This is a genomic window from Comamonas sp. FG99, from assembly GCF_057808605.1.
In genome coordinates this window covers 224060-280147 of sequence record NZ_JBMDII010000002.1, presented here as the reverse complement: position 1 = coordinate 280147, position 56088 = coordinate 224060, and the positions used below count along the sequence as shown (strand labels likewise).

Below are 56088 nucleotides of genomic sequence, written 5' to 3'. Positions count from 1 at the left end.
AGCACCACGGGGCTGAACAGCGGCAGGCGCTGCACCAGCGCCACGCTGAGCAGGCCCGCGAGCGTGGAGGCCGAGGTGGCCAGCAGGATGGGCAGGAAGACCAGCGTGGGATCGCTCGCGCCCTGCTGCAGCCGGTACATGAAGATGGTGACCGGCAGCAGCGTGAGCGACGAGGCGTTGAGCACCAGGAACAGGATCTGCGCGTTGCTGGCCTCGAGCGGGCGGGGGTTGATCTCCTGCAGTGCGCGCATGGCCTTGAGGCCGATGGGGGTGGCGGCATTGTCCAGCCCCAGCGCGTTGGCGGCGAAGTTCATCGTCATCAGCCCCAGCGCGGGATGGCCGCGCGGCACCTCGGGCATCAGCCGTGCGAACAGCGGCGCTAGCAGCCGGGCCACCAGGTCGATCAGGCCGGCCTTCTCGGCGATGCGCAGAAAGCCCAGCCACAGCGTGAGCGTGCCAAACAGCAGCACCATCACCTCGACCGAGAGCTTGGCCATGGCGAACAGTGCCTGCACCATCTCGGCGAAGATCTGCGCATGGCCGCCCAGCAGCCATTGGGCCAGCGCGGCCAGCGCCGCCACCACGAAAAAGCCCAGCCACAGGGCGTTGAGCATGCCTGGTTCCTTCCTGCGGGGTTGATGCGCCGCAAAGCAAGCGCTATTTTGCCGGCCAAAACGCACTGGCCGGCGCAATGTCAGCATGCTGCAAGCATTCGGCGAATAATGCCTGCAAACATTCAGGAGACCCCCATGAGCAGCTTTGCCGATTTTCACCACCGTTCCATCGCCGAGCGCGACGCCTTCTGGGCCGAGCAGGCCGGGTTCATCGACTGGCAGGTGCCGCCCAGCCAGATCTGCGACTACAGCAACCCGCCGTTTGCGCGCTGGTTCGCCGGCGGCGTCACCAACCTGTGCCACAACGCGGTGGACCGCCATGTGGCCGAGCGCGGCAGCCAGCCGGCGCTGATCGCGGTCTCCACCGAAGCCCATACCGAGAAGACCTACAGCTACGCCGAGCTGCAGCGCGAGGTGCAGCGCATGGCGGCGGCCATGCAGGCGCTGGGCGTGCAAAAGGGCGACGTGGTGCAGATCTACATGCCCATGGTGGCCGAGGCGGCGTTCGCGATGCTGGCCTGCGTGCGCATAGGCGCCATCCATTCGGTGGTGTTCGGCGGCTTCGCCTCGGGCTCGCTGGCCTCGCGCATCGACGATGCGCGGCCCAGGCTCATCGTCAGCGCCGATGCGGGCTCGCGCGGCGGCCGTGTGGTGGCCTACAAGCCGCTGCTGGACGAGGCCATCCGCCTGGCCACCCACCAGCCGGCCGCGGTGCTGCTGGTGGACCGGGGCCTGGCGCCGATGGAGCGCGTGGCCGGCCGCGACCACGACTGGGCCGCGCTGCGCGAGCGGCATCTCGATGCCGAAGTGCCCTGCGAATGGGTGGACTCCACCCATGTGAGCTACACGCTGTACACCAGCGGCACCACCGGCAAGCCCAAGGGCGTGCAGCGCGACACCGGCGGCTATGCGGTGGCGCTGGCAGCGAGCATGCGGCACATCTTCGGCGCCAAGGCCGGCCAGACTTATTTGTGCACCAGCGACATCGGCTGGGTGGTGGGGCACAGCTACATCATCTACGGCCCGCTGCTCGCGGGCATGGCCACCATCCTGTACGAGGGGCTGCCGGTGCGGCCCGACCCCGGCATCTGGTGGAGCATGGTCGAGAAGTACAAGGTGACGCACATGTTCTCGGCGCCCACCGCGATCCGCGTGCTCAAGAAACAAGACCCGGAGTACCTGCGCAAGTACGACCTCGGCAGCCTGCAGGCACTGTGGCTGGCCGGCGAGCCGCTGGACGAGCCCACCGCGCAGTGGATCAGCGACGCGATCCGCGTGCCCATCATCGACAACTACTGGCAGACCGAGACCGGCTGGCCCATCCTCACGCTGTGCAACGGCGTCGAGCCGCAGACCTCGCGCCTGGGCAGCCCCGGCAAGGCGGTCTATGGCTACAACGTCAAGCTGATCGACGGCGACAGCGGCGCCGAGCTGACCGAGCCCATGCAAAAGGGCGTGCTGGCCATCGAGGGGCCGCTGCCGCCCGGCTGCCTGATGACGGTGTGGGGCGACGACGAGCGCTTCGTGGGCACCTACTGGAAGAGCATTCCGGGCCGGCTCATCTACAGCACCTTCGACTGGGGTGTGCGCGATGCCGATGGCTACTACTTCATCCTCGGGCGCACCGACGACGTGATCAACGTCGCCGGCCACCGCCTGGGCACGCGCGAGATCGAGGAGTCGATCTCGGGCCATGCCGGCATCGCCGAGGTGGCGGTGGTCGGCGTGGCCGACAACCTGAAGGGCCAGGTAGCGCTGGCTTTCGCGGTGGCGCGCGACAACGCGGTGGCGGGCGATGCCGCCGCCTGCAAGGCGCTGGAGCAGGCCGTCTGCACCCATGTCGATGCGCAGCTGGGCGCGGTGGCACGGCCGGCGCGGGTGTACTTCGTGTCGCTGCTGCCCAAGACGCGCAGTGGCAAGCTGCTGCGCCGCGCGCTGCAGGCGGTGGCCGAGCGGCGCGACACCGGCGACCTCTCGACCATGGAAGACCCGGCGGCGCTGCAGCAGGTGGTCGAGGCCATGCAAAGGGGCTGAGCTTGCGATAATCGCCGCCTTGGCGGGCCGTGGAGATGCCCTGAATCGCAAGAGGGCATGCATGGCAGTCATTGTTTCGTTGATCCCGGTGGTGCTGTTCATCGCGCTGGGCTACCTGTCGGGGCGCATGGGCTGGGTCAGGGCGGCGTCGGTGCGCGATCTCTCGAACATCGTGTTCCTGATCCTCACCCCGGCGCTGCTGTTTCGCACCATGAGCAGCGTGCGCGTGCAGGAGCTGAACCTGCACACCATTGCCATCTACTTTGGCGCGGCCGGCCTGCTGTTCGCGGCCACGCTGTGCTGGCAGGGCTTTACCACGCTGGGCGCGGCGCGGGCGCTGGCGCACTGCTTCAGCAACAACATCATGATCGGCGTGCCGCTGGTGGGCATGGTGTTCGGCGAGCAGGGGCTGGTGACGCTGTTCACCATCGTCTCGGTGCATGCGCTGATCCTGATGACCGCGGCCGCGGTGGTGTTCGAGCTGGCGGCGATGGCGCAGCAGGTTCGGCCATCGGGCGGGCAGGCCCGGCGCGACTACGGCGCCATGCTGCGCACCACGGCCAAGGCGCTGTACAACGGCATCGTCCACCCGGTGCCGCTGCCCATCATCGTCGGCCTGCTGTATGCGCAGACCGGCTGGGGCCTGCCCGAGGTGGTGGACAAGCCGCTGCTGCTGCTCAGCCAGGCCCTGGGGCCGATCGCGCTGCTGCTGGTGGGGGCGACGCTGTTCTATACCACCGTCGGCCGCTATGCAGCGGCGGCGGCGCGCATCGCGGCGGTGAAGCTGCTGGGCCTGCCGCTGCTGGTGGTGGCGGTGGCCTGGCTGTGGGGGTTGCGCGGCCTGCCGCTATCGGTGCTGGCGACCACGGCCGCCTTGCCGGTGGGCGCGAACGTGTTCCTGTTCACCCAGCGCTACGAAGTGGCGCGCGAGGAGGTGACGGCCAGCATCGCGGTCTCGACCACCGCGGCGCTGGTGACGATTCCGCTGGTGCTGCTGGTGGTGGGGATGCTGGGTTAACCGGGGCCGATGTTGGTTCAGGGCGCCAGCCGCTCGCGCACCCAGTTTTCGCCGTCCAGGCGGTAGCGCAGCCGGTCGTGCAGGCGGCTCTTGCGGCCCTGCCAGAACTCCCAGCGCTCGGGCACCAGCCGAAAGCCGCCCCAGTGCGGCGGGCGCGGTGGCTTGAGCAGGAATTGCGCGCCGTATTTGGCGGCATTGGTCACCAGCACGCTGCGGCTGTCGATCACCTGGCTTTGCGGGCTGGCCCAGGCGCCGATGCGCGAATCGAGCGGGCGGCTGTTGAAATAGGCATCGCTTTCCTCGGCGCTCACCTTGTCGACGCGGCCCTCGATGCGCACCACGCGCTCCAGCTCCACCCAGTGGAACTGCAGCGCGGCGAATGGGTTGCCCGCCAGCTCGCGGCCCTTGCGGCTGTCGTAGTTGGTGAACCAGAGGATGCCGCGCTCGTCGTAGCCCTTGATGAGCACGATGCGGGTGCTGGGCCGCAGGTCGGCGCCCACGGTGGCCAGCGTCATCGCGTTGGGCTCGGGCAGCTGGGCGGACAGCGCCTCGTTGAGCCAGCGGTCGAACTGCTGCAGCGGCTGCGCGCTGGAGGCGGTCTCGCTCAGTTCTGCGCGTTCATAGCTTTTGCGCAGGTCGGCAATGGTGTGGGAGAGTTCGCTCATGCCGCCATTGTGCAACGGCGGCCTGGGCTACGGCGCAAAAACCAGCCCCCGGCCGAAGACGGCGCGCACCGGCAGCTGCAGGCCGGTGGCCTGCACGGTCTTGCGGCGCAGGCGGGTCAGCTGCGACTCGATGCGGTGAAAGGCATCCGGGTCATAGTCCAGCGCTTTGAGCAGTTCGGCCTTGCTGACCAGCTTGCCGGTGGCCGAGACCAGGCAATGGACCAGCGACAGCTCGCGGCCGGTAAGCGGCACCGTGCCCCGGTTGGGGGCGATCAGGCAGGCGCGGGTCTGGTCGAGCCGCCAGGGGGCGCCGTTCAGCGCTTCGACATTGGCCGGCGGCGCGTGGCGCAGGATCGAACGGATGCCGGCCGTGAGTTCGCGCAGGTCTGCCGGCCTGGTGAAGGACTGGAGCGCGCCCGCGTTCAGCGCGTCGATCCGGCTTTCCAGGTCGCCGCGCGCGGTGAGCGCGACCACCGGCACCCGCTGCGCCGCCAGCCGCTTGGTGAGGCTCAGCCCGTGGTTGCCCGGCAGGCCCAGGTCGACCACGACGAGATCGGCCTTCTTGCGCAGCAAGCCCACATAGAAGTCCTCCGCCGATTCCATGCCCCAGGTCTGGAAACCCGATTTTTGGAGAAAGCTGCAGGTATGGAGGCGGATGTCGTCGTTGCTGTCGACGACCGCGATGGCGAATCCTGCCTCGGGATCGCTGTGAACCAGCGAAAACCGAGCTGATGCGGGATGGGACTGTTCCGTCAGGGTATAGGTGTTCACGCGCGCTTGTCCGAATCTGTTTTAACTACTGCTCACATTCAAAATGCAAGTACGCCAGGAGGCTCCAGTCTTGTGCCGAGGCTCCCCGTCACGGAGTGCCGCAGCTGCAGACAAGGCAGGGTGAGTGCATCGTCTGCTCCATAGGTGAAATCTTTTGGTTTTGGACGATGTATTTTCTATATTAAATTTCAAGTGTCAACAGAAATTTAACAATCGAGCCACATTCCCGACATCTGGCCCTGCAAGCGCAAAAGCCTGCCGCCCCGAAGGGCGGCAGGCTTTTGCGTGAGATTGGGAGGCGCTGGCCTTAGAACGTAGGCGCGTTCTTAGCGGATCACCCCGCAGGCCAGGCGCGCGCCCGAGTTGCCGGTGGGCTGGGTGGTGTAGTCGTCCTTGTCCTTGTGCACGATCAGGCCGCGGCCCTTGACGTCGGTGGGCAGACCGGTGCCGGCGCTGAGCGAGCGGGTTTCCCAGTTGAGCTTGGCCACGCCGTTGCCGTCGGCCACCAGGCTGGGCAGGTCGCCCACGTGGGCCGCGGGGCCGGCCTTGCCGTGCTGGTGGCCGGTGGGGTTGTAGTGGCCGCCGGCGCTCATGCCGTCGGGGGCGGAGCAATCGCCTTTTTCATGGATATGGAAGCCGTGCTCGCTGCCGGGCGCCAGGCCTTGCACCTGCGCAACCACGCGCACCGTGTCGGCATTGAGCTGGAAGATCTGCAGCGAGCCGCTGACGCTGCTGCCCGCGGTGGGGCTCAGCGTGGCTTCGGCCACGGGCCGGTGGCGCTCGGGGGTGGAGCAGGCGGCCAGCAGCGCGGAGGCGGCCGCCGCGCAGACCAGGCCGCGCAGCGGCAGGCGGGAGGGTTGCTTCATGAAAGGACTCCTTGTTGGATCGGTGGAACCGCCGGCCAGGGTAACACTAGCCTCGTGTCTGCGCATGTAGGCTTTGCGCGCATTGCCGCACGATGGCCCAGACCCTGTCGGCGGCGGACGACAGCGAGCGCTGGCGCCGGCGCACCAGCATGATGGCGCGGCGCCGCTCGGGCGCCAGCGCCAGCACCGCCAGGCCGGGCAGCCCGGCCGCAGGGATGGCGAGGCCCGGCATGATAGACAGGCCGATGCCGGCCTCGATCATGCGAAAGGCGGTGGTGACATGGCCGACCTCCTGCACCACCGGGCAGGCCTCGGGGCCGCAGCCGTGCTCGGCCAGCACCGCATCCATCAGGCGCCGGCTGCCGGAGGCATGGTCGAGCAGCACCAGCGGCGCGCCGCGCAGCTGCGGCCAGCGCACGGCATGGCCGGCCCGCGCCAGTGCATGGCCGGCCGGGCAGACGAGCACGAAAGGGTCGTGCAGCAGGGTTTCGCATTCCAGGTCGCCAGTGTCGGGCGGCTCCACCACCACGCCGAAATGCACCTCGCCGCTGCGCACCTGGGCGAGCACGTCCTGCTGCAGGCGGTCGACCAGCTGCAGCCGCACCTCGGGCAGCCGGGCCGCGCAGGCGGCGATGCAGGCCGGCATCAGCGCCGCCGACAGGGTGGGGCTGCTGGCCACGCGCACGGTGCCGCGCGCGGCATGGCCCAGGTCGGCCACTTCGTGGAAGGCGTCCTGCAGTTCCTGCAGCAGCGGCGCGATGCGCTGCGCAAGCTGCTCGCCGGCCTCGGTGAGCTGCACCTCGCGGGTGGTGCGGTCGAGCAGGCGCACGCCGAGCTGCGCCTCCAGCTCCACCATGCTGCGGCTCACCGCCGGCTGGGTCAGGCCGATGCTGGCGCCGGTCTGGCTGAAGTTGCGGCCCTGGGCCAGGTGCTGGAAGACATGCAGTTGGCGCAGCGTGATGTGCATATTAATGATTTTGAGTCATCAAATAATCAGATAAATTAATTTTACTTTTAGCTGCCGGGCGAGTCCAATACCGCCCATGGCAAATACCCGATCCAAGTTTCTTCCCGACAATTTCACGCTGATGCTGGTGACCGTGGTGGCGCTGGCGAGTTTTGCGCCGGTGCAGGGCGCGGCGGCCGCGTGGTTCGAAAAGCTGACCACCGCCTGCGTGGCGCTGCTGTTTTTCCTGCACGGCGCCAAGCTGTCGCGGCAGGCGATTCTCGCGGGCATCATGCACTGGCGGCTGCACATCTTCATCGTCTGCAGCACCTTCGTGCTGTTCCCGCTGCTGGGCCTGCTGCTGAAGCCGCTGCTGGTGCAGGTGGTCGGCCCGCAGATGTATGTGGGCGTGATGTTCCTGTGCGTGCTGCCGTCCACGGTGCAGTCGTCGATCGCCTTCGTGTCGATGGCGCGGGGCAATATCCCGGCCGCGATCTGCAGCGCCTCGGCATCGACCTTGCTGGGCGTGTTCTTCACGCCGCTGCTGGTGAGCCTGCTGGTGACCGAGCACGGCGGCGGCGGCTCCTTCGTCGATGCGGTGCTCAAGATCATGGTGCAGCTGGTGCTGCCGTTCGCGCTGGGCCACCTGCTGCAGCCCTGGGTGGGCGGCTTCATCAAGAAGCATGCCAAGCTGACCAAGGTGGTGGATCAGGGCTCGATCCTGCTGGTGGTCTACACCGCCTTCAGTGCGGCGGTGGTGCAGGGCATCTGGAAGCAGGTGTCGGTGGCCACCCTGCTGGGCCTGCTGCTGGTGTGCGCGGTGATCCTGGCGCTGGCGCTGGGCCTGACCACCTTTTTGTCGCGCCGCGTGGGCTTCGACAAGGAGGATGAGATCACCGCGGTGTTCTGCGGCTCCAAGAAGAGCCTGGTCAGCGGCGTGCCGATGGCCAAGGTGCTGTTCGCCTCGGGCACGGTGGGCATGATGGTGCTGCCGCTGATGCTGTTCCACCAGATGCAGTTGATGGTCTGCGCGGTGCTGGCGGCGCGCTATGCGCGGCGCTCGGATGCCGCTGGGGCGATCGCTGCCGCCGCAACTGCTGCCACCGCGCCGGCGGCCAAGTGAGGCGGCCGCACCGCGCGGCCAGCGGTTGGCGGTTCATAGCGGCGGCGTGAAGCGGATCTGGTACTTGTCCAGCGCGGGGCCGACGTTCAGCTGCATGCGGCGGCGCTTGGGCCTGGGCTCGTGGCCGTTGTCCACGTCGGCGCTGAGCGTGATGCCCTGGCCCTTGGCGCTGCAGCGCAGGTTGCGCAGCGTCAGCTCGGCGTGGTCGTTGTTCAGCTCGGCGATGCCCAGGGTGTGGGCCGCCACGGGGCGCCCGCCCTTGGCCTCGTCGGCCGGGCTCATCCATTGCACGAAAAGCACGCTCTGGCCGTTTTGCTCGGCCGCGATCACGCGGTAGGGCTGGGCCGGCTTGCCGCGGCCGCTGTTGCGGCTGCCGCAGGTGGTGACCGAGGTGACCGCGTCGGCCACCGCGAAGCTGTTGTACGAGAGGGTCGCGCCGATGGCCTGGGCGCCGGCATGGCCCAGCGCCAGGGCCGAGGCCAGGGCGGCGGCAAGCAAGGATTTCATAGGCCTCGCATCTTAGCGGCTGTTTAGCGGCTGTTCTTCCGCTCCACGATGGCCTGCGCCAGCCGCGTGATCGACAGCGGCGCGCAGCCCTCGGCCTCGTTGCTCACGATGACGTAGGCTGGCTGGCCCGCGGCGGCAATCCCGAGCGCGGTGCGGGCCAGCGCCTGCAGCGTGGCGTCGTCGGGGTGCTGGATGCGTTCGTACGGCGCATGGATGCGGCCGGCCTCCTCGTAGCCGTAGGGGCCGAACTGCGGGTTCAGGTTCCAGCGCGCCACCAGCGGGCAGGGCCACAGCGAGCGCAGCAGCGGCAGCTGCTCGGCGATGCGCGGCATCTTGGCGTGCAGGCCCAGGCCGTAGGCCGCGCCGCTGGCGCGCAGCACCTCGGCGAACGCCGGGCCGAAAGGGGGCTGAATCCAGTCGGCATCGCGCACCTCCACCGCCACGATGGCCTGCGAGCCGGCCGCGCGCACCGTGGCCACGGCCGCTTGCAGCATGGCCTGCAGCGCCGCCAGCGTGGGCTGCAGCTCGAGCAGGCGGCCCAGCGGCAGCGGGCTGAGCTGGAACAGCAGCACGCCAAGCGCGGAGCCCAGGCCGTCCAGCGCCGGGCGCACAAAGGTGTCGACGGCCAGCGACGGGTCGAGGAAGGCCGGGTTGGGCTCGCGCGCGCGCCCTTCCTCGCCGCGCACCTGCGCGTCGCACACCAGGGCCGGCCCCTTGACCACGAAGCGAAAACCGGCAGGCACCTGCGCCGCGTAGACGGCGTATTCCGAAGCGGTGAGCGGCCGGTAGAAGCTACGGTCTATGCCCACCGCTGCCAGCAGCGGGTGCTGGCTGTAGGCCGTGAGCCCGCGCTGCGAGAGGATGCGCTCGCTGTAGGCCTTGCCCCAGACCAGGCCTTCCCAGCCCGGATAGGCCCACGACGAGGTGCCCATGCGCAGCCCCGGCGGCAGCTGCGGCGCAAGCTCTGCGCCCAGCAGCGACGCGGCCGGCTGCACCGCCTGGGCGCGCGAGGCACGGGGTGGTGCGGCGGCGGTGACGGTGGCGGTGACGGTGGCGGCCGGAGGCGGCGTTTCATTGTCTACTGTGGATTCATCCAGTAAACTGCCGAACAGGTCATTTTGGTCTGGCATGGTTTGCAATTCTAAACAAATTGGCAGTCAAGTCATGATGGCTAAGCGTAAGTAGCTATATAAATGTGAGTGATTTCCTATGGCACACTCACGCACTTGCATATTGGAGCAGAGACAGGAATGCAGAAAATCATTGCCCAGATCGCGGCCGAGTTGAAAGTGGCCGAACGCCAGGTGGGCGCGGCGGTCGAGTTGCTGGACGGTGGCGCCACGGTGCCTTTCATTGCCCGCTACCGCAAGGAGGTGACCGGCGGCCTCGACGACACGCAGCTGCGCACGCTGGACGAGCGCCTGACCTATCTGCGCGAGCTGGAAGAGCGCCGGGGCACGGTGCTCAAGGCCATCGACGAGCAGGGCAAGCTGACCGACGCGCTGCGCCTGGCGATCGCCCATGCGCCGACCAAGCAGGAGCTGGAAGACATCTATCTGCCGTTCAAGCAAAAGCGCCGCACCAAGGGCCAGATCGCCAAGGAGTTCGGCATCGAGCCGCTGGCCGACAAGCTGTTTGCCGACCCCACGCTCGATCCGCACCAGGAGGCCGAGGCCTTTTGCAAGCCCGCCACCACGCTGGACGACGGCAAGCCCGGCCCCGATTTCTCGACCACCTTCGCGGTGCTCGACGGCGTGCGCGACATCCTCTCCGAGCGCTGGGCCGAAGACCCGGCCCTGGTGCAGAAGCTGCGCGAATGGCTGTGGGAAGAGGGCCTGCTCAAGTCCAAGAAGGTCGAAGCCAAGAACGAGAACGACCCCGAGGTCGCCAAGTTCCGCGACTATTTCGACTACGACGAGCCGATTGGCCGCGTGCCCTCGCATCGCGCGCTGGCGGTGTTCCGCGGCCGCGCGCTGGAGATCCTCGAAGCCAAGCTGGTGCAGCCCGAGCTGCAGGCGAGTCCAGGTTCTCAGCCCGAGCCCGGCCAGCCCAGCCTGGCCGAAGGCAAGATCGCCCTGCACCTGGGCTGGAGCCATGCCAGGCGCGCCAGCGATGATTTGATCCGCAAGTGCGTGGCCTGGACCTGGCGCGTCAAGCTCAGCCTGTCCACCGAGCGCGACCTGTTCTCGCGCCTGCGCGAGGATGCCGAGAAGGTGGCCATCAAGGTCTTTGGCGACAACCTGCGCGACCTGCTGCTGGCCGCGCCCGCGGGCCAGCGCGCCGTGATCGGGCTGGACCCGGGCATCCGCACGGGCGTCAAGGTGGCCGTGGTGGACAGCACCGGCAAGCTGGTGGACACCACCACCATCTACCCGCACGAGCCGCGCCGCGATTGGGATGGATCGCTGGCGGTGCTGGCCAAGCTGGTGGATAAGCACGGCATCAACCTGATCGCCATCGGCAACGGCACGGCCAGCCGCGAGACCGACAAGCTGGCGGCCGACCTGATCAAGATCGCCGGCAAGGCCGAGCGCCAGATCGAGAAGGTCGTGGTCAGCGAGGCCGGCGCCTCGGTCTATTCCGCCAGCGAATTCGCCTCGCAGGAAATGCCCGATGTGGACGTGAGCCTGCGCGGCGCCGCCAGCATTGCGCGCCGCCTGCAGGACCCGCTGGCCGAGCTGGTCAAGATCGACCCCAAGAGCATCGGCGTGGGCCAGTACCAGCACGACGTGAACCAGAGCGAGCTGGCGCGCCAGCTCGACGCCGTGGTCGAGGACTGCGTGAACTCCGTGGGCGTGGACCTGAACACGGCCTCGGCGCCGCTGCTGTCGCGCGTCTCGGGCCTGTCGGGCTCGGTGGCCAAGTCGGTGGTGCGCTGGCGCGATGCCAACGGCTCCTTCAAGAGCCGCAAGCAGCTGATGGAGGTGGCCGGCCTGGGCGCCAAGACCTTCGAGCAGGCGGCGGGCTTTTTGCGCATCCGCGGCGGCGACAACCCGCTGGACATGACGGGCGTGCACCCCGAAACCTATCCGGTGGTGGAGCAGATCATCGTCAAGACCGGCAAGCCGATCGACCAGATCATGGGGCGTGGCGAAGTGCTGAAATCGCTCAAGCCCGAGCAGTTTGCCGACGACAAGTTCGGCGCCGTGACCATCAAGGACATCCTGGGCGAGCTGGAAAAGCCCGGCCGCGATCCGCGCCCCGACTTCGTCGTGGCGCGCTTCAACGACGGCGTGGAAGACATCAAGGACCTCAAGGAAGGCATGACGCTGGAGGGCACGGTCAGCAACGTGGCCCAGTTCGGCGCCTTCGTGGACCTGGGCGTGCACCAGGACGGGCTGGTGCACGTGAGCCAGATGAGCCACAAGTTCGTCGAGGACGCGCGCGAGGTGGTCAAGACCGGCCAGATCGTCAAGGTCAAGGTGCTGGAGGTGGATGTGGCGCGCAACCGCATCAGCCTGACCATGAAGCTGGATGCAGCGCCGGCGCGCCGCGACGGGCCGCGCGACAACCGCTTCGAGCCCGCGCGGGCCGGGCGCGGCGGCTACGGCAATGGCCGCGGCCAGCAGCAACCCGCGCCGCAAGGCGCGATGGCCTCGGCGTTCGCCAAGCTGCAGGGCATCAAGCGCGGCTGAGCCCGCTGTGCGTCGTCTAAAACAAGAGCTGCCAGCGCTTGCTGTGTATTGTTTTCAGATACAAAAGATATTGAAAACTATTGCAGACAAGCGCTGGCAGCTCACTTTTTAGATGGCCAGGCTCAATCCAGCTTGACCCCGGCCGCCTGGATCACCGGCTTCCAGCGCCGGGATTCGGCGCGCGCCAGTTGCTGGAACTGCTCGGGCGTGCCCGGCATCGCCTCCATGCCGATATCGGCGAAGCGCTTGACCACGGCCGGGGCGGAGAAAGAGGCGTTCAATTCGCGGTTCAGGCGCTGCACCACCGCCGGCGGCAGGCCGGCGGGGCCGACCAGGCCCTGAAAGGCAAAGACCTCCGCGTCCTTGACCCCCATCTCGCTGAGCGTGGGCACCTCGGGCAGCAGTTTGCTGCGGGTGTTGGAGCCTATGGCCAGCACGCGCACCTTGTTGCCCTGCATGATCTGCAGGCCCGAGGCCAGGTCGAGGAACATGCAGGGCACCTGCCCGCCCATCACGTCGGCCATCGCCGGCGCCGCGCCCTTGTAGGGCACATGGACCAGGTCGGCGCCGGTGCGGTTCTTGAACAGCTCCATCGCCAGGTGGTGCGGCGAGCCATTGCCGGGCGAGGCGTAGTTCACCTTGCCGGGGTTGGCCTTCACATGGGCCAGGAACTCCTTGAAATTGCGGGCCGCAAAGCCGGGGTGGACCACCAGCGCGAGCGGAAACTTGCCGATGGCGCCGATAAAGCTGAAATCCTTCTCGGGGTTGAACGGCAGTTTGCCGAACAGGTGTTCGTTGAAGGCCAGCAGCGCGTTGTCGGCCGACATGATGGTGTAGCCGTTGGGTCGGCTCTTGGCCACCAGGTCGGCGCCGATATTGGTGGCCGCGCCGGGGCGGTTGTCGATGACCAGCGCCTGCCCCAGCGGCGTGTGCATGGCATCGGCCAGCGTGCGGGCGATGGTATCGGTGCCGCCGCCTGCCGGGTAGGGCACGACCCAGCGGATGGGCTGCGAGGGATAGTCTTGCGCGCGGGCCCAGGCGGTGGCGGCCAGCGCGGCCGTGCCGGCCGTGGCCTTCAGTAGATGGCGTCGTTGCATGTTGGATGTCTCCTGATCATGGTGTTGCGGATAGCGATGGTACCGGCAGCTCGCGCAGCGCGTGCTCCAGTGCCTGGCGGCAGCGGGCTTCGTCGCCGACCTGCTCGAACAGCAGCAGCGCGAGCCGGGCCAGAAAAAGCGCTTCGCGCTCGCTGCCGGCGGCGCTGATGGCATGGGCGCAGGCGGCGTACAGGCGGTCGCGCGCTTCGGGGGAAAGGGTGGGCGTAGTCATGCGTTCATCCTTGCTGGGTCTGGAGTTGTGCCGAGGCGCGGCGCAGGGCGTCGGCGATTTGGGTGGCCGAGGGCGCGCGCCAGCGCGCGGCCACATGGCCGTCGGGGCGCAGCAGGTAGACCGCGCCGCCGCCGTCGGCTCCCAGCGCCCGCAGCACTTCGGCGCTGGCTTCGGCGTCGCTGCCCGCGGCCGCGCCAATGCCCGCCACACGCACCACGCGCAGCGCGGCGGGCAGGGATTCGGGCGGGCATGGAGGCAAGCCGGCGGCGCCCAGCGCCAGCAGCGTGAAGCCGGGGCCGATCCAGTCGCTGAGATGGCCCTGGCGCAATGGCTGATCGGCCATGGCATCGCCTGGCAGCGGGCCGGCCGCCAGCATGTCGCTGGGGCTGGACAGCGCGGAATCCGGGTAGCGCACGGCCTCGGTCTGCCGCGGGTTGACGAGTTGCGCGATGCCCGGGTGGCGCTCGGCCAGCGACAGGGCAGCCTCGCGCAGCAGCTCGAAGCCGCGCGAGGGGGGCGACATGAACTCGGTGCTGCGCATCGCGTTTTCGGCATTGGTGTGGAAGGCCGCGATGCGCTCGCTGGAATATGAGTCGAGCAGCGCTGCGTCCGATGACCCCTGGGCCACGGCGGCCAGCTTCCAGGCCAGGTTGTCGGCATCGTCGAAGCCGGAGTTCAGGCCGCGCACGCCGAAGATGGGCATGGCATGGGCGGCGTTGCCGGCGAACAGGATGCGGCCGTGCCGGTAGTCGCGCAGCGTCATGGCGCCGGCGCGGTAGACCGAGGTCCACACCGGCTTCCAGCTGCGGTGGCCCGCGCCGATGGCATCGAGGTGGCGCTGCACGAACTCGCGCACCGCCTCGGGGGTGAGCGCGTCCTCGCTGCTCTGGCCCGGGCGCAGCTGGTAGTCGATGCGCCAGATGTCGTCCGGCTGGGGATGCATCAGCACGGTGGAGCCCGGGTTCCACGGCGGATCGAACCAGGCCAGGCGCCCGTCGGCGGGCTGGCCCGGCAGCTCGATGTCGATGATGACGTAGCGGCCTTCGTACGCGGCGCCTTCGAGCGCCAGGCCCAGCGACTTGCGCACGAAGCTCTGGCCGCCGTCGCAGGCGGCCAGCCAGTCCGCATGCAGCGTATAGCTGCCCAGCGCGTTGCGCGCCTGCAGCTCGACGCCGCCGGCATCCTGCGCCAGGGCCACCAGCTCGGTGCCCCAGCGGATATCGATCAGGCCCGGCTGGCGCGCATTGCGGCGCTCGATCTCGTCAAGCAGGAACTGCTCGATGTAGTACTGCTCCAGATTGACCATCGGCGGGAGCTTTTGCTCCGCGCCGTGCGGCATCTCGAAGCGGAACACTTCGGCCGTCTTGTAGAAGCTGCGGCCCTGGCGCCAGGGCAGGCCCTTGGCCAGGAAGGCGGGCAGCGCGCCCAGGCGCTCGACGATCTCCAGGCTGCGGCGCGAGATGCAGATCGCGCGGCTGCCGACGCAGACGGTGTCGTCGGCCTCCAGCACCACGCTGGGCACGCCGTGGTTGGCCAGGCCCAGCGCCAGCGCCATGCCCACGGGGCCGCCGCCGGCGATCGCCACCCGGTGGCGCCGGGCTTCCTCGGCACCGTGGGCCAGCTCCGGCAGCCGGGGTTCGTGCAGGGTGTAGCTGAACGCGCCCACGGGGGGCGGCAGATTGCTGGCGCGGTGGCTGCTCGCATTCGTCATACAGGTCTCGGTCTATGGTGGATGCGCTGGATTATCCGGATGCGCGCGGGCCGCGAATGTCGTAACTTCATAGGAAGTGTTTACCCGGATTCGAGGGAGTTTCTTGATGCAGCGATGGCGTGTCCGGCCTTCTGCGCAGCCGCTGCCCCAGGCGGCGGTGTGCGGAATCCTGGCGGGCATCGGCACGCCGCGGCTGGCGGCGCATTACCTGGAATCCCTGCAGGCCGCGCTGCCGCTGACCTTTTGCACCGTCTTCGCGGTGGGCTCCAGCGGCCGGCTGGAGATCGTCTCGGCCGCCAGCAGCTACGGGCAGGCCGCGGAGCACACCGCGGCGCGCTACATCGAGCTGCGTTTCGACCGGGTCGATCCCCACATGGCCTGGCTGGCCGCGCGCAAGCGCCCGGCCAGCATCCAGGTCTGGCTCGGCCACCACCGGGGCGACGAGCTGGCCGACGGCGCCTACCGCGCGGCCTGCTACAGCGACGTGGGCATCCGCGAGCGGGCCTCGGTGCTGATGCTGCTGCCGAGCGGGCAGCGCGCCGCGGTGAGCTTTTACCGCAGCCTGGCGCAGCCGGAGTTCGGCGCGCAGGACTTCGCGCTGCTTGCCGGGCATGCGGGCGTGCTCGCGCAGGCCACGGCCGCGCACGGCCGCATCGCCCAGGCCATTGGCGCTACCATCGAGCCCGAGCTGAGCAGCCGCATTCTGGCGCTGAGCCGGCGCGAGCGCGAGGTCGTCTCCTGCCTGCGCGAAGGCCGCTCGGCCAAGGAGACCGCCCAGGCCCTGGGCGTGGAGCTGAGCACCGTGCGCACCCACCAGTACCGTGCGTTTCGCCGGCTGGGGATACGCACGCTCAAGGAACTGCTGCGCAGCGGCCCGCTATGAGGTGGGAGGTGGCTGGGGCGCACTATCCCGCAGGTGACTTTGCCGCCCGCAGGGGCGGTCTAGCATGCATTTTTTTACGAGGAGGCAAGATGATCAGCTACGAGGTACAGGAATTTGGCCAACCCCTGGTGCGCGCCGAGCGCCCCACGCCGCAGCCGCAGGGCGACGAGGTGCTGCTGCGCATCGATGCGGCGGGCGTGTGCCATTCGGACCTGCATATCTGGCACGGCTCGTACGACCTGGGCAACGGCAAGTCGCTGAAGATGGCCGACCGCGGCCTGAAGCTGCCGCTGACCATGGGGCACGAGATTGCCGGCGAGGTCGTGGCTGCCGGCCCCGACGCCAAGGGCGTGCAGGTGGGCCGCAAGTACGTGGTCTTCCCCTGGCATGGCTGCGGCCAGTGCAAGGTGTGCCTGCGCGGCGACGAGAACCTGTGCCTGGCGGGCAAGTCCATGGGCGTGTACCAGCCCGGCGGCTATGCCGACCATGTGCTGGTCTCGGGCTCGCGCTATTTGATCGACATCGGCAGCATGCCGCCCGAGCGCGCCGCGCCCTATGCCTGTTCGGGCTTGACGACCTACAGCGCCCTCAGGAAATTCAACGCCGCCGTCTTCCGCGACGAGAAGGTGGTGCTGTTCGGCGCTGGTGGCCTGGGGCTGATGGCCATACTGATCGCCAAGGCCCTGGGCGGCGCCGGCGTGATCGTGGTGGAGCCGGACCGGGCCAAGCACGCGGCCGCGCTCCAGGCTGGCGCCGACGCGGTCTTCGACCCCAGGGCCGAGGGCTTCGCGGCCGAGGTCAAGGCGGCGGCCGGTGGCGCGGTGTGGATGGTGCTCGACTGCGTGGGCTCCAGCCAGACGGTGCAGCAGGGCATCGATCTGCTGACCAAGGGCGGGCACCTGGTGCAGATCGGCCTGTTCGGCGGCCATGTGGACCTGCCCACGCCGTCGCAGGCGCTGCGCGCCATCACCTATCAGGGCACCTACGTGGGCAATCTGCGCGAGCTGCAGGAGCTGATGCAACTGGTCAATGACCAGAAGATGCCGCAGGTGCCCACCACCTGCCTGCATTTCAGCAAGGCCTTCACCGCGCTGCTCGACCTGGAGCAGGGCAAGGCCGTGGGCCGGCAGGTGCTGACGCCGCAGGGCGCGCCGGCTATCGCCTGATGCCAGCAGGCCACCGGGTGCGGTGGCCTGCGCTTACATGGACGGCGGAAACAGCACGCCGGCCTCGTCCTCGTGCCAGGCGGGGTACTTGGCCATCACCTGTCCGAACAGCGCCGAATCGGTCAGCCGCGTGAGCCAGGCCTGCAGGTGGGGCCAGGGCTGGGCTTGCCAGGCGGCCGCGTCGATGGCGGCGAACTGGCGCACGAAGGGGCGGATGGCCATGTCGGCCAGGCTCGGGTCCTTGCCGAACAGGTAGCCGGTGGCAGCCAGCTGCTCGTTCAGCGCCGCCAGAAAGCCGTGGGCCGCGGCCCGTGCCTGGCCCGGGTCGGCGCCGGGGTGGCGCTCGGGGTATTTGCAGCGGTCCAGCGCCTGCTTGAATTCACCGTCGTTGCGCGCGATCAGCGCCTGCATCGCAGCCAGCGAGCCGGCGGTGGGCGCGAGCCAGCCATCGGGGTCGCTTTGGCGCAGCGCCCACAGCATGATGTCCAGGCTCTGCTCCACGACCGTGCCATCGGCGAGCACCAGCACCGGCACCGTGCCCTTGGGCGATGCGGCCAGCAGCGCCTGGGGCTTGCTCTTGAGCACGACCTCGCGCAGCTGGCAGTCGATGCCGGCGCTGGCCAGCGCCAGGCGGGCGCGGATGGCGTATGGGCAGCGGCGAAAGGAGTAGAGAATGGGCAGGCCTTGCAGGGCGTGCAGCTGCCGCGCCTGCTGCTCGCGGCGCGATTGCTGGGAAGAAGCCTGCGTGTTGCCCAGGTGCGATGCGCCGCGCTGGCCGGCCAGGTCCATCTGGCGCTGGCGCTCGGCCAGCGCCGCCAGCTGCTCGGGCGTGCGGCTGCCGTGGCAGTAGGGGCAGCTGACGCCGCGCACATAGTGCGGGTGTCGCAGCTCTGGCTCGCCCAGCGGCATGCGGCACGAGCGGCACAGCTGGTGCGGCCCGCGCACCAGGCCGTGGCCCACCGACACGCGCTCATCGAACACGAAGCATTCGCCCCGCCACAGGCTGTCTTCCTGCGGCACGGTTTCCAGGTACTTGAGGATGCCGCCCTGCAGGTGGTAGACCTCGTCGAAGCCTTGCGACTTGAGGTAGGCGGTGGATTTCTCGCAGCGGATGCCGCCGGTGCAGAACATGGCCACCTTGTGCTTGCCGTACAGCGCGCCGCCGGCCGCCGATTGCTCGGCCACCCATTGCGGAAACTCGGCGAAGCTTTGGGTGTGCGGATTGAGCGCGCGCGCAAAGCTGCCGATGCCGACCTCGTAGTCGTTGCGCGTGTCCACCACCACCACCTCGGGGTCGCTGATCAGCGCGTTCCAGTCCTCGGGCTTCACGTACTGGCCGGCATTGCGCGCCGGGTTGAGTTCGGGCACGCCCAGCGTGACGATCTCGCGCTTGAGCCGCACCCGCATGCGGTAGAACGGGTTGCACGCGGCGCGCGCCTCCTTGTGCTCCAGCCGGGCCAGGCGCGCATCGCGCCGCAGCCAATCGAGCACCGCCTGCACGTCCTCGGGCAGGCCGGCGATGGTGCCGTTCACCCCTTCGTGGGCCAGCAGCAGCAGGCCCTTGACGTTGTGCTGCTCGCACAGCGCTTGCAGCGGTTCGCGCCAGTCGGCGTATTCCGGCAGGTCGATGAACTGGTAGAGCGCGGCGGTGAGGTACGGTTGTTCAGGCATGGGGCGAGGATGATAGCGCCATGGCGGTAGTTGCGTGGACTGGCTGGTTGATTCAGATCAGCTCGCGCGCGCAGGCCTCGCGTATCCAGCCGCCAAAGGCCTGCAGCGCCGCCGTGCCGGGCCGCGACTTGAGCCGGGTGAACCAGTAGGCGCCGCGCTGCAGCTCCTGCGCGAACGGGCGCTGCAGCCGCCCGCCCAGGATCTCGCGCGCGAACAGGCGCGCCGGCAGCAGCGCCACGCCAGCGCCTTGCGCGGCCGCCTCGGCCATGGTGACCGACGAGTCGAACACCGCGCCGCGCAGCCGGGGGCAGGGCAGGCCGGCGGCCTCGAACCAGGCGCTCCATTCGTCGGAGCGGTACGAGCGCAGCAGCACTTCGCGGGCCAGGTCGCCGCCCTGGTGCAGCCGCGCCGCGATGGCCGGCGCGCACATGGGCGTGAGCGGCGCCTGCAGCAGCATGTGCGCCTCGGTGCCATGCCAGGAGCCGTCGCCAAAGCGGATCGCGCAGTCCAGCCCCTCGCCGGCCATGTCCACCCGGTTGTTGTTGGTGAACAGGCGCAGGTCGACGAAGGGATGGGCTTCCTGGAAGGCGCGCAGCCGCGGCAGCAGCCAGCCCACGGCAAAGGTGCCGACCACGCCCACGTTGAGCACCTCGCGCGGCCGCGCATCGTGGAACTGCTCCAGCGCCTGGGCGATGCGCGTGAACGATTCGCTCAGCACCGGCAGCAGCGACTGGCCTTCGTCGGTCAGCGCGAGCCCACGCGGCAGGCGGCGAAACAGCGGCTTGCCCAGCAGCTCCTCGAGGTTGCGGATGTGCTGGCTGACCGCGGTCTGCGTCACATGCAGCTCCTGCGCGGCGCGGGTGAGGTTCAGGTGGCGGGCGGCGGCGTCGAAGGCGCGCAGTGCATTGAGTGGCAGGTGCATGAAGTTTTTATTGGGGCTGGCCTTGATTATCTTCGATGGTAAAAACGCATAGATCGCATTAAATTAAGGTGGTATCAACTACTTTATTGATAGCAAATATGCTGAAGCGACGAGAGTTTTTCTTTGCTGTTGGGGCCGTGGGTGCAGCGCCGGCCTGGGCTGGGCAGAGCCGGGAGCGGGCGGGCTTTGCCCAGTCCATGCAGGCCATCGAGCGCGAGGTGGGCGGGCGGCTGGGCGTGGCGGTGCTGGACAGCGCCAGCGGCAGGGCATGGCAGTGGCGCGGCAACGAGCGCTTTCCCATGTGCAGTACCTTCAAGTTCCTGCTGGCGGCGCAGGTGCTGCAGGCCGTGGACCAAGGCAAGCAAAGCCTGGATGCCCGTGTGCACTATGAGCGCACGGCGCTGGTGGACTATTCGCCGGCCACCGAGCCGCATGCGGGCCGGGAGGGCATGAGCGTGCGCGAACTGTGCGAGGCCACGGTCACGCTCAGCGACAACACCGCCGCCAACCTGCTGCTGGCGCAGCATGGCGGGCCCGCGGGCTTCACCCGCTTTGTGCGCGGCCTGGGCGACCGGCAGACGCGGCTGGACCGTATCGAGCCGGCGATGAGCGAATCGCGGCCCGGCGACGTGCGCGACACCACCACGCCCCAGGCCATGCTGGCCAGCCTGCGCGCGGTGGCGCTGGGTGGTGCGCTGTCGCCAGCGGCGCGCCGGCAGGTGCTGGACTGGCTTGTGGCCTGCAAGACCGGTGACAAGACCTTGCGCGCCGGCGCGCCTGGCTGGACGGTGGGTGACAAGACCGGCTCCGGCCCGGGCACGCGCAACGACGTGGGCCTGCTGTGGCGGCCGGGCGATGGCATCGCCGCCAAGCCGGTGCTGGTCACGAGTTACCTGACTGAGACCCGGGCGCAGCCCGCGGCGCGCGATGCGGCACTGGCCAGCGTGGCGCGCGCGGTGGTGAAGCTGCTGGGATAGCCTTGGTCGATGCGGCCGGGACTACTGGTTTTGCAGCCGGCGCTCGGCCCGGTCCATGTCGTAGCGGGCGTTGCGCAGGCGCGAGTCGAGGCTGCTGAGCTCGTCGCGCAGGCGGCGGCGCTGGCTGTCGTCGGTGGACTTGTCGAGTTCACGTTGCTTGCGCTGCTGCTCGCTGCGCAGGCGCTGCAGGGTCTGCTCGGCATCCCAGGCGCGGCGGCCGTCGCGGTAGCGGTCCGCAAAGGCGGCTTCCAGCTGGGGCGGGCAGGTGTTGTCGTAGCTGCGGCCCTGGCGGCCCCAGCGCGCGCCGTTGGCCGGGGTGCAGAACTGCAGCAGGCCGGCCGCGTAGCCGTCGAAGTAGAGATCCTGGCGCGGCGCCACGCCGGCTTCGGCGCAGGCCTGGCGGATATCGTCGAAGTGCGCGCGTGCCATGCCCTCCTGGGCATCGCGCATGCCTTGCTCGCGCCAGTCGGCGGTGCGGCATTCCTGCGGGCTCATCGTGGTGCAGCCTGCCAGCAGCAGGGCGGCGGCGATGCTTGCAATGGTTTTCATAGGTTGGACAGCTCCAGGATCTCCTGCCCCATGAGCAGGCACTGGCCGCCGACGGCGGCATAGATCAGCCGCATGCGGTAGTTGGCCTTGTAGATATGCCCGGCGACTTCGAGCACGCTGAATTTCTGCGCCTTGTTGGCGGGGTTGGCAATGGGCGCAAGCGGTCTTGCCTGGGGCTCTACCGTGGCCTGTGCGCCGCTGCCGCCGTGCCAGGCCAGCAGCTTGCCGGCTTGCGCGATGGCATCGGCGGCGCAGGGCGGTGGCGAGGTGGCGGCCATGCCGCTGGCGGCGGCGGCCAGCAGCGCAAGGCATGCAAGCGGTTTTTTCATGGTCTGCATGGCGGTGTGTGCCTGAAAGTATGTAAATGTAACGCAAACGGCGATAGCCGGTGATGCAAGTGCCGGCCCGCTGGTGGGCGGTTTCCACGGTGCGAGGCCGGCGCCTGCGCTCAAGGGTTGAGCCACTTCTGCAGCGCGCTGCGGTAGGCCAGGTCGAAGCGGCCGTAGTAGTCCGGGGCGGCAGGTTTTTCGCAGCTGGAGGAGCCGCCCAGCAACTGGCCGACCACATAGCGCTTGCCGTCCAGCGGCATGAAGGCGGCGGAGCCGCTGCTGCCGCCCTCGGTGATGCCCTGCTGCCAGCCCAGCCCGATGAAGTTGCCATTGGCGGCCAAGCTGCAGCCGGCGTTGCCGCTGCAGCTGGCGGTGCCCAGTGCGCTGCCCAGGCTGAACTTGAGCAGGTCGCCGCTGGGGTGGTGCAGGCCCGCGAGCGCGGTGCCCGTGGCGGGTGCCGCGCCGAAGTACGAGCCTGCATAGACGATGCCCGCGGGCGGCGCCTCGTTGAGCTTGAGCAGGGCCACGTCGGTGGCCTCGGCGGCGTACAGCAGCGTGGCGCCGCCGCTCAGGCGCCTGGCGGCGGGGTTGACCTCGGCGCTGCCGCAGGCCGCGGCCCGGTAGAACCAGTCGGTGACCAGGCTCGATGCGGTGAGCTGGTCGGAGATGCAATGGTTGGCGCTGAGAAAGTACGGCGTGCCCGAGGACTTGGCATCGTTGAGCAGGGTGCCGGTGCAGAGGAAGGCCTCGCCGTTCTTCACGTACACCATGCGCGCCACGGAGCGGCTCTGGTCAAGGTAGTCCGGCATGCAGCTGGCGTTGACGGTGCAGCTGCCGGCCTCGCCCGCCTTGCCCGTGCCGGGCGTGAGCTCGCTGCCGGCCTCGTTCAGGGCGCGGGTGAAGTGCGACAGGCGCGGCACCGCGATCTGCACGGCGGCGCTGCTGGCGCTGGCGGGGATCTCGATTTCGAGCGTGGTTTCGGCGCCGCCGAAATCCGGGCTCCAGTAGGTGCGTGCATCGGCCGCGGCTGCGCCGGCATCGGCATTGCGCTGGGCCATGTCGCGCAGCTGCTGCGCATCCACTGGCAGCGCATCGGCCGCCGTGCTGCCGTAAAAGCGCAGCACCGAGCCCGTGGGCAGCGCATCCACCTGCACGCCCAGGCGCACGCCATGCGCGCCGTCGGCGACGAAGCGCAGCGCGGCCGCCTGCGTGCCGCGCGCCGTGGCCTGCCATTGCAGCAGGGCGCCGGTGGCGGCGGCCGAGGCGGTGTCCGCCACCGCCCGGGCCGTGCCGATCTGCAGCGCGATGGCGCTGGTGGCGCCGGCGGGCGTGGCCGGCGTGGATTTGGCCAGTGGCCCCAGCGCCACGGTGCGGGCGGGCGGCGCCACCGCGGCCTGGCTGGCCGGGGCCGTGGCCGCCGCCTTGCCCGCGCCGGGGTCATACGATTCGATGCGGTCGGTTGCGGCCGCGGGATTGGTCGAGCCGCCGCCGCCGCAGGCCGCCAGGGCCAGCGCGAGCGGCAGGGCAGCCAGGCCCAGGGCGCGGGTGCTGTGAAGGGTCATGATAAGAGCTTTCGGATAGGCAGAAAAGAAAGAAAGCGCCGCCGTTCGCGGCGGCGCTTGTGGCTGCGCCGGGTGCTGTGGCCAGGCGTCAGCCGATGCTAGGGCGCATCACCCGCGGCGGCTTGATCCGGCGTTGGGCGTTTCTTGACTGGCCGTCTCAGCGTGCGGACAGCGGTGCGTGCAGGCCGCGCACCCAGTCGGCATATTCGGGGCTTGGCGCCGGGGCGATGGCGCCTGCGCTGCGCCCGCCGGCGCCTTGCGCGCGGGCCTCGCTGGGCGTGAGGCCGAACGCGCTGCGGAAGGCACGGCTGAAGTGCGCCTCGCTGGCAAAGCCCAGCCGGGCGGCAACCTCGGCCACCCGCAGGCGCCGGCTGGCGGCGGGGTTGGCCAGGGTCTGGAATGCACGCAGCAAGCGCTGCTGCTGCACATAGTGCGCCACGCCGCCCAGCGGCTCGAACAGGCGGTAGAGCTGGCTGCGCGACAGGCCGAACATGCGCGCCAGCGCCTCGGGCGGCAGCGGCGCCCCCAGGTTGCCCGCGATATGGCGGCGGATGCGGGTCAGCAGGGCCGTGCGCAGCTCGGCCTGGGCTTCGCCCAGGCTGCGCAGGCTGGGGAGCAGGCTGGCGGCCAGCATCTGCACGGTGGCATGGGCGACAGCGGGCGCGTCGGCCACCGCAATGCCCGACAGCCGGGCCGTCAGCGAGCGCAGGTGGTCGGCCAGCAGCCCGCCCAGTGCGGTGCTCGTCGGCAGCACCGTGCCGTGCAGGCTGGCGCGGGTTGCCACGGCGCTGCCGCCAAGGGCCTCGTGCAGCAGGGCGCGCGGCACCACCAGCGAGAGCACCTCGGAGTCCTGCGCGATGGTGTGCACCGCGCGCTGCAGCTCCAGCACGGCAATGCAGCCGGCGGGCAGGCGCATGTCCTGCTCGCCATCGTGCCTGCCGATGAAGCCGCCGCTGCGGTACCACTGCACGAGGTAGTGGTCCAGCCCGTCGCGCGCCACCCGGGCGAGCGGGCGCGAGAACTGCTGTGCGCTGAAATGGTGGTCGGCGATCAGCAGGCTGCCCAGGTGGTAGCCGGTGACCGCGGCGCTGAACCGATCGAGCCCCGCGCCGGCCAGGGGCGCCACGTCGAAGATGACGGATATGCTGCTGCGCCAGGCCTCGAAGCGTTCCTCGCCAAGGGCCTGGTCGGTGCGAAAGGCCGTGGAGGGCAGGGCGCGCATGGCGGGAGGGGGGGCTATAGGTACTTGACCAGCACCTGGCTCTTGCGGTTCCAGTTGTACTTGGCCTTGCGCTGCTCGGGCAGCCACTCGGGGTCGACCGGCTGGAAGCCGCGCTTGAGGAACCAGTGCATGGTGCGGGTGGTGAGCACGAAGATGCTCTTGAGGCCGATGGCGCGGGCGCGCTGCTCGATGCGCTTGAGCAGCTTTTCGCCATCGCCGGTGCCCTGGCTTTGCGGCGACACGGTGACGGCGGCCATCTCGCCGGTGGCGGATTCGGGGTAGGGGTAGAGCGCGGCGCAGCCGAAGATCACGCCATCGTGCTCGATGATGGTGTAGGCGGCGACGTCGCGCTCGATCTCGGTGCGGCTGCGCTTGACCAGCGTGCCATCCTTTTCGAAGGGCTCGATCAGCTGCAGGATGCCACCCACGTCATCCGAGGTGGCCTCGCGCAGCTCTTCCAGCCGCTCGTCGATCACCATGGTGCCGATGCCGTCGTGCACATAGACCTCCAGCAGCAGCGCGCCGTCGGTGGCGAATGGCAGGATGTGCGAGCGCTCCACGCCCTCGCGGCAGGCCTTGACGCAGTGCTGCAGGTAAAAGCCCACGTCGGTGGGCACGGTGGCGGGCGGCAGCTCGGCCAGGAGTTTTTGCGCCGCGTCGAGCGGCAGCTCGGTGTCGATCGGGTTGTCCTCGCCTTCGGGCGCCAGGGGCTGCATGCGGATGCCTGGCACCTCGGTGAGAAACAGCAGCTTGTCGGCCTTGAGCTCGATCGCGATGCGCGTGGCCACTTCCTCCATCGTCAGGTTGAAGGCCTCGCCGGTGGGCGAGAAGCCGAACGGCGACATCAGCACCATCGCGCCCATGTCCAGCGTGCGCTGGATGCCGCCCACGTCCACCTTGCGCACCAGGCCCGAGTGCATGAAATCCACGCCATCGACGATGCCCACCGGCCGCGCGGTGACGAAGTTGCCCGAGATCACCCGCACCGTGGCGCCCGCCATCGGGGTGTTGGGCAGGCCCTGGCTGAACGCGGCCTCGATCTCGAAGCGCAGCTGGCCGGCAGCCTCCTGCGCGCAGTCGAGCGCCACCGAATCGGTGATGCGGATGCCGTGCGAATAGCGCGCCGCATGGCCCTTGGCCAGCAGCTGCTCGTTGACCTGCGGGCGAAAGCCATGCACCAGCACGATCTTCACGCCCAGCGCCTGGATCAGCGCCAGGTCCTGCACGATGGACTGCAGCTTGCCCGCGGCTATCGCCTCGCCCGTGAGCCCGACCACGAAGGTCTGGTTGCGGAACTTGTGGATGTACGGCGCGACCGACCGGAACCACGGCACGAAGGTGAAGTTGAATACAGCGGACATGGGCGGCGTCAGTGGCTATGGGTGTGAAGAATGGCTGCCTCGGGTAAACCCTGGAGCGCTATTGTCATACAAGCAGCGGCCGTGGCGGAGGAAATCTGCATTTGCGCAACAGTCGCGGTTTTGGTCGTGGCGAATGGCGGGTTCGGCAATCGCGAACCCGCGGCGGTGCCAAAGCGGCATGATGGCGGCATTTTTTTCCGACCTCCGGAGACACTCCCATGCACTCTCTCGACCTCCGCCTCAGCCGCCGCCACTTGCTGGCCGCATCGCTGGTTTCCAGCCTGGGCCTGCCGGCCTGGGCCGCCACCGACTACCCGAACAAGCAGGTGAAGTTCATCGTGCCCTTTCCGCCGGGCGGCCCGGTAGACACGACGGCGCGCGCTTTCACGCAAAAGCTCGCCCAGCTGTGGCCCAAGGGCACCTTCATCGACAACCGCGCCGGCGGCGGCGGCATCGTCGGCGCCGAGAATGCGGCCAAGCAGGCGCCCGACGGCTACGGCCTGTTCGTGGGCGCGATCCACCACGCGGTCAATCCGGCGCTGCATGCCAAGCTCGGCTACGACATCCAGAAGGATTTCGCGCCGGTCAGCTTCGCGGCCCAGTTTCCGGTCTTCCTGGTGGTGCACCCGAGCGTGCCGGCCAAGAACGTGCAGGAGCTGATCGCGCTGGCCAAGAAGCCCGACAGCCAGCTGAGCTTTGCCTCGTCGGGCAACGGCGGCGGCACCCACCTGGCGGGCGAGCTGTTCAACATGCATGCCGGCACCAAGATGCTGCACATTCCCTACAAGGGCAGCGCGCCGGCGATGAACGACGTGCTGGGCGGCCAGGTGCCGATGATGTTCGCCGACGCGCCGTCGTGCCTGCAGCACATCAAGACCGGGCGCCTGCGCGTGCTGGGCGTGGCCAGCCCCAAGCGCTCGGGCCTGCTGCCGCAGGTGCCGACCATCGCCGAGCAAGGCCTGCCCGGCTACGCCGCCTACTCGTGGGCCGCGCTGTTCGCGCCGGCCGGCACGCCCAAGGAGGTGATCCAGAAGATCAACACCGACTTCAACACCGTCATGCGCGACCCCGAGGTCAAGCAGCGCCTGTACGTGGCCGGCGCCGAGGCGCAGCCGGGCACGCCCGAGCAGATGGCGACCTTCCTGCAGGAAGAGATCGCCAAGTGGGCCAAGGTGGTGAAGGAAGCCCACATCACCATCGATTGAGCCCCTGCGGGGCCGAGCGGGCCGCCGGCGGCTGCCGGCGCCGCTATTCGCCGAGGTCGCGGCCTCTGGTTTCCGGCAGGACCAGGGTGCCAACGATGGCTGTCAGGCCCGCGAAGGCCACGGTGTACCAAAGCCCGCCGAAGATGTTGCCGGTGGCGATGACCACTGCCGTGGCGACGAAGGGGGCGAAGCCGCCGATCCAGCCATTGCCCAGCTGCAAGGCAAGCGAGACGCCGCTGTACCGTATGTGCACCGGAAACAGCTCGACCAGCAAGGCTCCCAGCGGCCCGTAGACCATGGTTGCAAGGAAGATCAACGCGAACAGGACGGCAATCACCATCGGCCCGTTGGGCTGCACCGGGGCCTTGGCTGCTGGCAGCCCCTTCTCCGCCAGTGCAGCCAGCAGCCTGGCTTCTGTCGGATCTTGCAGGTCGTCGCCGTTGATCTTGATGCGCAGGGGCTTCGCGTCAGCCTTGACGGTATAGGGCACCGACTGTGCCGTCAGCAGCGCTTTGGTCCGCGTGCATGGCGTCGTTGCCTGGGGCTTGAACAACTGCCCGATCACCGACTGGTCTTCACGGCAATCGTTGCCGCTGATCGCCACCGTGGTCTTGGCGCGGAACTCGGCAAGCGCCGGGTTGCCATAGGTGGCCAGGGCCTGGAACAGCGGCATGAAGCACAGGGCCGAGAGCGCGCATCCCGTGAGCACGATCCACTTGCGCCCGATCTTGTCGGAGAGCCAGCCGAAGAACAGGAAGAACGGCGTGCCCAGCGTGAGCGCGCTGAGCAGGTAGAGATCCGCTTGCTCGTGCGCCATCCTGAGCGTTGTCGTCATGAAGTACAGGCTGTAGAAGTGGCCCGTGTACCAAATGACCGCCTGGCCCGCGACGATGCCGAAGATGGCCACCAGCACGATGCGCAGGTGCTTGCCGTTGCCCAGCGTCTCGGCGATGGGGTTCTTGGATGTGCGGCCCTGTTTTTTCATCTGCTCGAAGACTGGCGACTCGTGCAGCTTCAGGCGGATGTAGAGCGAGAGCAGCAGCAGCGCGATGGAGCCGATGAACGGCAGGCGCCAGCCCCAGCTGGAGAACGCATCTTCCGACATCGACGATTTGCACAGCACGATCACGATCAGCGAGATGAAGAGCCCGAGCGTGCCGGTGATCTGGATCCAACTGGTCGTGAAACCTCGCTTGTTCGCAGCCGAGTGCTCGGCCACGTAGGTGACGGCACCGCCGAACTCGCCGCCCACGGCCAGACCCTGGAGCAGGCGCAAGGTTACCAGCAGTGCCGGCGCGCTCCAGCCTACGGACGCATAGGTCGGCAGCAGGCCGATGCCCGCCGTGGCAAAGCCCATCACCAGCATCGTGATGAGAAAGGTCTTCTTGCGCCCGACCACATCGCCGAGGCGGCCGAAGACGACGGCGCCGAAGGGGCGCAGCACGAAACCGGCACCGAAAGTTGCCAGCGCCGCGAGCAGGGCCGCGGTTTCGTTGCCCTTGGGGAAGAACAAGGTGCTGAAGAAGGCGGCGAGCGACCCGTAAATGAAAAAGTCATACCACTCGAACACGGTGCCCAGCGCTGCGGCAAAGACGACGCGCTTGGTGTCCTGTTGATGGGCCGCGACCGAGGAGACATTGGATGCCATGGATTGGGCTTGCATGGTGGCCTCCCATCATCAATTGGTTTGCTGGGCCAGGAAGTCGGCCAGCACGCGATTGAAGGCCCGGGGCTGTTCCAGCATCGGGAAATGCCCCGCATCGGCGATGACCTCCAGCCGGCTGTTGGGGATGCCTTTGGCCAGCACCTCGGATTCGCACGGCGGCGTGATGATGTCTTCATTGCCCACCAGGATCAGCGTGGGCACATGGATTTCGCCCAGCCGTGCGCGGCTGTCGGTGGCGTTGAGCGAGGCGATGGCCTGCCGTGCCACGAAGGCCGGGGTCTGGGCCACTTCCGCCTTGGCAAACGCCAGCAGTTCCGCGCTGGCGGCACTGCCGAAAGATCGGTCGATGACGTTCTGGCTGGCAGCCACGACGCCCAGCTCCGCGATCGCCGCCAGCACCTTGTCGGCGTTGACGTCTTCGCCCAGGCCGTGCGGCGTGGTATCGACCAGCACCAGCGCCCGCACGCGTTGCGGATGGGTGAGCGCGAAATGCTGGGCGATGGCTCCGCCCATCGACAATCCAACGAGTACGGCATCCTGGATCTCCAGGGCCTGGTAGACCTTGAGGACGTCAGCTGCGAACGCCTCGATGGTGTAGGCACGCCCCTCGGGGCGGGGCGACACTCCGTGTCCGGGCAGGTTGATGCGGATGACGCGGTGGCCGGAGGAGAACGGCTCGACCTGCTCACGCCAGAACTCGGCGGTGGTGGTGAAGCCGTGAACGAACACCAGCGGTGTTCCCGCGCCTGAGGTGCGGACCACGGTGTCTCCGATATTCAAGGTGTCTATGCGCGCCATTTGTCTCATCCTTTGCTTTGGTTCTGTGACTGGCCGGGGCGTCTGCCATGGACATGCCCGGACCCTGGGAGCCCGGCACATGCCCGAGCCCGTGTGTCTCATAGCAAATGCCGGGCCAAGTCCTTGGTGGCCGCCGGAATCCATATAACCTATTGTTCTATATTGAAAAAATGGTCGCTGAATCTTATGGCGGGAGATGGCTGGGTAAAGAGTGGCCAGCAGATGACTCTCTTTGGATACACTGAAGTCTTCGAAAAGAGACATTTGGACGGTTCACCGCCAAGGCTGGCGGCGAAGCGTTCGGCAAGGGGAATGCCATGGCGTTTGCGCAGCGGCTGCCGGACCTGGTCGAGGAGGCGGAATTCCTGCGGCTGGTGCTGGACCATGTTTCGGACAGTCTCGTCGTAGTCGATACCACGGGAGCCATCGTGCTCATCAACGAGCCCTACTGCAGGGTGCTGGGGGGCGCGCCCGAGGATTTTGTCGGCCGCCACATCGCCGAGGTGGTCGGGCCGGCCACCAAGCTGCACCTGGTCGCGCAGGGAAAGGCAACCCAGGTCGGCTATCCGCTCGAAGTGCGGGGACATAAGCTGGTGACCAAGCAGGTGCCGGTGATGCGCAATGGCGAAATCATCGGCGCCGTGGGGTTTGCGCTGTTCTCTGACCTGGGCGTGCTGAGATCGACCTATGGGCGCGTCTTCAAGACCGAGCTTTCCTTGCCCCAGGGCAGCAGGCTGTGGCGCTCCAGGTTCGGCATGGCCGACATCATCGGCAGCGGAGCGCGGATGGATGCCTACCGTTCGGCCTTGGAGCTGGTTGCGCAATATGGCTTGCCGGTGCTGATTTCCGGCGAGACGGGCACGGGCAAGGAACTGGCGGCGCATGTGATCCATGCTCTGTCGGACCGGTCCGCAGGCCCCTTCGTATGGGTCAACTGCGCATCCATCCCCAGCGAGCTGATCGAGGCCGAGCTGTTCGGCTATGAAGGTGGCGCTTTCACCGGTGCCCGCCAGCACGGCAAGCCGGGAAAATTCGAGCTGGCGGCGGATGGGATGCTGTTCCTGGACGAGATCGGCGATATGCCACTGTCGCTGCAGGCCAGCCTGCTGCGGGTGCTGCAGACGAACGAGATCGTGCGCGTTGGCGGCACGACGCCGGTCTGCATCAACGCCCGGATCATCTGCGCCACCAATCGGTCGCTGGCCGAGCAGATCCGGGCGGGCCGGTTCCGGGAGGATCTCTACCACCGCCTGAACGTGCTGACCGTGGAGGTGCCGGCATTGCGCGAGCGCAGCGACCTTGTGGCCCTGGCCGGGCAATTGCTGCAGCGCATTGCCTCCCGGCTGGGGAAGCCGTGCCCGGCTCTGGCGGCAGCAGACCAGCAACGCCTGCTCCGACATGCGTGGCCGGGCAACGTGCGGGAGCTGGAGAATGTGCTGACGCGGCTGCTGGTGACCGGCAGGCTGGACCTGCCCGAGGCCGTGCCCATTGCCAGCCTGGAGCCCGACGGCGGTGAGGAGGGGGCATCGCTGAAGCGGCGTCTCCAGCATCTGGCCAAGGCGGAGGTTCAGTTTGCCCTGCAGCAGGCCGGGGGCAACAAGCGCCGGGCGGCAGAGCTGCTGGGGATCAGCAGGGCGCATCTGTACCGCATGATGGAGGCGCACGGTCTCAAGGCCATGCCGCGGGGCGAGCCCGCCGCCTGATGGCCTGCCCGCGGGCTACTGCCGCACCGCAGCCAGCAGCTGCGGGCAGTGGGTCGGGTCGTCGGATGGCGGAGCGGTCAGCGGCAGCACCGCCAGCGCCACGGGCGCCGCCACCACCGCGGCGATGGCCGCACCCGCGCGGGCGAGCACACCGGCGGACCGTACCTTGACCTGGGGCTGCGCCAGCGGGCCGCTCACCTGCAGCGGCGAGCGCAGCGTGAAGAGCTTCCAGCTGGTGGATTGGGGCTTGAGCTGCAGGTCCACCCGCTCGCGGCGCAGGTCGATGCTGCCCGAGCCGTCGATGTAGGCGTCGGCGGCGCTCAGGCGCATCAGCTTGGAGTGGGCCACGCCGTCCTTGACCTCGAAGTCCGCCCCCATGCAGCGGATGGGCACTTCCTTGTCGGCGCCGAAAAAGCGTGCCACCACGACGCTGCCCAGGTTCAGCGCCGCCATGTCCAGCAGCTCCTTGCTGATCGTGCCCGACGAGACGTAGAACCTGGCCGAGCCGTTGGCACTGCCCAGCATGGCGGCCACCGAGTCGCCATGGCCCGCGAGCTGGATGCTGCCGTCGAGCTCGCCCAGGCTTTTGCGGGTGCGCTCCACCGTGGGAAAGAGGGCGGCGAGCTTCAGGCCCTGCACCTTGGCGTGGACTTCGGTGCGTACCGGCTTGCGCTGCCCGTCCACCACGAGGGGCATGGCCAGGGTGCCTTGGGCCAGGCCGAAGTTCAGCGGATCGATGCGCATCACGCCATCGTCGAGCTTGACCGTCATGTCGAGCTTTTCCAGCGGCAGTGCATCGGGCCGGATGATCTTGTCGGCCGCCAGGCTGACATTCGCGTCCATGTGCTTCCAGCGGTCGACGGCCAGGGGCATGTCCGGCAGCACCGAGGCCGGGGCCTTGGCCTTGCGGCCAGCGGGCTTGGCGGCGCCTTCGGTGCCGGTGCCGATCACCGAGCCGAGGTCGGCAAGATGCAGCTGGCTGGAGCGCAGCTTGCCTTCGAGCAGCGGGCGCTCGGCGCCCGAGGTGTAGCGCAGCTCGCCTTGCAGGTCGCTGCTGCCCACCTTGCCGGTGAAGGCCTGCAGCGCCCACTGCGCCTGGCGTGGCGTGAAGCGCCCCAGCAGCCGGCCCTTGACCTGGAATGGCGGCGTGTTGGGCAGCACCAGGCCGGTCAGCGGGTACAGGTCCTGCATGTTGCCGCTGGCCAGCTGCAGCGCGACGTCCACCCCGTCGAGGTGCAGCGGATTGCGCAGCGTGCCCTCCAGCGACAGGTGGGTGTCGCCCGAGCTGGCCTGCAGCTGCAGCGGCAGCGATTGCCCGGCGCCCTGCAGGTGCAGCAGGTCGCCCACCATGCCCTGGCCCTTGAGCGGTGCCTTGTCCTTGTGTCCCTCCAGTGAAAAGGCCAGCCGGTAGGGTGCCTGCTGGGTCGGGCCGAAGCGGGCGCGCACGAAGAGTTTGGCGGGCAGGTTCTCGTAGCTGACGGTGCTGTCGTTGAACTGCAGCTCGCGCAGCTGTACCTGCCAGGGCTGGTCGCCGGGCGCGGTGCTGCGGGCGCCGACGTGCCAGTTGTCGGTGCCGGGCATGCTGGGCGCAGCGGAGGCATTGTCCGCCGCGGCCGCACCTGCGCCGGCAGGTGCGGGCGCCTCGGCCAATTGCTGCAGCCGGCCATAGGCGCCGCCGAGCTGCAGCAGATCCACCTGCAGTGTGTGCGACAGCAGCGGCAGCAACTGCACATGGGCCTGTACCCGCTGGGCCTCCAGGAAATCCCCGGGATCGGTGAAGCTGTCTGCCGGCCACTGCATGGGGTTGCCCATCACCACGTCGAGCGCGGTGACCGTGACCGAGGGCACCCACGAGTGCCAGCCCGACATGCTGGTATTGGGCCAGTGCCAGTCCACGGTCAGGTCGCCGGCGATGCGCAGCGGCCGGCCGGTCAGCTCCAGGGCCTTGTCGCCGATGTCGGGTCGGTACGCGTTCCAGTCCATCTGCTTGATGTACCAGAGCGCTCCAAGCAGCAAGACCGCCAGCGCCGCGAGCAGGGCTGCCAGGGCCAGCAATGCGGTGCGCAGCCGGCGGGCCATGGAGCTGGGCCTGGCAGGGGGGGGAAATGGTTGGTGCATGCTGAAAAGAATGTGCGAGCGGCTATACCGATTTTCACGCAAAGACATATTTTGCAATGCCACGAGCTTGCCAGCGCGCGCGGTAGACATTTAGGAGAAAAATCGGCGCATCGCCACCAGGGGGCTTTCTGCAAAAGGACTGCGCACTTTCTACAATCGCCCCCATGTCTTCATGCCAGCCAGACTCTCCAGGTGCAACCCCATCGCCGGCGCACATGCCCGCCAGCCTCCTGCCCATGCGCGATGGGGTCAGCCCCAGCTGCCTGGTGCTGCCCTCGCGCGGCGATGGCGGTCTGCTCGACTATCTGGCCGAGCGCCTGGCGCTCGTCAGCCGCGAAGGCTGGCGCGAGCGCATGGCGCAGGGGCTGGTGGTGGACGGGCAGGGCCGGGCGCTGCCGCCGCACCAGCGCTTCGAGCCCGGCATGCGCGTGTACTACTGGCGCGCGCTGGACGCAGAGGCTCACATTCCCTTCGAGGCGCAGGTCCTGTGGGAGGACGAGCACCTGCTGGTGGCCGACAAGCCGCACTTCGTACCGGTGGTGCCCACCGGCCGCTATGTACAGGGCAGCCTGCTGGTGCGGCTGAAAAAACTCACCGGCAATGCCCAGCTGTCGCCGCTGCACCGCATCGACCGCGATACCGCGGGGCTGGTGCTGCTGTCCAAGCAGGCCGCCAGCCGCGGCCGCTACCAGGCGCTGTTCCGTGAGCGCGCGATGCACAAGCTCTATGAAGCGGTGGCGCCGTTCAACCCCGGCATTGCCTTTCCGCGCGAGCACCGCAGCCGCATGGAGGAGAGCCAGCGCTTCTTTCTGATGCACGAGGTGGCGGGCGAGCCCAACAGCCACACGCGCATGCGGCTGCTGGAGCACAACGGCCGCTGGGCGCGCTATGCGCTGGAGCCGGTCAGCGGCAAGCGCCACCAGTTGCGCGTGCACATGGCGGCGCTGGGCCTGGCGCTGCGCGGCGATGCGTTCTACCCCGAAGTCAACGACCCGCCCGAGGGCGATTTCTCGCGCCCGCTGCAGCTGCTGGCGCGCCAGCTGCGCTTCAGCGACCCGCTGACGGGCGAGGAGCGCTGCTTTGAAAGCGCACGCCAGCTGGAGCCGTTGCCGGATGAAGAGGGGTGAGGGGTGTGCGCTTGGCGTTTTGCGTGAAGGCCGAACTCAGGCTGGCGCTCAACGCTCAACGCTCAAGTGCCCCATGGCTTCGCCGAGCTTGACCGGCCGGGCGGCGGCCCAGCCGGGTTCGAAGGCGATGCGGTCCTTGGGAAACAGCAGCACCACGGTGGAGCCGAGCAAAAAGCGCCCCATCTCCTCGCCTTGCTCCAGCACGATGGGCTGGGTCTGGTAGTCCCAGCTGCGCACCTTGCGCGAGCGCGGCGGATTGACCTGGCCATGCCACACGGTGGCCATGCTGCCGACGATGGTGGCGCCCACCAGCACCATCGCGAAGGGCCCGAGGCGCGTCTCGAAGAGGCAGATCACCCGCTCGTTGCGCGCGAACAGGCCCGGCACGCCGCGGGCGGTGAGCGGGTTGACCGAAAACAGCTCGCCCGGCACATAGACCATCTTCTGCAGCTTGCCGCGCAGCGGCATGTGGATGCGATGGTAGTCGCGCGGGCTGAGGTAGATGGTGGCGAATTGCCCGTCGGCGAACTGGGCCGCCAGCTGCGCGTCGCCGCCGAGCAGCGCGGTGGCGCTGTAGCGGTGGCCCTTGGCCTGGAAGATCTGGTCTTGCTCGATGGCGCCGAGCTGGCTGACCGCGCCGTCGACCGGGCAGACCAGCGCCGCATTGGCCAGGGGGCGGGCGCCTTCCTTGAGCTCGCGGGTGAAGAAGTCGTTGAAGCTGGCGTAGTGCGCGATGTCCGGATACCGGGCCTCGCCCATGTCCACCCGGTACTTCTGCACGAACCAGCGTATGAACGAGGTCGTGGCCGAGCCCAGCCGCGCCGACGCCAGGTGGCCCGCGCAGGCGGTGAGCCACTTCTTGGGCAGCAGGTATTGGGGGAGTACGGCGAGGCGGTCGGACATGGATTTTCTTATGGGGGCGGCCAAAGCGCGCATTCTATAGAGACAGGCCCAAAAAAGCATGTAAATCACGCGCCAGCGGTGAAATCTTCTGGCATCGCAGCTCTAAAAACAGTAGTAACCCTGAGAATGCATGCGCGCGCTTGCCCCGCGGCGTTGCCCGCTGCGAGGGGCGCTGCGGCCAAGCGGGCATGGGGCCGCTCGCGGCGCCAGGGTGACTGAGTTCTTATAATTGCCGATTCCGCCAGGATCGGGCCCATCCGGCCCTGGCCGCCATCCATCCAAACCTATGACCACACCCACTTTCTCCGTTGCCGACATCCGCAAGACGTTCCTGGAGTTCTATGCGTCCAAGGGCCACACCGTGGTGCCGTCCAGCTCGCTGGTGCCGGGCAACGACCCGACGCTGATGTTCACCAATTCGGGCATGGTGCAGTTCAAGGACGTGTTCCTCGGCACGGACAAGCGCCCCTATGTGCGCGCGGCCTCGGTGCAGGCCTGCCTGCGCGCCGGCGGCAAGCACAACGACCTGGAAAACGTGGGCTACACCGCGCGCCACCACACCTTCTTCGAAATGCTGGGCAACTGGTCGTTCGGCGACTATTTCAAGAAGGAATCGATCGAGTGGGGCTGGGAGCTGCTCACCCAGGTCTTCAAGCTGCCGGCCGACAAGCTGCTGGCCACCGTCTACCACGAGGATGACGAAGCCTACGAGATCTGGAACCAGGTCATCGGCCTGCCGCCCGAGCGCATCATCCGCATCGGCGACAACAAGGGCGGCAAGTACAAGAGCGACAATTTCTGGATGATGGCCGACACCGGCCCCTGCGGCCCGTGCTCCGAGATCTTCTATGACCACGGCCCGCACATCGCCGGCGGCCCGCCCGGCAGCCCCGACGAGGACGGCGACCGCTTCATCGAGATCTGGAACCACGTGTTCATGCAGTTCGACATGAAGGAAGACGGCTCCGTCGTCCGGCTGCCCGCGCCCTGCGTGGACACCGGCATGGGCCTGGAGCGCCTGGCCGCCATCTTGCAGCATGTGCACAGCAACTACGAGATCGACCTGTTCCAGGCGCTGATCCGGGCCGCGGCGCGCGAGACGCATGTGGACGACCTGGCCAACCCCTCGCTGAAGGTGATTGCCGACCATATCCGCGCCACCTCGTTCCTGGTGGCCGACGGCGTGATCCCCAGCAACGAAGGCCGCGGCTACGTGCAGCGCCGCATCATCCGCCGCGCCATCCGCCACGGCTACAAGCTGGGCCAGAAGACGCCGTTCTTCCACAAGCTGGTGGGCGAGCTGGTGGCGCAGATGGGCGCTGCCTATCCCAAGCTCAAGGAGCAGCAAGCCCACATCACCAGCGTGCTCAAGGCCGAGGAAGAGCGCTTCTTCGAGACCCTGGCCAACGGCATGGAGATCCTGGATGCGGCGCTGGCTGGCGGCACCAAGCTGCTGCCGGGCGACGTGGCCTTCAAGCTGCACGACACCTACGGCTTTCCGCTGGACCTGTCCAACGATGTGGCGCGCGAACGCGGCGTGGCGGTGGACGAGGCCGGCTTCAACGCCGCGATGGAGCAGCAAAAGAGCCAGGCGCGCGCCGCCGGCAAGTTCAAGATGGACCGGGCGCTCGAATACAGCGGCGCGGCCAACACCTTCACCGGCTACGAGCACTTGGCGGAATCCGCAAAAGTCGTAGCACTCTACGCCGATGGCGAAAGCGTTTCCGAGCTGAATGCTGGCCAAAGCGGCGTGGTGGTGCTGGATACCACTCCCTTTTATGCCGAATCTGGCGGCCAGGTGGGCGACCAGGGAACGATCTGGGTTGATGGAGCGCCGGATCCAACATTCGCGGTGGAGGACACCCTGAAAATTAAAGCGGATGTTTTTGGTCACCATGGCAAGGTGCAAAACGGAACGATCAGGGTTGGCGACTCTGTTCGTGCTCAGGTTGATGAAGGGCTGCGCGCCGCCACCATGCGCAACCACTCGGTCACCCACCTCATGCACAAGGCGCTGCGCGAAGTGCTGGGCGGCCATGTGCAGCAAAAGGGCTCGCTGGTCAACGCCGAGCGCACGCGCTTCGACTTTGCCCACAACGCGCCGGTCACCGAGGCCGAGATCCGCGAGATCGAGCGCCGGGTGAATGCCGAGATCCTGGCCAACAGCGCGACCGAGGCCCGCGTGATGGACATCGAGAGCGCACAGAAGACCGGCGCCATGATGCTGTTCGGCGAGAAGTACGGCGAGAGCGTGCGCGTGCTCGATATCGGCACCAGCCGCGAGCTGTGCGGTGGCACCCATGTGCGGCGCACCGGCGACATCGGCCTGTTCAAGGTGGTGGGCGAATCGGGCGTGGCCGCCGGCGTGCGCCGCGTCGAGGCGGTCACCGGCGAGAACGCGCTGGACTACCTGCAGTCGCTGGAGGCCGCTGTGCAGGAGGCTGCCGGCGCGCTCAAGGCGCCCAAGGCAGAGCTGACGCAGCGCATCGCCGGCACGCTGGAGCAGGTCAGGGCGCTGGAGAAGGAGGTCGCCGCGCTCAAGGGCAAGCTGGCCTCCAGCCAGGGCGACGAGCTGCTGGGCCAGGCCGTGGAGGTGAAAGGCATCAAGGTGCTGGCCGCCAAGCTCGACGGCGCCGACGCCAAGACGCTGCGCGACACCATGGACAAGCTCAAGGACAAGCTCGGCACCGCCGCCATCGTGCTGGCCGCCGTGGACGGCGACAAGGTGCAGCTGGCCGCCGGCGTGACCAAGGCCGAGACGGCGAGGATCAAGGCCGGCGAGCTGGTCAACTTCGTGGCCCAGCAGGTCGGCGGCAAGGGCGGCGGCAAGCCCGACATGGCCATGGCCGGCGGCACCAACCCCGCAGGCCTGCCGGCCGCGCTGGCCGGCGTGCAGGCCTGGGTCGCCGAGCGCGCCTGAAGCCCGCTGGCTGCGCGATGAAAAGTCCCCCGGTATGCCGGGGGATTTTTCATCCCTGTCCCAAGAGGAGTGCCGCAGGCGCAAGGATGGCCTGCCGGGCCGCCTGGATCGCTGCATATAATGAGAATCATTATTGTTTTTGGCCTTCCTGGCGCTTTGCGTAGATCTGCATGTCCTCCGGCGATACCACCATCAAGCTCCATACGCTGTACAGCGACCACCATGGCTGGCTGCAGGGCTGGCTGCGTCGGCGCGTGGGCCATGCGGGCGACGCGGCAGACCTGGCGCACGACACGTTTTTGCGCATCCTGCTGACGGGGCGCCTGCCGCAGGCCGAGCAGTCGCGCGCCCACCTGACGCAGGTCGCCAAGGGCTTGGTGATCGACCTGCACCGCCGCCGCCTGGTGGAGGCCGCCTACCTGGATGCGCTGGCGCATCTGCCGCCGGCGCAGGCACCCTCGGCCGAGCAGCGCGCGCTGATCGTGGAGGAGCTGCTGCTGGTGGACCGGGTGCTGGGGGCGCTGCCCGCCAGAGTGCGCGAAGTGTTCCTGCTGTCGCAGCTCGATGGGCTGACCTACTCGCAGATCGCCCAGGCCATGGGCATTTCGTTTGCCACCGTGCGCAAGTACATGCTGCGCGCGGCCCAGTCGCTGCATGCGGCGATGCAGGGCTGAGCGGGCGCTGCCGCCATCCATGGAATCGGATCGCGTTGCCGAACCCGTGTTGCAGCTGGCGCTGCAATGGCAGGTGACATTCTGGTCGGGCGAAGCCACGGCGCAGGAACATGCCGCGTTCGAGCACTGGCTGGCGCAGGATGCGGCGCATGCGCGCGCCTGGAGCCAGGTCCAGGACACCGGCCAGCGCATCCAGTCGCTGGCCGGGCCGGCGGCTGGCGAGGCGCTGCGCGCGGCGGCCTCTGCCCGCCCGCCCGGCAGTCGCCGCGGGTTGTTGCGGGCCATTGGGCTGCTCACCGGCGTGGGCGTGGCCGCCTACGCGGTGCGAGGCACATCGCCGGTGCAGTCCATGCTGGCCGAGCACCGCACGGGCCATGGCGAGCGCCGGGATCTGCAACTGCCCGACGGTACGCGCCTGGTGCTCAACACCGACAGCGCGATCGACCTGCGCTTCACCGCGCAGGCGCGCGCTGTGCTTTTGCGGGCGGGCGAGGTCTTCGTCGCCACGGCGCGCGACCCGCGAATCGCAGAGGGATTGGCTGCTCGCCCGTTCAGCGTGCACACGCAGCACGGCGCAGTGCAGGCCATCGGCACGCACTTTGCGGTGCGGCAGGCCGATGGGCGCTCGATGGTGTCGGTGCAAGAGGGCGCGGTGCAGATCCAGCCGCGCCAGCCTGGCGCGCAGCCGCTGCGGCTTGAGGCGGGGCAGCGCAGCTGGTTTTCCGAGGCGGCAGCGGCAGCGCCGGCGCCAGCCAGCGCCGACGATGCGGCCTGGACGCGTGGACTGCTGGTGGCCGAGCGCATGCGGCTGCGGGATTTCCTGGCCGAGCTGGGCCGCTATCGCAGCGGCCTGCTGCGCTGCGACCCGGCGGTGCGGGACCTTGTCGTCTCGGGCGTGTACCCGCTCGACGACACGGATCTGGCCCTGGCCACCCTGGCCCAGGCGCTGCCGGTGCGTGTGGACAGCGTGACCCGCTACTGGGTGACGGTGCGCCCGCGCACCCCATAGAAGCCCTGCCGCAGGCGGATTTCCCGGGCCACGCCGCATTTTTCTTGCGCTTGCCGTAGCACTTTTTCCTTTTCATCCGGGATACCAGGCAAGGCCCTCACGCAGGTCTGAGGCTGCCGAGAAACCACCGCAAAGGAAGAACATGCATCCGCGCCATTGCAGCGAAGCCGACACTGTGCTCGCTTTTTCCCCCGCCTTCTCGTTTCCCGCCGCCTTCGCGTGCATGCCGCTGGCGATCTGCTTGGCGCTGGGCGGCATGGCGCCCGCGGCCCGGGCCCAGGCGGCCACCGGTGCAGTGCTGCGCCATGAAATCCCTGCGGGCACGCTGGACCAGGCGCTCAATCGCTTCGCCGCCACCGCCGGGATCACGCTGTCGATCGACGGCGCGCTCACCGCCGGCAAGGCCAGCCGGGGCCTGTCGGGCAACTTCGGCGTGCGCGACGGGCTGGCCCGTTTGCTGGCCGGCTCCGGGCTGCAGGCCGTGGCGGCGGCTGGTGGCGGCTATGTCCTGCGCATCGCGCAACCGCAACCGCAACCGCAATCGCAATCGCAATCGCAATCGCAATCGCAATCGCAGGCGCCAGCCGGCGACGCAACGCTGCAGGCCGTCACCGTGACGGCCCGCGGCGAATCCGAGGCCGGGCTGCCGCTGCCCTATGCGGGCGGGCAGCTCGCGCGCGGCGGCCGGCTGGGCCTGCTGGGCAACCAGGACGTGATGGACACGCCATTCAGCGTGGCCAGCTATACCAGCGAGCTGATGCAGAACCAGCAGGCCGCCACGCTGTCCGACGTGCTGGACAACGATCCGGCCGTGCGCATGAGTTCGCGCGGCCGCAATACCAGCGTGGGCGGAGGCGACAACTTCTTCCTGCGCGGCTTCGGCCTGGGCAACCGGGATATCGCGCTCAATGGCCTGTATGGCGTGCTGCCCTATGGCACGCTGTCGCTGGAGACGGTGGAGCGCGTGGAGGTGCTCAAGGGGCCGAGCGCGCTGCTGAACGGCATGGCCCCGAGCGGCGGTGTCGGCGGCGCGATCAACGTGGTGCCCAAGCGCGCCACCGATGCGCCCATCACGCGCCTCACCGCCAGCCATGCCTCCGATTCGCTCTGGGGCACGCACCTGGACCTTGGCCGGCGTTTTGGCGAACAGCACCAGTTCGGCGTGCGGGCCAATGGCGTATACCGCAGCGGCGATACGGCCACGGCAGGGCAGTCGGTCTCGCTGGGGGCGGCGGCGTTGGGGCTGGACTACCGTGGCGAGCGGCTGCGGGCCTCGTTGGATCTGGGCTACCAGTCCGACGATGCACGCGCCGCCGCCGTGGGCTATCGCCTGGCGCCGGCGCTCACCGCGGTGCCTGTCGCCCCGAAGGCGGCGGCGCGCTTTGCCCAGGACTGGGAGCGCCGCAAATATGTGGATGACTACCAGGCCGCGCAGGCGGAGTTCGAGGTTTCCTCGTCGCTGCTGGTCTATGGCGCAGCGGGCGCGCGCGACCACCGGCACAGCAACTACCGCACCGAGTCGCGCATCCTCAACCCGGCGGGCGACCTCCTGAGCTCACCCGTCAACTATCCGGAAACCTCGAAGTCCAGGTCCGCCCTGGTGGGCGCGCGCATGAAGTTCGATGCGCTGAACGCACGCCACGAGGTGAATGTGGCTGCATCCTCGCTGAACACCCGGGCCGGCTACGGCTTTGCCCAATGGGCGGGCTTTGCCTCCAACCTGTACGACCCCGCCGTCGCCACGGACCCTCTGCTGGCCGGCGCGCCGTTCGCCGGCTTTCTCGACACCCGCGAGGCATCGCAAACGCGGCTGTCGTCGCTGGGCATCTCCGACAGCATTTCCTGGAATGACGACGCGCTGCGGCTCTTGGTCGGCCTGCGCCGCCAGAAGATCAGCAGCGACAACTATGCCGCCACCGCGCCCGCCAATCCCCGCATCTCCGGCTATGAGCGCGCGGTCAATTCGCCCGCCGTCGGCCTGGTGGTCAAGCCCTGGGACAAGGTTTCGCTGTATGCCAACTACATCGAGGGCCTGAGCGCCGGCGTCACCGCCCCGGCCGATGCCGAGAATGGCGGCCAGGTCTTCCCGCCGGTCAAGACCCGGCAGAAGGAGCTGGGCGTCAAGCTGGACTTCGGGCGCATGATCGGCACCGTGGCGCTGTTCGAACTCAAGCAGCCCAACGCGATCACCGTGCCCGGCAGTACGCCGCTGGCCTACCGCTACGTGATGGATGGCGAGCAGCGCAACCGGGGCGTGGAATTCAATGCCTTTGGCGAGCTGGCCCGCGGCCTGCGGCTGCTGGGCGGCGCCACCTACCTGCAGGCCCGGCAGATCCGCACGCAGGGCGGCGCCAACGATGGCAAGGACGCGGTGGCGGCGCCGCGCTGGATCGCCAATGCGGGCCTGGAGTGGGATACGCCATTCCTGCCCGGCCTGACGCTGAGCACGCGCCTGCTGGCCACCGGCAAGCAGTATGTGAATGCCGCCAACACCCTCGGGCTGCCCGGCTGGACGCGCTGGGATGCGGGCGCGCGCTACCAGACGCGGGTGCTGGGCCGGCTCGTCACATGGCGCGCGAACGTGCTGAACCTGGCCGGCCGCAGCTACTGGGAGGGCAGCGCGGGCTCTGGCGGCATCGTGCTGTCGGCGCCGCGCAGCTTCAACCTCTCGGCCACGGTTGATTTCTGAGTCTCGCATGCGGTTGCGGCTGCGCCGTGCACTGTGTCTGGCGCCCATGCGCGGTAGCTAGCCGGTAGTTTGGCAAAAAGTACCTGAAGCAGTACCATTTAACGGATTCGGTACTGAAGCAGGAGCCGCCATGGACAATACTCTTTCCGCCGCCGAGCTCAAGCGCAGAGGTATGGCCGCCATCGAGGACGGGCTGCGGCGGGGGCCGGTGCATCTCATCAAGCACAACAAGCCAGCGGCGGTGGTGCTGTCCGAAGCCGAGTACCTGCGGCTTACCGGCGGCCAGCCGCAGACCTATCCTGGCATGACGGCACTGCAGTGGCTGCTGGCCCAGCCCGCCGCCGGCACGCAGAGCAAGGCAGGCATCGATGCCGCCCTGGCCGAAGAGCGCGCCTGGTGATTGTCTTTTTCGATGCTAGTGCATTGATCTACCTGTTGCAGGGACGGGAGCCTTTTGCGGGCCGCGCGCGTGCAGAGTTGGCGAGGCTGGCTCAGGCGTACCCTGGCGCCCAGGTGGCGCTTAGCCGGCTGTCGTGGCTGGAGTGTCGGGTCGGGCCAATGAAGGGCGGGGACACAGCCGCGCTGGGGTTGTTCGATGCTTTTTTTGCGCGGCCGGATCTGGTGTGGGTGGAACTTGGGCGCGAAGTGGTGGAGCTGGCTGCTGCCATCCGCGTGCGGCACGGCCTGCGCACTCCTGATGCCTTGCAGGCCGCAAGCTGCCTGCAATTGGGTCCTTCGCATGTGTTGTTGACGGGCGATGCCACTTTCCTCCGTGTGCAAGGGCTGAAGGTGGCAGTGCTGACTTGACGGGATGGTCCTGTAGCGGCCGTCCAGTATTCGGTCTTGCGTGCGTGTTGCGGGTTATTGCTTACGTAAGTGAATACGTAGTTGCACGTAAGGACAAATGCTGGTGCCTGGTGCCCGAATTATCGTAACCATTCAGGGTTTTTATTATTGACTCTGGAGAGTGGTTATGTCTGTTCGTTTGGAGGATACTCGCTCCGCCCGCTTTGCGATGCGCTGCGCGAGCTGGGCCGAAAAGTGGTTTCCCGATTCGTGGGTGTTCGCGGTGGTGGGCATCTTCATCGTGGTGGTGGCGGCGCTGGCGATCGGCGTGCCGGTGGCGCAGGCCAGCCAGGCCTTCGGCAAGGGCTTCTGGAGCCTGATTCCGTTCACCATGCAGATGGCCTTCGTGGTGATCGGCGGCTACGTGGTCGCCAGTTCGCGGCCGGCGTCGCGGCTGATCGAGCGTCTGGCCCGGGTGCCCGGCAACGGCCGCTCGGCGGTCGCCTGGGTGGCGCTGGTGTCGATGCTGGCATCGCTGCTCAATTGGGGGCTGAGCCTGGTGTTCGGCGGCTTGCTGGTCAAGGCGCTGGCGCGCCGCAGCGAGCTGAAGATGGATTACCGCGCCGCCGGCGCCGCCGCCTACCTGGGCCTGGGGGCCGTGTGGGCGCTGGGCCTGTCGTCGTCGGCCGCGCAGCTGCAGGCCAATCCGGCCAGCCTGCCGCCTTCGCTGCTGGCGATCACCGGCGTGATCCCGTTCACCGACACCATCTTCCTGTGGCAGTCGGGCGTGATGCTGCTGGTGCTGGTGCTGATCTCGCTGGTGATCGCCTACGTGACCGCGCCCGGCAAGGCCAGCGCGCGCGATGCCGCCAGCTGCCAGGTGGACATTTCCGCCGAGCTGAAGGAAACGCCTCGGCCCACGCGCCCGGGCGAGTGGCTGGAGTACAGCCCCATCCTGATCATCTTCCTGGTGCTGCTGGCCGCCGGCTGGATGGTGCAGGAGTTCTCCAGCAAGCCGGCGATCCAGGCGATTTCGGGGTTGAACACCTACAACCTGATCTTCCTGATGGTGGGCGCCTTGCTGCACTGGCGCCCGCGCAGCTTCCTGGATGCGGTGGCACGCGCCGTACCCACCACCACCGGGGTGTTGATCCAGTTTCCGCTGTATGGCTCCATCGCCGCGCTGATGACCGAGGTCAAGGGCGCCGACGGCCATACGATCGCGCACTACATCTCCACCTTCTTCACGCAGATCGCGTCGCACGACACCTATGCGCTATTGATGGGCGTGTACTCGGCGATCCTGGGCTTTTTCATCCCGTCGGGCGGCGGCAAGTGGATCATCGAGGCGCCGTACGTGATGCAGGTGGCCAACGACCTGCACTACCACCTGGGCTGGGCGGTGCAGATCTACAACGCGGCAGAGGCGCTGCCCAACCTGATCAACCCGTTCTACATGCTGCCGCTGCTGGGCGTGCTGGGCCTGAAGGCGCGCGACCTGATCGGCTTCACCTTCGTGCAGCTGGTGGTGCACATTCCGGTGGTGCTGTTCCTGCTGTGGTTCCTGGGGCAGACGCTGGCCTACGTCGCGCCGGTGATGCCGTAGGCAAGTTCTTCGCCGGTGGCCTATCAGCGCGTGGCGCGCCAGCGCATCACGCGCTCGCGCACCTCCTCCTCGTCGTGCACGGCCTGGGCCACTTTCACCAGGTCGCTGCGGCTCACGATGCCCACCAGCCGCCGCGTCTGGGCGCCGTCCACCACGGGCAGGCGCTCCAATCCCCAGGTGGCCATTTGCTGCGACAGCGCGCGGCAGGTATGGTGGGGCAGGGCGAAGGGGCCGGGGGCGTCGCGCAGCAAGTCGCCGGCCACCCGGGTGTCGCCGTCCATGTCGTTCAGCCGTTCGCGGTCGAGCATCCCCAGGCAGATGCCTTGCGCATCCACCACCGCGAAGGCGCGGTGCTTTTGCGCGGGGCCGAACCATTCGCGCACCACCTGCGCCAGCGGCGCGTCGGCGGGAATGGTCTGCACGCTGCGCGTCATCACCGCCTCGACGGGGGTGCGCTCCAGCGGATCGACACCATATTCGCGGTACACATGGCGGCCGCGGCGCGACAGGCGCTCGGTCATGATGGAGCGGTCCATCAGCAGCACCGTGAGCCCGTGCGACACCGCGCAGGCCAACAGCAGCGGCAGGAGCGCATCGCCATCGCCCGTCAGCCCGAAGGCGAACACGGCGGCGGTGAGCGGTGCGCCCAGCACACCCGCCAGCACCGCCGCCATGCACACCAACGGCCACAGGCCCGGGCTGCCGCCTGGCAGCCACGGCGCCAGCACCGTGCCCAGGCCTGCCCCCATCATCAGCACCGGTGCGAGCACGCCGCCCGAGGTGCCCGAGCCCAGCGCCAGCACCCACATCACAGCCTTGGCAGCCAGCAGCGCCAGCGCCGCGCCGATCAGCAGGCGGCCATTCAGCAGGTCGCCGATCACGTCATAGCCCACGCCCAGCGCGCGCGGCTGCAGCCAGCCGCCGATGCCGATGGCTACCGCACCCAGCGCGGGCCACCACATCCAGTGGATGGGCAGGCGGTGAAACCCGTCTTCCACCGCATACAGCGCGCGCGACAGGCCGGCGGCCAACAGCGCCGCCAGCAGCCCGGCCAGCACGCAAGACCCCAGTGCGGCCAGGCCCGCGGGTGCGGTGTGCAGCGGAAAGAGCCGCCCCGACTCCAGCGCCAGCGAGCGCAGAAAGCCCGCGGTGGCGCAGGCCAGCGCCACGGGCAGCAGGCTGCGCGGACGCAGCTCGAACAGCAGCAGCTCCACCGCCAGCAGCACGGCGGCCACGGGCGTGCCGAACACGGCGGTCATCCCGGCAGTGGCGCCGCACACCAGCAGCGTCTTGCGCTCCGATGCCGACAGGTGCAACAGCTGCGCGAGCAGCGAGCCTATGGCCCCGCCCGTCATGATGATCGGCCCCTCGGCGCCGAACGGCCCGCCCGAGCCGATCACGATGCCCGACGACAGGGGTTTGAGCACCGCCACCTTCGGCGACATCAGGCTCTTGCCGAACAGGATGGCCTCGATGGCCTCCGGGATGCCGTGGCCCCGGATCTTGTCCGAGCCGAAGCGCGCCATGAGCCCCACGATCAGCGCGCCCACGACCGGCACCAGGATCACCGCCAGCCCCAGGTGGTTGTCGGCCGGCGAGGTGGGCGCGATGGAAAGCGTCTGGAAGAAGAACAGGTTGGTGAAAAAACGGATCAGCGTGAGCAGCAGCCAGGCGGCAGCCACGCCCAGGGCGCCAATGGGCACGGCGAGCAATGCGAGCATGGCAAGGCGGGAATCGGCCGCGTAGTCGCGCGCGGCAGTTGGGGCGGGAAAATTCATACCCGAATTACATCATAATATGATGCTTTTCACATGACCAAAACTGCCGCCAAAGCCGCCACCAAGGCCGAATTAGAGGCTTTGTCCGAATTCCGCTACCAGCTGCGCCGCTTTCTGCGCTTCAGCGAAGCAGCTGCGCATGCCGAGGGCCTGACGCCGCAGCAGTACCAGCTGCTGCTGCACGTCAAGGGCTACCCGGGGCGCGACTGGGCCACCGTGGGCGAACTGGCCGAGCGCCTGCAGATGCAGCCGCACGGGGCGCTGACGCTGGTGGCGCGCTGCGAGGCGCTGGGGCTGGTGAGCCGCGAAAGCGGCACGGCTGACAAGCGCCAGGTGCTGGTGCGCCTGAGCGCCGAGGGCGAGGCGCGGCTGCTGCGCCTCGCGGCGCTGCACCGGCTTGAGCTGCGTTCGCTCAAGGAGGTGTTCCAGGTTGCCCACATATCTGCATTTACCGAACAATGGCAATGAGCGTCAACGATCACCTGAAAGCGTTCTGGCTGGCGTTGCGGCCGGCGCGCATGCGCGTCAATGGGCGCGAGCAGCTGCGTGCGTCACTGGGCGCTGTCCTGGGTATTGGGTTGACGGCGCTGGTATGCCGCGCCTTCGCATTGGACAACGGCTTGGCCGCCTGGCTGATCGCCCCCATGGGGGCTTCGGCGGTGCTGATCTACGCACTGCCCGCCAGCCCGCTGGCGCAGCCCTGGGCGGTGGTCGCCAGCCACGGCGTGGCGGCGCTGGTCGGCGTGATCTGCGCGGCATGGATTCCGGACCTGGCCTGGGCGGGCGCGGCGGCCGTGGGCCTGGCGATTGCGGCCATGTTTGCGCTGCGCTGCCTGCATCCGCCGGGCGGCGCCACGGCGCTGTTTGCTGTGCTCAGCCATGCGGTGGAGCCGCGCTTCGTGCTCTTTCCCGTGCTCGCGAATGCCTTATTGATGGCGCTGGTGGGCATTGCCTACAACCACCTCACGGGGCGGCGCTATCCCCATGCGCAGCAGGCAGCGCTGCCGCGCTCATCGCACTTCACCGCGGCGGATTTCGATGCCGCCCTGGCCCACTACAACCAGGTGCTCGACGTGCCGCGCGACGATCTCGAGGCCCTGCTGCAAGCGGCGGAACTGGCCGCCTGGCAGCGCCAGTGGAGTGAGCTTCGCTGCCAGGGCGTGATGTCGGTGGAGCCGGTGACGGCGCGGGTCGACACCTCGCTGGCCGATGCCTGGGCCACCATGCGCCAGCGCCGCGTGAAGGCGCTGCCGGTGGTGGATGAGCGGCAGCATGTGGTGGGCATCATCACTCAGGCCGACTTCATGCGCCATGCGCAGCCCGACGCTCCCGCGCCGGGCCTGGGCCGGCGCCTGCGCACCCTGCTGGCGGGTGCGGGCCCCACGCGGCGCGTGAGCCAGATCATGACCCGCGAGGTGCGTACCGCCCGTACCGACCAGCGCGTGGCCGAGCTGGTGCCGTTGTTCAGCGAAGGCGGGCACCACCACATCCCCATCGTGGAGGAGGACGGGCGGCTGGCGGGCATCATCACCCAGTCGGACCTGGTGCGCGTGCTGTACCGCGCAGCACAGCCGTAGCTGGCGGCGGCTTGTGCGGTGCCAAGGGCTTCAGCGGTCGATGACCTTGCGCGCGAACTGCTCCAGGTAGTCCATGAGCTGGGCCGCACCGCTGGCCGCGGCGCCTTCGTCTCCGGTGGCGATGGCCTGGGCCAGCGCCTTGTGGGCGCGGGCGGCCTCGGCGATGTCGCCTTCGTGCTGGTAGGCATACCAGAAGCGGCGGCATTGCACGATGAGCGGCGTGACCGCCGTCACGGCCGAGGCATTTTGGCAGGCGGCGTGGTTGACCAGGTCCAGCTCATGGTCCGCCGCCATGTAGGCGTCCAGCTTGCCGCGCTCGGCGGCCTGGACCATCTTCTCGGCGCGCAGCACGATGTCCTTGCGCTGTGCCGACGTGGCCCGCCGGGCCGAGCATTGGGCGATCAGCTGTTCAAGCACCCGCCGTGTCTGGATCACGTCCAGGTGGTCGGCCAGGTCGATACTGGATACCAGCAACCCGCGGCGGGGCTGCTGCTCGATCAGGCCGATGGATACCATGCGCAGCAGGGCTTCCCGCACGGGGGTGCGGCCCAGCTGGATCTGCTCGGCCAGCTCGGCCTCGACCACCGGGCTGCCCGGTTCGAGTTGCAGGGTGGAGATCATGGCCTCGATGGCGTTGTAGGCCAGGTCGGCTGCGCGCATCTTGGCTGCGCGCGCGGGTGGGATAGGGGGCTGGGTCATGTAGTAATCGTGCTCGGCAGCTGCGAAGCAGCCTGCGATCATCCATGTCGCCAGCGCCCCGCGCTCACAATGATGCCCCAACCTTGCGCAACTCGGCTATCTGGGGGGCCTTGGGCAGCCAGATCTTGTCGAAGTCGCGTGCCAGGGCCGCCACGTCGAGATGGGGCTCGGTGCGGATGGGGAAGGGCGCGGCCCTGAATTTCTCGATCAGCCCAAGCTCGGTGGCGACGATCTCCTGGATCTGCGCATCGAGCGACTGGCGCACCAGGCCGCGGATCAGCTCCTTGTCCTTGGCGTCCAGCTTCTGCCAAACGCGGCCCGAGACCAGCGGCGCGAACGGCATGAAGAGCGCGTTCATCTGCAGCATGGCCTTGGCTACCTTGTCGAAGCGCTGGTTCCACGAGAACTCGATATCGGCCTCCAGCCCGTCCACCTGGCCGTTGGCCATGGCGTCGAATACCTGCGGCGTGGGAATGGGGGTGGGCGCCGCTCCCAGCTGCTGGTAGAAGTCGCGGTACACCGGGGTGGGGTTGATGCGCAGCTTCATGCCCTTGATGTCCTTCACCCCGGTGATGTCCCTGGTGGAGAACACCACGCGCATGCCGGTGATGCCCCAGCCCAGGCCAATGGTGCCGGTTTCCCTGGGCAGTGCGTCCAGCAGCTTCAGCGCCGCGTCGTGGCGCACCAGCTGGGCCACGGCGGTGGTGGAGCGCACGAGGTAGGGCGCATTGATGGCGGCGACGCTGGGCACGCGCGAGCCGAGCTCGGCCGCCTGGATCCAGCCCATGTCGAGCGCGCCGGTCTGCATCTGCTGCATCATCGCCGCCTCGTTGCCGAGCTGGCCCGAGTGGAAGACCGCGGCCGAAAGCCGGCCGTTGCTTTCCTTCTTGAGCGATTCGGCGAAGGCCACGGCCGTGCGGTTCCACGAATGGCCGCCCGGGGTGATCAGCCCCAGGCGGAATTCCTTGGCCTGGGCGCGGGCCTGGCCGATGAATGCGGGGGCGGCGAGCGCGGCGCTGGCCTGGACGAAATGGCGGCGGGTCAGGTTCATGGCGGATGCCTTTCGGAGGGAGTGGGCGGTCATTTCAAGAGACCGAGGGAGAGGCTGGGAAACAGCGACAGCAACACCAGCGCGGCGCAGCAGATCAGGAAGAAGGGCATGGTGACCATGAACATCTTGCCCGGCTTGGCGCCGGTGACGGCGGCGGCCACGAAGAACGACAGGCCCACCGGCGGAGACATGAGGCCCAGCACCAGGTTCACCACCACCACCACGCCGAAGTGGCGCGGGTCGATGTGGTAGACCTCGGTGGCGATCGGCAGCAGGATGGGCACGGTCATGATGAGGCCGGGGATGCCGTCGATCACGGTGCCGATCACCAGCAGGATCACGTTGGTGATCAGCAGGAAGCTCACCGGGTCCTTGGCCACCGTCTGTATCCATGCGGCTGCCGCCTGCGGCACCTTGCCGTAGATCAGCAGCCACGAGAACACGGCGGCGGCCGCCACCAGGAACAGCACGATGGCGGAGTAGATGGCCGAGCGCAGCAAGATCGCGGGGATCATGGCGTAGCGGAATTCGCGCGTGATGTACCGCCCCACCAGGGCCGCGGCAACCGCGCCCACCGCGGCCGCCTCGGTGGCGTTCGCGAAGCCGCCCAGGATGGAGCCCACGATCACGATGGGGATGAGCAGCGTGGGCGATGCGGCGACGGCGGTGCGGGCCCGCTGGCGCAGGCTGCGTTTTTCGCTGCGCGGGTAGTTGTAGATCATGCCCATGGCGGCAATCACCACGAAGAACAGCAGCGTGAGCACGATGCCGGGCAGGATGCCCGCGGTAAGCATGTCGCCCACGGCGACCTGGGCCAGCACCGCATAGACCACGAACATCACCGATGGCGGGATGATCGGCCCCAGCATGCCGCCATAGACGGTGACACCGGCGGCAAAGGTCTTGTCATAGCCTTGCTTGACCATCTCGGGCACCATGATCTTGCTCATGATGGCCACCTGGGCCGTGGCCGAGCCGATGATGGACGACACCATCATGTTGGCGAGGATGTTGACGTAGGCCAGGCCGCCGCGCACCGATCCGACAAAGGCCATGGCCATGTCGACCAGGCGGCGCGTGATGCCGCCGCTGCCCATGATCTCGCCGATCAGGATGAACAGCGGAATGGCGATGAGGCCGTAGCTGTCGACGCCGCCGAACATCTGCGGCGCGAAGGACTCGAACAGCACCGGGGCATTGCTGTCGAGGATGTACACCATGCCGGACAGGCACAGGCACACGCCGATGGGGACGCCGAGAAACATCACGGCGAGAAAGAAAAGGCTGGTGATCATGGCGGAAATACCCGTGCTTCAGTTGACGGTTTCCTCGGCGTTGCCGAGCTCGAAGCCTTCGATGGCGGCGCGGGGCGCCAGGCCCATGTCCTCGACCAGGTTGGCCAGCGCATGCACGGTGAAGCTCAGGCTGAACAGCGGAATCACCAGTTGCACCGCCCAGATGGGCCAGTTCAGCGTCTGCGTGCGCTCGGTGTAGAGGAAGTTGAAGCTCTCTTGCGCGTAGGCCTTGGCGTCGAAGCCGTGCCTGGCGATACCCATTGGGTCAAGCCAGATCCAGCACAGGGCGATCATGGCCAGGCCGAAGAGCAGCACGCCGGCCGTGGCAGCGGCCTTCACCTGGCGCGCGGCGCGCGCGCCGAGCATGTCGGTGAGCAGCGTGACGGCGAAGTCCAGGCGCAGCCGCGTCATGGCGGATGCGCCCACGAAGCTCAGCCACACCACCAGGTACACGGCCGCCTCGTCCACCCAGTAGATGGGGATGCCGCTGTAGCGCGTGACCACATTGAGCAGGATCAGCAGGGTCACGCCCCCCATCAGCAGCATCAGCGCCTTGCGCTCCAAGCTCAGGATGCCGGATGAGGCGCGCTGCAGGCCGCGGGCCCAGCCATGGCGGCTTGCTGCTTGCTTGTCGGTTGTGCTTTGCATGGCCGGGTTTCGGTAGGAGTTCAGTCGACCGAGCGGTACTGGGCGGGGCGGGTGGCGAGGGCCTGGCTGACCACGGCGGTGATGAACTCGCGCTCCTCGCCGATCACCGGCATGCGCGGCAGGCGCATGTGCTCGCTGCCCACGCCCACCAGGGCGTCGATCAGCTTGAGGTTCTGCACGAGCTTGTTCGACACGTCGAGGTGCAGCATCGGCGTCATCCACTGGTAGAGCTTGAGCGCTTCGTCGAAGCGCTTGGCCTGCATCAGCTCGTACAGCGCCACGGTCTCGCGCGGGAAGGCGCAGCCCACGCCGGCGAGCAAGCCGTCGGCCCCCAGGGCCAGGGCCTCGTAGGCCAGGTCGTCCACGCCGCAGAACAGCTGGTAGCGATCGCCCACGGTGTTGCGCAGGTCGGTGATGCGGCGAATGTCGCCGCTGCTTTCCTTGATGGCGGTGATCCAGCCGCAGTCGGCCAGCGCCAGCATGTGCTCGGGCTTCAGGTCCACCCGGTAGGCGACCGGGTTGTTGTAGACCATGACCGGCTTTTGCGCCGCATTGGCCATGGCGCGGACGTTGGCCATGGCCTCGCGCGCATCGGCAACGTAGATCACCGAAGGCATGACCATGAAGCCGGCCACGCCGAGCTGGTTGGCGCCATCGATGTAGCGCAGTGCCTCGCGTGTGCTGGTTTCCGAGACATTGGCCAGCACCGGAACGCGGCCACCTGCGGCATCGAGCGCGATCCGGGCCACCTCCAGCTTTTCTTCCAGCGTCAGCGTGCTGGCCTCGCCCAGCGAGCCGCAGGTGACCAGGCCATGGATGCCGTTGCGGATCTGGAAGTCGATGTGGCGGGCCGTGCCTTCGGCATCGATGCGCTCGTCGGGGTGAAACTTGGTGGTGATGGCCGGGAAGATGCCTTGCCAGCGGGGGAGTTGGCTCATGGAGGATTCCTTGTGAGGGTGGGTGGCGGGCCGATGGCGGATGGCGTCCGTTGAGATCGGTTTTAAATATATTAAGAAAATATTTTCAGTGTATTTATGGTATTTCCACGGGTAGGCAGAGTGCTATTTTTCGTGCTGGGGGAGGTGCGCCGGGCAGGCGCCAGATGTGCGAAGGGGGCGACTACGCCCCCTTCGTTGCCGGCTGTTCCCGTGCCCGCGGGTGCTATGCCGCCTGCTGCAAGGCCTCGATCTGCTCCGACAGCTCCAGCCAGCGTTCTTCGAGCTGCTCGATCTCGTCGTTCACCACCTTGAGCTGGCGGCCGGCCTCGGCGATCTCGCTGCCGGCCAGGCCTGGGGTGGCGAGCTTGGCCTCCAGTGCCTCGCGCTCGGTGTTCAGCCGGGGCAGGCGCAGGTCGATCTGGTCGAGCTCCTTTTTGAAGGGCCTGGTCTTCTCGGCCAGCTGCTGGCGGGCCTGGGCGGCCAGGCGGCGCTGCTCGCGCGGATCGACGGCGGCTTCCGCCCTGGCAGCCGCCGGCGCCTGCGCATCGGGCGCCTGGCCTGAGCTTCTGTCGAAATCCAGCTTGGCCTGCTCGCGCAGGCGCCGGGCTTCTTCGAGCAGGTAGCGCTGGTAGTCGTCGAGGTCGCCGTCGAAGGGTTCGACCTTGCCGCGGCCCACGAGCCAGAAGTCGTCGCACACGGCGCGCAGCAGCGCGCGGTCGTGGCTCACCAGCATGACGGTGCCGTCGAAACTGTTGAGCGCCATGGCCAGCGCCTCGCGGGTGGCCAGGTCGAGGTGGTTGGTGGGCTCGTCGAGCAGCAGCAGGTTAGGGCGCTGCCAGACGATCATGGCCAGCACCAGGCGGGCTTTTTCGCCGCCGCTCATGGTGCCCACCGCCTGGGCCACCATGTCGCCGCTGAAGTTGAAGCTGCCGAGGTAGTTGCGCAGGTCCTGCTCGCGGCTGGGCTCCTTGGATTCGGCACCCAGCTCTTTGGCCAGGCGGATCATGTGGGCCAGCGGCGAATCATCGGGGCGCAGCACATCGAGCTCCTGCTGCGCGAAGTAGCCGATGTTCAGGCCCTTGCCCTCGGTCACCTTGCCGGACAGCTGGGCCATCTGGCGCGCGATGGTCTTGACCAGCGTGGACTTGCCTTGGCCATTGGCGCCCAGAATGCCGATGCGCTGGCCCGCCAGCACCGAGCGGTTGACGTGGGTGAGGATGGTGGTTTCGCCGTTGTCTTCGGCGCGGTAGCCGAAGCTGGCGTCGGTGATGGCCAGCATCGGGTTGGGCAGGTTGGCGGGCTCCTTGAACTCGAAGCTGAAGTCCGCGCTGGCGAGCACCGGCGCGATCTTTTCCATGCGCTCCAGCGCCTTGACCCGGCTTTGCGCCTGCTTGGCCTTGGAGGCCTTGGCCTTGAAGCGGTCGATGAACTTCTGCAGGTGGGCGATCTTGTCCTGCTGGCGTTCGTAGGCCGCCTGCTGCAGCACCAGTTGCTGGGCGCGCAGCTCCTCGAACTTGCTGTAGTTGCCGCCGTAGCGGGTGAGCTGGGCATGCTCGATGTGCAGCGTGACGCTGGTCACCGCGTCGAGGAACTCGCGGTCGTGGCTGATGACCAGCAGCGTGCCGCTGTAGCGCTTGAGCCAGGATTCCAGCCACACCAGCGCGTCCAGGTCCAGGTGGTTGGTGGGCTCGTCGAGCAGCAGCAGGTCGCTCGGGCACATCAGCGCGCGCGCCAGCTGCAGCCGCATGCGCCAGCCGCCCGAGAAGCTGTTCACCGGCTGCTCCAATTGGTGCACCTGAAAGCCCAGGCCCAGGATGAGCGCCTGGGCGCGGGCGGTGGCGTCGTGCGCGCCGGCGTCGGCCAGGTCGGCATGCAGGTGGGCGATGGCCATGCCGTCGCCGGCCTGCTCGGCCGCGGCCAGGCGCTGCTGCAGCTCGGCCAGGCGGGTGTCGCCTTCCAGCACGAAGCGGGTGGCGGATTCGTCGGTCTCCGGCATGTTCTGGGCCACCTGGGCCAGGCGCCACTGCGCGGGCATGGCGAAGTCGCCGCTGTCCTCGTGCAGGTTGCCGTTGAGCAGGGCGAACAAGCTGGACTTGCCCGCGCCGTTGCGGCCGATCAGGCCTGCCTTTTCTCCGGGGTTGATGGTGATGCTGGCCTGCTCCAGCAGGATTTTGCTGCTGCGGCGCAGCGTGATGTTCTTGAGCGTGATCATGACTGGGGTGGATTATCGCCGCTCGGGCCCGTGAACAGGCGCTTGCAAATCAAACCCCGGCCGGGGGCGACTGGCGACATAGGCTTACATTGCGGGCCGGCCGGCAGGCGCAAGATCGGCCGGATGTTGATGACAGTCCGGTGACGGCAAAACCGTGCCCGGACTCCTGAAGATGTACAGCCATCCACTTGCAAGCGCCGGCAGCACCCCGCCGCCGCAGCACCGCCATTGGAGTCTGGCCGACCTGGACTGGGACGCCATCGAGCACGAGGCGATAGCGCACGACGAGGATCTGTTTTACCTGCTGATGAGCGCCTCGTTCATCGAGACCGGCTCGGACACCTACGCGGCCAACCTGGCCGAGCACTATGCCGGCTATCCCGAGATCAGCGCCTGGCTGCGGCAGCACTGGGAGGCCGAGGAGCTGCAGCACGGCGCCGCCCTGCGCCGCTATGTCGAGGCGGTGTGGCCGCAGTTTCCGTGGCGGGCGGCCTACGACAGCTTCTTCGCCGAATACTCGCAGCTGTGCACCATGGAAGAGCTGTACCCGGATTGCCGCCTCGAAATGGTGGCCCGCTGCGTGGTAGAAACCGGCACCACCGCCTACTACCAGACGCTGCGCGGGCTGAGCCGCGAGCCCGTCTTGTGCGAACTGCTGGGCCGTATCCGCAACGACGAGGTGGGCCACTACAAGCACTTCCTCCAGTATTTCCGGCAGCTGCAGCAGCAAGCGCCGGTGGGGCGCACGCAGGTGGCCGGGGCCTTGTACAGCCGGCTCAAGGAGCTGCGCGATAGCGATTCCGACGTTGCGCTGCGCCATGTCTG

General features: G+C 68.2%; 48 protein-coding genes and 1 pseudogene (2 of these 49 only partly in view). 20 read left to right on the top strand and 29 right to left on the bottom strand.

What is annotated here, in order from left to right:
• Positions 1-614 carry the start of a nucleoside recognition domain-containing protein gene (locus ACODRX_RS02740; protein ID WP_488869499.1) on the bottom strand. The gene continues 616 nt to the left of window position 1, outside the view, so the window shows 614 of its 1230 coding nt (coding positions 1-614); the start codon lies at positions 612-614; its stop codon lies beyond the left edge, outside the window.
• A 135-nt stretch (positions 615-749) separates the two neighbouring features.
• Between ACODRX_RS02740 and ACODRX_RS02735 the strand changes: the two genes are divergently transcribed.
• Both ACODRX_RS02735 and ACODRX_RS02730 read left to right on the top strand, forming a co-directional pair.
• On the top strand, positions 750-2648 hold the full coding sequence (locus ACODRX_RS02735) for a propionate--CoA ligase (RefSeq protein WP_488869498.1): 1899 nt from the start codon (positions 750-752) through the stop codon (positions 2646-2648).
• A gap of 61 nt (positions 2649-2709) precedes the next feature.
• Positions 2710-3666 carry an AEC family transporter gene (locus ACODRX_RS02730; protein WP_488869497.1) on the top strand — a complete coding sequence of 319 codons (957 nt, stop codon included), beginning with the start codon at positions 2710-2712 and terminating at the stop codon, positions 3664-3666.
• A 17-nt stretch (positions 3667-3683) separates the two neighbouring features.
• Here the strand turns inward: ACODRX_RS02730 and pdxH are convergent, their stop codons facing one another.
• The 4 genes from pdxH to ACODRX_RS02710 form a co-directional block, all read right to left on the bottom strand.
• Positions 3684-4331: a pyridoxamine 5'-phosphate oxidase gene (pdxH, locus tag ACODRX_RS02725; protein WP_488869496.1), complete on the bottom strand. Its 648-nt coding sequence runs from the start codon at positions 4329-4331 to the stop codon at positions 3684-3686.
• Positions 4332-4358: 27 nt separating this feature from the next.
• The gene (locus ACODRX_RS02720) at positions 4359-5102 is read right to left on the bottom strand and encodes a response regulator transcription factor (protein ID WP_488869495.1); all 744 of its coding nucleotides are present in this window, start codon (positions 5100-5102) and stop codon (positions 4359-4361) included.
• Between the two features lie 326 nt (positions 5103-5428).
• Positions 5429-5968, bottom strand: coding sequence for a superoxide dismutase family protein (locus ACODRX_RS02715; RefSeq protein ID WP_488869494.1), 540 nt, complete (start codon positions 5966-5968; stop codon positions 5429-5431).
• Between the two features lie 46 nt (positions 5969-6014).
• Positions 6015-6935, bottom strand: a complete 921-nt coding sequence (locus tag ACODRX_RS02710) for a LysR family transcriptional regulator (RefSeq protein ID WP_488869493.1) — start codon at positions 6933-6935, stop codon at positions 6015-6017.
• A 76-nt stretch (positions 6936-7011) separates the two neighbouring features.
• Here ACODRX_RS02710 and ACODRX_RS02705 point away from each other — a divergent pair, with 76 nt between their 5' ends.
• Positions 7012-8037, top strand: coding sequence for a bile acid:sodium symporter family protein (locus ACODRX_RS02705; RefSeq protein ID WP_488869492.1), 1026 nt, complete (start codon positions 7012-7014; stop codon positions 8035-8037).
• A 33-nt stretch (positions 8038-8070) separates the two neighbouring features.
• On the opposite strand, the gene ACODRX_RS02700 is transcribed toward ACODRX_RS02705, so the two are convergent.
• Both ACODRX_RS02700 and ACODRX_RS02695 read right to left on the bottom strand, forming a co-directional pair.
• Positions 8071-8544 (bottom strand): hypothetical protein, encoded by a 474-nt coding sequence (locus ACODRX_RS02700; RefSeq protein ID WP_488869491.1) that lies wholly within the window; start codon positions 8542-8544, stop codon positions 8071-8073.
• Positions 8545-8567: 23 nt separating this feature from the next.
• Positions 8568-9674 (bottom strand): DUF72 domain-containing protein, encoded by a 1107-nt coding sequence (locus tag ACODRX_RS02695; RefSeq protein WP_488869490.1) that lies wholly within the window; start codon positions 9672-9674, stop codon positions 8568-8570.
• A 120-nt stretch (positions 9675-9794) separates the two neighbouring features.
• On the opposite strand from ACODRX_RS02695, the gene ACODRX_RS02690 reads away from it, so the two are divergent.
• A complete protein-coding gene (locus tag ACODRX_RS02690) occupies positions 9795-12179 on the top strand; it encodes a Tex family protein (RefSeq protein WP_488869489.1) in 2385 nt (794 codons plus the stop codon).
• A 122-nt stretch (positions 12180-12301) separates the two neighbouring features.
• Here the strand turns inward: ACODRX_RS02690 and ACODRX_RS02685 are convergent, their stop codons facing one another.
• The 3 genes from ACODRX_RS02685 to ACODRX_RS02675 are packed head-to-tail and all read right to left on the bottom strand — an operon-like array spanning position 12302 to position 15219.
• Entirely contained in the window at positions 12302-13276 is a 975-nt protein-coding gene (locus tag ACODRX_RS02685; protein ID WP_488869488.1) for a Bug family tripartite tricarboxylate transporter substrate binding protein, read from the bottom strand.
• Between the two features lie 16 nt (positions 13277-13292).
• The gene (locus ACODRX_RS02680; protein ID WP_488869487.1) at positions 13293-13508 is read right to left on the bottom strand and encodes a hypothetical protein; all 216 of its coding nucleotides are present in this window, start codon (positions 13506-13508) and stop codon (positions 13293-13295) included.
• A 4-nt stretch (positions 13509-13512) separates the two neighbouring features.
• Complete coding sequence (locus tag ACODRX_RS02675) at positions 13513-15219, bottom strand: FAD-dependent monooxygenase (protein WP_488869486.1); 1707 nt, start codon at positions 15217-15219, stop codon at positions 13513-13515.
• A gap of 106 nt (positions 15220-15325) precedes the next feature.
• Between ACODRX_RS02675 and ACODRX_RS02670 the strand changes: the two genes are divergently transcribed.
• Together ACODRX_RS02670 and ACODRX_RS02665 are read left to right on the top strand one after the other, a co-directional pair.
• On the top strand, positions 15326-16102 hold the full coding sequence (locus ACODRX_RS02670; protein ID WP_488869485.1) for a helix-turn-helix transcriptional regulator: 777 nt from the start codon (positions 15326-15328) through the stop codon (positions 16100-16102).
• Positions 16103-16191: 89 nt separating this feature from the next.
• A complete protein-coding gene (locus tag ACODRX_RS02665; RefSeq protein ID WP_488869484.1) occupies positions 16192-17268 on the top strand; it encodes an alcohol dehydrogenase in 1077 nt (358 codons plus the stop codon).
• 33 nt (positions 17269-17301) lie between these two features.
• On the opposite strand, the gene ACODRX_RS02660 is transcribed toward ACODRX_RS02665, so the two are convergent.
• The 3 genes and pseudogenes from ACODRX_RS02660 to ACODRX_RS02650 all read right to left on the bottom strand — a co-directional run bounded on the left by ACODRX_RS02660 (position 17302) and on the right by ACODRX_RS02650 (position 19861).
• Positions 17302-17958, bottom strand: coding sequence for a glutathione S-transferase (locus ACODRX_RS02660; RefSeq protein WP_488869510.1), 657 nt, complete (start codon positions 17956-17958; stop codon positions 17302-17304).
• A 321-nt stretch (positions 17959-18279) separates the two neighbouring features.
• Positions 18280-18939, bottom strand: a pseudogene (gene trhO / locus ACODRX_RS02655) (oxygen-dependent tRNA uridine(34) hydroxylase TrhO); the annotation flags it as partial.
• Positions 18940-18991: 52 nt separating this feature from the next.
• On the bottom strand, positions 18992-19861 hold the full coding sequence (locus ACODRX_RS02650) for a LysR family transcriptional regulator (protein WP_488869483.1): 870 nt from the start codon (positions 19859-19861) through the stop codon (positions 18992-18994).
• A 101-nt stretch (positions 19862-19962) separates the two neighbouring features.
• Here ACODRX_RS02650 and bla point away from each other — a divergent pair, with 101 nt between their 5' ends.
• Entirely contained in the window at positions 19963-20838 is an 876-nt protein-coding gene (gene bla, locus ACODRX_RS02645) for a class A beta-lactamase (RefSeq protein WP_488869509.1), read from the top strand.
• 21 nt (positions 20839-20859) lie between these two features.
• On the opposite strand, the gene ACODRX_RS02640 is transcribed toward bla, so the two are convergent.
• The 5 genes from ACODRX_RS02640 to argA all read right to left on the bottom strand — a co-directional run bounded on the left by ACODRX_RS02640 (position 20860) and on the right by argA (position 25861).
• Positions 20860-21387, bottom strand: coding sequence for a DUF2799 domain-containing protein (locus ACODRX_RS02640; protein WP_488869482.1), 528 nt, complete (start codon positions 21385-21387; stop codon positions 20860-20862).
• A complete protein-coding gene (locus ACODRX_RS02635) occupies positions 21384-21716 on the bottom strand; it encodes a hypothetical protein (RefSeq protein WP_488869481.1) in 333 nt (110 codons plus the stop codon). The genes ACODRX_RS02640 and ACODRX_RS02635 overlap by 4 nt, the downstream gene beginning before the upstream one ends.
• 119 nt (positions 21717-21835) lie before the next feature.
• Complete coding sequence (locus ACODRX_RS02630) at positions 21836-23278, bottom strand: trypsin-like serine peptidase (protein WP_488869480.1); 1443 nt, start codon at positions 23276-23278, stop codon at positions 21836-21838.
• A gap of 157 nt (positions 23279-23435) precedes the next feature.
• Positions 23436-24500, bottom strand: coding sequence for a helix-turn-helix domain-containing protein (locus ACODRX_RS02625; protein ID WP_488869479.1), 1065 nt, complete (start codon positions 24498-24500; stop codon positions 23436-23438).
• A gap of 14 nt (positions 24501-24514) precedes the next feature.
• Entirely contained in the window at positions 24515-25861 is a 1347-nt protein-coding gene (gene argA, locus ACODRX_RS02620; RefSeq protein WP_488869478.1) for an amino-acid N-acetyltransferase, read from the bottom strand.
• A 218-nt stretch (positions 25862-26079) separates the two neighbouring features.
• Here argA and ACODRX_RS02615 point away from each other — a divergent pair, with 218 nt between their 5' ends.
• Positions 26080-27066, top strand: coding sequence for a tripartite tricarboxylate transporter substrate binding protein (locus ACODRX_RS02615; protein WP_488869477.1), 987 nt, complete (start codon positions 26080-26082; stop codon positions 27064-27066).
• 43 nt (positions 27067-27109) lie between these two features.
• Here the strand turns inward: ACODRX_RS02615 and ACODRX_RS02610 are convergent, their stop codons facing one another.
• The gene (locus ACODRX_RS02610; RefSeq protein ID WP_488869476.1) at positions 27110-28729 is read right to left on the bottom strand and encodes an MFS transporter; all 1620 of its coding nucleotides are present in this window, start codon (positions 28727-28729) and stop codon (positions 27110-27112) included.
• Between the two features lie 15 nt (positions 28730-28744).
• Positions 28745-29530 (bottom strand): alpha/beta fold hydrolase, encoded by a 786-nt coding sequence (locus tag ACODRX_RS02605; protein WP_488869475.1) that lies wholly within the window; start codon positions 29528-29530, stop codon positions 28745-28747.
• Positions 29531-29847: 317 nt separating this feature from the next.
• On the opposite strand from ACODRX_RS02605, the gene ACODRX_RS02600 reads away from it, so the two are divergent.
• A complete protein-coding gene (locus tag ACODRX_RS02600) occupies positions 29848-31233 on the top strand; it encodes a sigma-54 interaction domain-containing protein (protein ID WP_488869474.1) in 1386 nt (461 codons plus the stop codon).
• Between the two features lie 15 nt (positions 31234-31248).
• Here ACODRX_RS02600 and ACODRX_RS02595 read toward each other — a convergent pair whose 3' ends face one another.
• Positions 31249-33312, bottom strand: a complete 2064-nt coding sequence (locus ACODRX_RS02595; protein WP_488869473.1) for an AsmA family protein — start codon at positions 33310-33312, stop codon at positions 31249-31251.
• A 254-nt stretch (positions 33313-33566) separates the two neighbouring features.
• Here ACODRX_RS02595 and ACODRX_RS02590 point away from each other — a divergent pair, with 254 nt between their 5' ends.
• Positions 33567-34478, top strand: a complete 912-nt coding sequence (locus ACODRX_RS02590; protein ID WP_488869472.1) for a pseudouridine synthase — start codon at positions 33567-33569, stop codon at positions 34476-34478.
• Between the two features lie 48 nt (positions 34479-34526).
• Here ACODRX_RS02590 and asd read toward each other — a convergent pair whose 3' ends face one another.
• A complete protein-coding gene (gene asd / locus ACODRX_RS02585; protein ID WP_488869471.1) occupies positions 34527-35381 on the bottom strand; it encodes an archaetidylserine decarboxylase in 855 nt (284 codons plus the stop codon).
• A 286-nt stretch (positions 35382-35667) separates the two neighbouring features.
• Here asd and alaS point away from each other — a divergent pair, with 286 nt between their 5' ends.
• The 7 genes from alaS to ACODRX_RS02550 all read left to right on the top strand — a co-directional run bounded on the left by alaS (position 35668) and on the right by ACODRX_RS02550 (position 45065).
• Complete coding sequence (alaS, locus tag ACODRX_RS02580) at positions 35668-38301, top strand: alanine--tRNA ligase (RefSeq protein WP_488869470.1); 2634 nt, start codon at positions 35668-35670, stop codon at positions 38299-38301.
• Between the two features lie 170 nt (positions 38302-38471).
• On the top strand, positions 38472-38975 hold the full coding sequence (locus tag ACODRX_RS02575) for a sigma-70 family RNA polymerase sigma factor (protein WP_488869469.1): 504 nt from the start codon (positions 38472-38474) through the stop codon (positions 38973-38975).
• 19 nt (positions 38976-38994) lie between these two features.
• Positions 38995-39984: a FecR domain-containing protein gene (locus ACODRX_RS02570; RefSeq protein ID WP_488869468.1), complete on the top strand. Its 990-nt coding sequence runs from the start codon at positions 38995-38997 to the stop codon at positions 39982-39984.
• Positions 39985-40126: 142 nt separating this feature from the next.
• Positions 40127-42673 carry a TonB-dependent siderophore receptor gene (locus ACODRX_RS02565; protein ID WP_488869467.1) on the top strand — a complete coding sequence of 849 codons (2547 nt, stop codon included), beginning with the start codon at positions 40127-40129 and terminating at the stop codon, positions 42671-42673.
• 130 nt (positions 42674-42803) lie between these two features.
• Positions 42804-43073 carry a hypothetical protein gene (locus ACODRX_RS02560; RefSeq protein WP_488869466.1) on the top strand — a complete coding sequence of 90 codons (270 nt, stop codon included), beginning with the start codon at positions 42804-42806 and terminating at the stop codon, positions 43071-43073.
• On the top strand, positions 43070-43480 hold the full coding sequence (locus ACODRX_RS02555; RefSeq protein ID WP_488869465.1) for a type II toxin-antitoxin system VapC family toxin: 411 nt from the start codon (positions 43070-43072) through the stop codon (positions 43478-43480). Before ACODRX_RS02560 ends, ACODRX_RS02555 begins: the two co-directional genes overlap by 4 nt.
• A gap of 166 nt (positions 43481-43646) precedes the next feature.
• On the top strand, positions 43647-45065 hold the full coding sequence (locus tag ACODRX_RS02550; protein ID WP_488869464.1) for a short-chain fatty acid transporter: 1419 nt from the start codon (positions 43647-43649) through the stop codon (positions 45063-45065).
• A gap of 23 nt (positions 45066-45088) precedes the next feature.
• Here the strand turns inward: ACODRX_RS02550 and ACODRX_RS02545 are convergent, their stop codons facing one another.
• Positions 45089-46843 carry a chloride channel protein gene (locus ACODRX_RS02545; RefSeq protein ID WP_488869463.1) on the bottom strand — a complete coding sequence of 585 codons (1755 nt, stop codon included), beginning with the start codon at positions 46841-46843 and terminating at the stop codon, positions 45089-45091.
• Between the two features lie 33 nt (positions 46844-46876).
• On the opposite strand from ACODRX_RS02545, the gene ACODRX_RS02540 reads away from it, so the two are divergent.
• Entirely contained in the window at positions 46877-47311 is a 435-nt protein-coding gene (locus ACODRX_RS02540) for a MarR family winged helix-turn-helix transcriptional regulator (protein WP_488869462.1), read from the top strand.
• Positions 47308-48420: an HPP family protein gene (locus tag ACODRX_RS02535; RefSeq protein WP_488869461.1), complete on the top strand. Its 1113-nt coding sequence runs from the start codon at positions 47308-47310 to the stop codon at positions 48418-48420. The genes ACODRX_RS02540 and ACODRX_RS02535 overlap by 4 nt, the downstream gene beginning before the upstream one ends.
• 30 nt (positions 48421-48450) lie before the next feature.
• Here the strand turns inward: ACODRX_RS02535 and ACODRX_RS02530 are convergent, their stop codons facing one another.
• The 6 genes from ACODRX_RS02530 to ACODRX_RS02505 all read right to left on the bottom strand — a co-directional run bounded on the left by ACODRX_RS02530 (position 48451) and on the right by ACODRX_RS02505 (position 55263).
• Positions 48451-49119 carry a GntR family transcriptional regulator gene (locus tag ACODRX_RS02530; RefSeq protein WP_488869460.1) on the bottom strand — a complete coding sequence of 223 codons (669 nt, stop codon included), beginning with the start codon at positions 49117-49119 and terminating at the stop codon, positions 48451-48453.
• A 64-nt stretch (positions 49120-49183) separates the two neighbouring features.
• Positions 49184-50170 (bottom strand): TRAP transporter substrate-binding protein, encoded by a 987-nt coding sequence (locus tag ACODRX_RS02525; protein WP_488869459.1) that lies wholly within the window; start codon positions 50168-50170, stop codon positions 49184-49186.
• 29 nt (positions 50171-50199) lie between these two features.
• Complete coding sequence (locus ACODRX_RS02520) at positions 50200-51465, bottom strand: TRAP transporter large permease (protein ID WP_488869458.1); 1266 nt, start codon at positions 51463-51465, stop codon at positions 50200-50202.
• Between the two features lie 18 nt (positions 51466-51483).
• Complete coding sequence (locus ACODRX_RS02515; RefSeq protein WP_488869457.1) at positions 51484-52113, bottom strand: TRAP transporter small permease; 630 nt, start codon at positions 52111-52113, stop codon at positions 51484-51486.
• A 20-nt stretch (positions 52114-52133) separates the two neighbouring features.
• Positions 52134-53051 (bottom strand): dihydrodipicolinate synthase family protein, encoded by a 918-nt coding sequence (locus ACODRX_RS02510; RefSeq protein ID WP_488869456.1) that lies wholly within the window; start codon positions 53049-53051, stop codon positions 52134-52136.
• Between the two features lie 223 nt (positions 53052-53274).
• Positions 53275-55263: an ABC-F family ATP-binding cassette domain-containing protein gene (locus tag ACODRX_RS02505; protein WP_488869455.1), complete on the bottom strand. Its 1989-nt coding sequence runs from the start codon at positions 55261-55263 to the stop codon at positions 53275-53277.
• Between the two features lie 172 nt (positions 55264-55435).
• Between ACODRX_RS02505 and ACODRX_RS02500 the strand changes: the two genes are divergently transcribed.
• Positions 55436-56088, top strand: the 5' portion of a protein-coding gene (locus tag ACODRX_RS02500; RefSeq protein WP_488869508.1) for a ferritin-like domain-containing protein. 202 nt of this gene lie beyond the right edge of the window; only the first 653 of its 855 coding nucleotides appear in the window; its start codon is at positions 55436-55438; its stop codon lies beyond the right edge, outside the window.

What these genes read in the sequence shown, in the direction of transcription:
- ACODRX_RS02735 (WP_488869498.1), top strand. Translation starts at nt 750, where the DNA reads ATGAGCAGCTTTGCCGATTTTCACCACCGTTCCATCGCCGAGCGCGAC.
- ACODRX_RS02730 (WP_488869497.1), top strand. Translation starts at nt 2,710, where the DNA reads ATGGCAGTCATTGTTTCGTTGATCCCGGTGGTGCTGTTCATCGCGCTG.
- pdxH (WP_488869496.1), bottom strand. Translation starts at nt 4,331, where the DNA reads ATGAGCGAACTCTCCCACACCATTGCCGACCTGCGCAAAAGCTATGAA.
- ACODRX_RS02715 (WP_488869494.1), bottom strand. Translation starts at nt 5,968, where the DNA reads ATGAAGCAACCCTCCCGCCTGCCGCTGCGCGGCCTGGTCTGCGCGGCG.
- ACODRX_RS02710 (WP_488869493.1), bottom strand. Translation starts at nt 6,935, where the DNA reads ATGCACATCACGCTGCGCCAACTGCATGTCTTCCAGCACCTGGCCCAG.
- ACODRX_RS02705 (WP_488869492.1), top strand. Translation starts at nt 7,012, where the DNA reads ATGGCAAATACCCGATCCAAGTTTCTTCCCGACAATTTCACGCTGATG.
- ACODRX_RS02700 (WP_488869491.1), bottom strand. Translation starts at nt 8,544, where the DNA reads ATGAAATCCTTGCTTGCCGCCGCCCTGGCCTCGGCCCTGGCGCTGGGC.
- ACODRX_RS02695 (WP_488869490.1), bottom strand. Translation starts at nt 9,674, where the DNA reads ATGCCAGACCAAAATGACCTGTTCGGCAGTTTACTGGATGAATCCACA.
- ACODRX_RS02690 (WP_488869489.1), top strand. Translation starts at nt 9,795, where the DNA reads ATGCAGAAAATCATTGCCCAGATCGCGGCCGAGTTGAAAGTGGCCGAA.
- ACODRX_RS02685 (WP_488869488.1), bottom strand. Translation starts at nt 13,276, where the DNA reads ATGCAACGACGCCATCTACTGAAGGCCACGGCCGGCACGGCCGCGCTG.
- ACODRX_RS02680 (WP_488869487.1), bottom strand. Translation starts at nt 13,508, where the DNA reads ATGACTACGCCCACCCTTTCCCCCGAAGCGCGCGACCGCCTGTACGCC.
- ACODRX_RS02675 (WP_488869486.1), bottom strand. Translation starts at nt 15,219, where the DNA reads ATGACGAATGCGAGCAGCCACCGCGCCAGCAATCTGCCGCCCCCCGTG.
- ACODRX_RS02670 (WP_488869485.1), top strand. Translation starts at nt 15,326, where the DNA reads ATGCAGCGATGGCGTGTCCGGCCTTCTGCGCAGCCGCTGCCCCAGGCG.
- ACODRX_RS02665 (WP_488869484.1), top strand. Translation starts at nt 16,192, where the DNA reads ATGATCAGCTACGAGGTACAGGAATTTGGCCAACCCCTGGTGCGCGCC.
- ACODRX_RS02650 (WP_488869483.1), bottom strand. Translation starts at nt 19,861, where the DNA reads ATGCACCTGCCACTCAATGCACTGCGCGCCTTCGACGCCGCCGCCCGC.
- ACODRX_RS02640 (WP_488869482.1), bottom strand. Translation starts at nt 21,387, where the DNA reads ATGAAAACCATTGCAAGCATCGCCGCCGCCCTGCTGCTGGCAGGCTGC.
- ACODRX_RS02635 (WP_488869481.1), bottom strand. Translation starts at nt 21,716, where the DNA reads ATGAAAAAACCGCTTGCATGCCTTGCGCTGCTGGCCGCCGCCGCCAGC.
- ACODRX_RS02630 (WP_488869480.1), bottom strand. Translation starts at nt 23,278, where the DNA reads ATGACCCTTCACAGCACCCGCGCCCTGGGCCTGGCTGCCCTGCCGCTC.
- ACODRX_RS02625 (WP_488869479.1), bottom strand. Translation starts at nt 24,500, where the DNA reads ATGCGCGCCCTGCCCTCCACGGCCTTTCGCACCGACCAGGCCCTTGGC.
- argA (WP_488869478.1), bottom strand. Translation starts at nt 25,861, where the DNA reads ATGTCCGCTGTATTCAACTTCACCTTCGTGCCGTGGTTCCGGTCGGTC.
- ACODRX_RS02615 (WP_488869477.1), top strand. Translation starts at nt 26,080, where the DNA reads ATGCACTCTCTCGACCTCCGCCTCAGCCGCCGCCACTTGCTGGCCGCA.
- ACODRX_RS02610 (WP_488869476.1), bottom strand. Translation starts at nt 28,729, where the DNA reads ATGCAAGCCCAATCCATGGCATCCAATGTCTCCTCGGTCGCGGCCCAT.
- ACODRX_RS02605 (WP_488869475.1), bottom strand. Translation starts at nt 29,530, where the DNA reads ATGGCGCGCATAGACACCTTGAATATCGGAGACACCGTGGTCCGCACC.
- ACODRX_RS02600 (WP_488869474.1), top strand. Translation starts at nt 29,848, where the DNA reads ATGGCGTTTGCGCAGCGGCTGCCGGACCTGGTCGAGGAGGCGGAATTC.
- ACODRX_RS02595 (WP_488869473.1), bottom strand. Translation starts at nt 33,312, where the DNA reads ATGGCCCGCCGGCTGCGCACCGCATTGCTGGCCCTGGCAGCCCTGCTC.
- ACODRX_RS02590 (WP_488869472.1), top strand. Translation starts at nt 33,567, where the DNA reads ATGCCCGCCAGCCTCCTGCCCATGCGCGATGGGGTCAGCCCCAGCTGC.
- asd (WP_488869471.1), bottom strand. Translation starts at nt 35,381, where the DNA reads ATGTCCGACCGCCTCGCCGTACTCCCCCAATACCTGCTGCCCAAGAAG.
- alaS (WP_488869470.1), top strand. Translation starts at nt 35,668, where the DNA reads ATGACCACACCCACTTTCTCCGTTGCCGACATCCGCAAGACGTTCCTG.
- ACODRX_RS02575 (WP_488869469.1), top strand. Translation starts at nt 38,472, where the DNA reads ATGTCCTCCGGCGATACCACCATCAAGCTCCATACGCTGTACAGCGAC.
- ACODRX_RS02570 (WP_488869468.1), top strand. Translation starts at nt 38,995, where the DNA reads ATGGAATCGGATCGCGTTGCCGAACCCGTGTTGCAGCTGGCGCTGCAA.
- ACODRX_RS02565 (WP_488869467.1), top strand. Translation starts at nt 40,127, where the DNA reads ATGCATCCGCGCCATTGCAGCGAAGCCGACACTGTGCTCGCTTTTTCC.
- ACODRX_RS02560 (WP_488869466.1), top strand. Translation starts at nt 42,804, where the DNA reads ATGGACAATACTCTTTCCGCCGCCGAGCTCAAGCGCAGAGGTATGGCC.
- ACODRX_RS02550 (WP_488869464.1), top strand. Translation starts at nt 43,647, where the DNA reads ATGTCTGTTCGTTTGGAGGATACTCGCTCCGCCCGCTTTGCGATGCGC.
- ACODRX_RS02545 (WP_488869463.1), bottom strand. Translation starts at nt 46,843, where the DNA reads ATGAATTTTCCCGCCCCAACTGCCGCGCGCGACTACGCGGCCGATTCC.
- ACODRX_RS02540 (WP_488869462.1), top strand. Translation starts at nt 46,877, where the DNA reads ATGACCAAAACTGCCGCCAAAGCCGCCACCAAGGCCGAATTAGAGGCT.
- ACODRX_RS02535 (WP_488869461.1), top strand. Translation starts at nt 47,308, where the DNA reads ATGAGCGTCAACGATCACCTGAAAGCGTTCTGGCTGGCGTTGCGGCCG.
- ACODRX_RS02530 (WP_488869460.1), bottom strand. Translation starts at nt 49,119, where the DNA reads ATGACCCAGCCCCCTATCCCACCCGCGCGCGCAGCCAAGATGCGCGCA.
- ACODRX_RS02525 (WP_488869459.1), bottom strand. Translation starts at nt 50,170, where the DNA reads ATGAACCTGACCCGCCGCCATTTCGTCCAGGCCAGCGCCGCGCTCGCC.
- ACODRX_RS02520 (WP_488869458.1), bottom strand. Translation starts at nt 51,465, where the DNA reads ATGATCACCAGCCTTTTCTTTCTCGCCGTGATGTTTCTCGGCGTCCCC.
- ACODRX_RS02515 (WP_488869457.1), bottom strand. Translation starts at nt 52,113, where the DNA reads ATGCAAAGCACAACCGACAAGCAAGCAGCAAGCCGCCATGGCTGGGCC.
- ACODRX_RS02510 (WP_488869456.1), bottom strand. Translation starts at nt 53,051, where the DNA reads ATGAGCCAACTCCCCCGCTGGCAAGGCATCTTCCCGGCCATCACCACC.
- ACODRX_RS02505 (WP_488869455.1), bottom strand. Translation starts at nt 55,263, where the DNA reads ATGATCACGCTCAAGAACATCACGCTGCGCCGCAGCAGCAAAATCCTG.